Origin of the sequence: Streptomyces sp. NPDC051211, assembly GCF_040689505.1 — a bacterium.
GTDB lineage: Bacteria > Actinomycetota > Actinomycetes > Streptomycetales > Streptomycetaceae > Streptomyces.
The window spans coordinates 1-57671 of the sequence record NZ_JBFBAV010000004.1 but is presented as its reverse complement, the minus strand read 5'-3'; the positions used below and the strand labels follow the sequence as shown (position 1 = coordinate 57671).

46 protein-coding genes and 1 pseudogene (1 of these 47 running past the window's edge) are annotated in these 57671 nt (G+C 73.4%); 19 read left to right on the top strand and 28 right to left on the bottom strand.

The genetic code is table 11. From position 1 onward, the window contains the following. Positions 1–1840, bottom strand: the 5' portion of a protein-coding gene (gene katG, locus AB0447_RS06530; protein ID WP_366475390.1) for a catalase/peroxidase HPI. It extends 392 nt beyond the left edge of the window; the window shows 1840 of its 2232 coding nt (coding positions 1–1840); it begins with the start codon at positions 1838–1840; its stop codon lies beyond the left edge, outside the window. Positions 1841–1980: 140 nt separating this feature from the next. Between katG and AB0447_RS06525 the strand changes: the two genes are divergently transcribed. Continuing rightward, complete coding sequence (locus tag AB0447_RS06525) at positions 1981–2394, top strand: Fur family transcriptional regulator (RefSeq protein WP_366475389.1); 414 nt, start codon at positions 1981–1983, stop codon at positions 2392–2394. A gap of 12 nt (positions 2395–2406) precedes the next feature. On the opposite strand, the gene AB0447_RS06520 is transcribed toward AB0447_RS06525, so the two are convergent. The 5 genes and pseudogenes from AB0447_RS06520 to AB0447_RS06500 all read right to left on the bottom strand — a co-directional run bounded on the left by AB0447_RS06520 (position 2407) and on the right by AB0447_RS06500 (position 5145). Next, positions 2407–2826, bottom strand: coding sequence for a cytochrome c biogenesis protein CcdA (locus AB0447_RS06520; RefSeq protein ID WP_366475388.1), 420 nt, complete (start codon positions 2824–2826; stop codon positions 2407–2409). Beyond that, positions 2753–2941 (bottom strand): annotated as a pseudogene (locus AB0447_RS06515) (TlpA disulfide reductase family protein); the annotation flags it as partial. The gene AB0447_RS06520 and the pseudogene AB0447_RS06515, both read right to left, overlap by 74 nt. Positions 2942–2955: 14 nt before the next feature. Continuing rightward, positions 2956–3531 carry a hypothetical protein gene (locus AB0447_RS06510; RefSeq protein WP_366475387.1) on the bottom strand — a complete coding sequence of 192 codons (576 nt, stop codon included), beginning with the start codon at positions 3529–3531 and terminating at the stop codon, positions 2956–2958. After that, positions 3519–4268 carry a thioredoxin family protein gene (locus tag AB0447_RS06505; protein WP_366475385.1) on the bottom strand — a complete coding sequence of 250 codons (750 nt, stop codon included), beginning with the start codon at positions 4266–4268 and terminating at the stop codon, positions 3519–3521. Before AB0447_RS06505 ends, AB0447_RS06510 begins: the two co-directional genes overlap by 13 nt. A 289-nt stretch (positions 4269–4557) precedes the next feature. Further along, positions 4558–5145 carry a hypothetical protein gene (locus AB0447_RS06500; RefSeq protein ID WP_366475384.1) on the bottom strand — a complete coding sequence of 196 codons (588 nt, stop codon included), beginning with the start codon at positions 5143–5145 and terminating at the stop codon, positions 4558–4560. A gap of 36 nt (positions 5146–5181) precedes the next feature. Here AB0447_RS06500 and AB0447_RS06495 point away from each other — a divergent pair, with 36 nt between their 5' ends. Both AB0447_RS06495 and AB0447_RS06490 read left to right on the top strand, forming a co-directional pair. Continuing rightward, on the top strand, positions 5182–5871 hold the full coding sequence (locus AB0447_RS06495) for a response regulator transcription factor (protein ID WP_366475383.1): 690 nt from the start codon (positions 5182–5184) through the stop codon (positions 5869–5871). After that, entirely contained in the window at positions 5868–7163 is a 1296-nt protein-coding gene (locus AB0447_RS06490; protein WP_366475382.1) for a HAMP domain-containing sensor histidine kinase, read from the top strand. Before AB0447_RS06495 ends, AB0447_RS06490 begins: the two co-directional genes overlap by 4 nt. A gap of 45 nt (positions 7164–7208) precedes the next feature. Here AB0447_RS06490 and AB0447_RS06485 read toward each other — a convergent pair whose 3' ends face one another. From AB0447_RS06485 to AB0447_RS06450, 8 genes are all read right to left on the bottom strand, one after another. After that, the gene (locus AB0447_RS06485) at positions 7209–8045 is read right to left on the bottom strand and encodes a CAP domain-containing protein (RefSeq protein ID WP_366475381.1); all 837 of its coding nucleotides are present in this window, start codon (positions 8043–8045) and stop codon (positions 7209–7211) included. A 220-nt stretch (positions 8046–8265) separates the two neighbouring features. After that, positions 8266–9606 carry an aldehyde dehydrogenase family protein gene (locus AB0447_RS06480; RefSeq protein WP_366475561.1) on the bottom strand — a complete coding sequence of 447 codons (1341 nt, stop codon included), beginning with the start codon at positions 9604–9606 and terminating at the stop codon, positions 8266–8268. A gap of 55 nt (positions 9607–9661) precedes the next feature. Next, positions 9662–10978 (bottom strand): NAD(P)/FAD-dependent oxidoreductase, encoded by a 1317-nt coding sequence (locus tag AB0447_RS06475; RefSeq protein ID WP_366475380.1) that lies wholly within the window; start codon positions 10976–10978, stop codon positions 9662–9664. A gap of 46 nt (positions 10979–11024) precedes the next feature. Continuing rightward, positions 11025–12116: an ABC transporter ATP-binding protein gene (locus AB0447_RS06470; RefSeq protein ID WP_366475379.1), complete on the bottom strand. Its 1092-nt coding sequence runs from the start codon at positions 12114–12116 to the stop codon at positions 11025–11027. Further along, the gene (locus AB0447_RS06465) at positions 12113–12994 is read right to left on the bottom strand and encodes an ABC transporter permease (RefSeq protein ID WP_366475378.1); all 882 of its coding nucleotides are present in this window, start codon (positions 12992–12994) and stop codon (positions 12113–12115) included. Before AB0447_RS06465 ends, AB0447_RS06470 begins: the two co-directional genes overlap by 4 nt. Continuing rightward, a complete protein-coding gene (locus AB0447_RS06460; RefSeq protein WP_366475377.1) occupies positions 12991–13971 on the bottom strand; it encodes an ABC transporter permease in 981 nt (326 codons plus the stop codon). The genes AB0447_RS06465 and AB0447_RS06460 overlap by 4 nt, the downstream gene beginning before the upstream one ends. A gap of 1 nt (position 13972) precedes the next feature. Then, positions 13973–15106, bottom strand: coding sequence for a spermidine/putrescine ABC transporter substrate-binding protein (locus AB0447_RS06455; RefSeq protein ID WP_366475376.1), 1134 nt, complete (start codon positions 15104–15106; stop codon positions 13973–13975). Between the two features lie 119 nt (positions 15107–15225). Continuing rightward, entirely contained in the window at positions 15226–16401 is a 1176-nt protein-coding gene (locus AB0447_RS06450; protein WP_366475375.1) for an aromatic ring-hydroxylating dioxygenase subunit alpha, read from the bottom strand. Between the two features lie 215 nt (positions 16402–16616). On the opposite strand from AB0447_RS06450, the gene AB0447_RS06445 reads away from it, so the two are divergent. From AB0447_RS06445 to AB0447_RS06415, 7 genes are all read left to right on the top strand, one after another. Further along, positions 16617–17090: a hypothetical protein gene (locus tag AB0447_RS06445; protein WP_366475374.1), complete on the top strand. Its 474-nt coding sequence runs from the start codon at positions 16617–16619 to the stop codon at positions 17088–17090. Further along, positions 17087–18499 carry an NADH-ubiquinone oxidoreductase-F iron-sulfur binding region domain-containing protein gene (locus AB0447_RS06440; RefSeq protein WP_366475373.1) on the top strand — a complete coding sequence of 471 codons (1413 nt, stop codon included), beginning with the start codon at positions 17087–17089 and terminating at the stop codon, positions 18497–18499. The genes AB0447_RS06445 and AB0447_RS06440 overlap by 4 nt, the downstream gene beginning before the upstream one ends. Further along, positions 18496–18687, top strand: coding sequence for a ferredoxin (locus AB0447_RS06435; protein ID WP_366475372.1), 192 nt, complete (start codon positions 18496–18498; stop codon positions 18685–18687). Before AB0447_RS06440 ends, AB0447_RS06435 begins: the two co-directional genes overlap by 4 nt. Before the next feature lies 1 nt (position 18688). Further along, positions 18689–20950 (top strand): acetate--CoA ligase family protein, encoded by a 2262-nt coding sequence (locus AB0447_RS06430; protein ID WP_366475371.1) that lies wholly within the window; start codon positions 18689–18691, stop codon positions 20948–20950. Between the two features lie 38 nt (positions 20951–20988). Next, complete coding sequence (locus tag AB0447_RS06425; protein ID WP_366475370.1) at positions 20989–22161, top strand: acyl-CoA dehydrogenase family protein; 1173 nt, start codon at positions 20989–20991, stop codon at positions 22159–22161. 45 nt (positions 22162–22206) lie between these two features. Continuing rightward, on the top strand, positions 22207–23379 hold the full coding sequence (locus tag AB0447_RS06420; protein ID WP_366475369.1) for an acyl-CoA dehydrogenase: 1173 nt from the start codon (positions 22207–22209) through the stop codon (positions 23377–23379). 186 nt (positions 23380–23565) lie between these two features. Then, entirely contained in the window at positions 23566–24177 is a 612-nt protein-coding gene (locus AB0447_RS06415; protein WP_366475368.1) for a TetR/AcrR family transcriptional regulator, read from the top strand. A 16-nt stretch (positions 24178–24193) separates the two neighbouring features. Here AB0447_RS06415 and AB0447_RS06410 read toward each other — a convergent pair whose 3' ends face one another. The 6 genes from AB0447_RS06410 to AB0447_RS06385 all read right to left on the bottom strand — a co-directional run bounded on the left by AB0447_RS06410 (position 24194) and on the right by AB0447_RS06385 (position 37113). Beyond that, entirely contained in the window at positions 24194–27517 is a 3324-nt protein-coding gene (locus tag AB0447_RS06410; RefSeq protein WP_366475367.1) for an SAV_2336 N-terminal domain-related protein, read from the bottom strand. Further along, positions 27510–28478 (bottom strand): AAA family ATPase, encoded by a 969-nt coding sequence (locus AB0447_RS06405; protein ID WP_366475366.1) that lies wholly within the window; start codon positions 28476–28478, stop codon positions 27510–27512. The genes AB0447_RS06410 and AB0447_RS06405 overlap by 8 nt, the downstream gene beginning before the upstream one ends. After that, the gene (locus tag AB0447_RS06400) at positions 28478–30625 is read right to left on the bottom strand and encodes a hypothetical protein (protein WP_366475365.1); all 2148 of its coding nucleotides are present in this window, start codon (positions 30623–30625) and stop codon (positions 28478–28480) included. Before AB0447_RS06400 ends, AB0447_RS06405 begins: the two co-directional genes overlap by 1 nt. Continuing rightward, positions 30622–31629, bottom strand: a complete 1008-nt coding sequence (locus tag AB0447_RS06395) for a hypothetical protein (RefSeq protein ID WP_366475364.1) — start codon at positions 31627–31629, stop codon at positions 30622–30624. Before AB0447_RS06395 ends, AB0447_RS06400 begins: the two co-directional genes overlap by 4 nt. Positions 31630–31733: 104 nt before the next feature. Further along, the gene (locus AB0447_RS06390; protein ID WP_366475363.1) at positions 31734–33062 is read right to left on the bottom strand and encodes a M1 family metallopeptidase; all 1329 of its coding nucleotides are present in this window, start codon (positions 33060–33062) and stop codon (positions 31734–31736) included. A 73-nt stretch (positions 33063–33135) separates the two neighbouring features. Then, positions 33136–37113, bottom strand: a complete 3978-nt coding sequence (locus AB0447_RS06385) for a Pls/PosA family non-ribosomal peptide synthetase (RefSeq protein WP_366475362.1) — start codon at positions 37111–37113, stop codon at positions 33136–33138. Between the two features lie 380 nt (positions 37114–37493). Here AB0447_RS06385 and AB0447_RS06380 point away from each other — a divergent pair, with 380 nt between their 5' ends. Further along, entirely contained in the window at positions 37494–41021 is a 3528-nt protein-coding gene (locus AB0447_RS06380) for a CHAT domain-containing protein (RefSeq protein ID WP_366475361.1), read from the top strand. 80 nt (positions 41022–41101) lie between these two features. Further along, entirely contained in the window at positions 41102–41911 is an 810-nt protein-coding gene (locus AB0447_RS06375) for a hypothetical protein (protein WP_366475360.1), read from the top strand. Positions 41912–42046: 135 nt separating this feature from the next. Here AB0447_RS06375 and AB0447_RS06370 read toward each other — a convergent pair whose 3' ends face one another. After that, entirely contained in the window at positions 42047–44734 is a 2688-nt protein-coding gene (locus AB0447_RS06370; RefSeq protein ID WP_366475359.1) for a SpoIIE family protein phosphatase, read from the bottom strand. A 305-nt stretch (positions 44735–45039) separates the two neighbouring features. On the opposite strand from AB0447_RS06370, the gene AB0447_RS06365 reads away from it, so the two are divergent. Together AB0447_RS06365 and AB0447_RS06360 are read left to right on the top strand one after the other, a co-directional pair. Continuing rightward, entirely contained in the window at positions 45040–45345 is a 306-nt protein-coding gene (locus tag AB0447_RS06365; RefSeq protein ID WP_366475358.1) for a hypothetical protein, read from the top strand. Between the two features lie 21 nt (positions 45346–45366). Continuing rightward, positions 45367–46119, top strand: a complete 753-nt coding sequence (locus AB0447_RS06360) for a hypothetical protein (protein ID WP_366475357.1) — start codon at positions 45367–45369, stop codon at positions 46117–46119. Between the two features lie 93 nt (positions 46120–46212). Here the strand turns inward: AB0447_RS06360 and AB0447_RS06355 are convergent, their stop codons facing one another. After that, complete coding sequence (locus AB0447_RS06355; RefSeq protein WP_366475356.1) at positions 46213–47658, bottom strand: glyceraldehyde-3-phosphate dehydrogenase; 1446 nt, start codon at positions 47656–47658, stop codon at positions 46213–46215. 156 nt (positions 47659–47814) lie between these two features. On the opposite strand from AB0447_RS06355, the gene AB0447_RS06350 reads away from it, so the two are divergent. Then, a complete protein-coding gene (locus AB0447_RS06350) occupies positions 47815–49110 on the top strand; it encodes an alpha/beta family hydrolase (RefSeq protein ID WP_366475355.1) in 1296 nt (431 codons plus the stop codon). Positions 49111–49183: 73 nt separating this feature from the next. Here the strand turns inward: AB0447_RS06350 and AB0447_RS06345 are convergent, their stop codons facing one another. Genes AB0447_RS06345 through AB0447_RS06330 form a run of 4 tightly spaced genes read right to left on the bottom strand, consistent with a single transcriptional unit; the run spans position 49184 to position 52710 of the window. Further along, positions 49184–50422 carry a cytochrome P450 gene (locus tag AB0447_RS06345; RefSeq protein ID WP_366475354.1) on the bottom strand — a complete coding sequence of 413 codons (1239 nt, stop codon included), beginning with the start codon at positions 50420–50422 and terminating at the stop codon, positions 49184–49186. A gap of 26 nt (positions 50423–50448) precedes the next feature. Then, positions 50449–51840, bottom strand: coding sequence for an FAD-dependent oxidoreductase (locus tag AB0447_RS06340; protein ID WP_366475353.1), 1392 nt, complete (start codon positions 51838–51840; stop codon positions 50449–50451). Beyond that, positions 51833–52072, bottom strand: coding sequence for a ferredoxin (locus tag AB0447_RS06335; protein WP_366475560.1), 240 nt, complete (start codon positions 52070–52072; stop codon positions 51833–51835). The genes AB0447_RS06340 and AB0447_RS06335 overlap by 8 nt, the downstream gene beginning before the upstream one ends. A gap of 5 nt (positions 52073–52077) precedes the next feature. Next, positions 52078–52710 carry a hypothetical protein gene (locus AB0447_RS06330; protein ID WP_366475352.1) on the bottom strand — a complete coding sequence of 211 codons (633 nt, stop codon included), beginning with the start codon at positions 52708–52710 and terminating at the stop codon, positions 52078–52080. A 447-nt stretch (positions 52711–53157) separates the two neighbouring features. Between AB0447_RS06330 and AB0447_RS06325 the strand changes: the two genes are divergently transcribed. The 3 genes from AB0447_RS06325 (at position 53158) to AB0447_RS06315 (ending at position 55041) form a co-directional block, all read left to right on the top strand. Further along, the gene (locus AB0447_RS06325; RefSeq protein WP_366475351.1) at positions 53158–53526 is read left to right on the top strand and encodes an SAV_915 family protein; all 369 of its coding nucleotides are present in this window, start codon (positions 53158–53160) and stop codon (positions 53524–53526) included. Between the two features lie 725 nt (positions 53527–54251). After that, on the top strand, positions 54252–54491 hold the full coding sequence (locus AB0447_RS06320) for a DUF6213 family protein (protein ID WP_366475349.1): 240 nt from the start codon (positions 54252–54254) through the stop codon (positions 54489–54491). Positions 54492–54651: 160 nt separating this feature from the next. Beyond that, a complete protein-coding gene (locus AB0447_RS06315; RefSeq protein ID WP_366475348.1) occupies positions 54652–55041 on the top strand; it encodes a DUF2267 domain-containing protein in 390 nt (129 codons plus the stop codon). Positions 55042–55076: 35 nt separating this feature from the next. Here the strand turns inward: AB0447_RS06315 and AB0447_RS06310 are convergent, their stop codons facing one another. Next, positions 55077–56021 (bottom strand): GNAT family N-acetyltransferase, encoded by a 945-nt coding sequence (locus tag AB0447_RS06310; RefSeq protein WP_366475347.1) that lies wholly within the window; start codon positions 56019–56021, stop codon positions 55077–55079. A gap of 152 nt (positions 56022–56173) precedes the next feature. After that, entirely contained in the window at positions 56174–56983 is an 810-nt protein-coding gene (locus tag AB0447_RS06305; protein WP_366475345.1) for a LysR family transcriptional regulator substrate-binding protein, read from the bottom strand. Between the two features lie 58 nt (positions 56984–57041). Here AB0447_RS06305 and AB0447_RS06300 point away from each other — a divergent pair, with 58 nt between their 5' ends. Then, the gene (locus tag AB0447_RS06300; protein WP_366475343.1) at positions 57042–57440 is read left to right on the top strand and encodes a DUF5997 family protein; all 399 of its coding nucleotides are present in this window, start codon (positions 57042–57044) and stop codon (positions 57438–57440) included. Positions 57441–57671: the final 231 nt, after the last annotated feature.

The following is a 57671-nucleotide window of genomic DNA, read 5'->3' as shown; positions in this document are numbered from 1 at the left end:
CGAGCAGCAGGTACTCGGCCGGCAGCCGGTTGCCCTTCCCGAGGTAGTTGCGGAAGCCGTCGGCGGTCGGCTCGAGCGCGGCGAACGACTCCACGTCCGTCTGCTCCTGCGAGGCGTCGACGCGGCCCGGCGTGAACGGGACCTCGATGTCGAAGCCGGCGTCCTTGGCGGCCTGTTCGACGGCGGCGGCACCGGCCAGCACGATCAGGTCGGCGAGGGAGATCCGCTTGCCGCCGGTCTGGGCGGTGTTGAAGGCCTCCTGGATCCCGGTCAGGGTGCGCAGCACCACCGCCAGCTGGTCGGGCTCGTTGACCTCCCACCCGCTCTGCGGCTGGAGGCGGATGCGCGCGCCGTTGGCGCCGCCGCGCTTGTCGCTGCCGCGGAAGGAGGAGGCCGAAGCCCAGGCGGTGGACACGAGCTGGGACACCGTGAGGTCCGAGTCGAGGATCCGGCTCTTGAGGGTGGCGATGTCGCCGGCGTCGACGAGTTCGTGCGTCACCGCGGGCAGGGGGTCCTGCCACAGCAGCGTCTCGGACGGGACCTCCGGACCGAGGTAGCGCACGACCGGGCCCATGTCGCGGTGGGTCAGCTTGAACCAGGCGCGGGCGAAGGCGTCCGCGAGCTCTGCGGGGTTCTCGAGGAAGCGCCGCGAGATCTGCTCGTACGCCGGGTCGAACCGGAGCGAGAGGTCGGTCGTCAGCATCGTCGGGGCGTGGCTCTTGGACGGGTCGTGGGCGTCGGGCACGGTGCCGGCCCCGGCGCCGTTCTTCGGCCGCCACTGCTGTGCGCCGGCGGGGCTCTCGAACAGCTCCCACTCGTGGCCGAACAGGATCTCCAGGAAGCTGTTGTCCCAGGTCACCGGGGTGTTCGTCCAGGTGCCTTCGAGACCGCTGGTGATCGTGTCGGCACCCTTGCCGGTGCGGAAGGTGCTGCTCCAGCCCAGGCCCTGCTGCTCCAGCGAGGCGGCCTCGGGGTCGTCGCCGACGTGGTCCGACGGGCCCGCTCCGTGGGTCTTGCCGAAGGTGTGGCCGCCCACGATCAGGGCGACCGTCTCCTCGTCGTTCATCGCCATCCGGCGGAAGGTCTCACGGATGTCGCGGGCCGCGGCGAGCGGGTCCGGGTTGCCGTTCGGGCCCTCCGGGTTGACGTATATGAGGCCCATCTGGACCGCGCCGAGGGGGTTCTCCAGCTCCCGGTCGCCGGTGTAGCGCTCGTCGTCGAGCCAGGTGGTCTCGGGACCCCAGTAGACGTCCTCGTCGGGCTCCCAGACGTCCGCACGGCCGCCGCCGAAGCCGAAGGTCTCGAAGCCCATCGACTCCAGGGCGACGTTGCCGGAGAGGATCATGAGGTCGGCCCAGGAGAGGCTCTGGCCGTACTTCTTCTTGACCGGCCACAGCAGGCGGCGCGCCTTGTCGAGGTTGGCGTTGTCCGGCCAGCTGTTGAGGGGGGCGAAGCGCTGCTGGCCGGCGCCGGCGCCGCCGCGGCCGTCGCTGATCCGGTACGTGCCCGCGCTGTGCCAGGCCATCCGGATGATGAAGGGGCCGTAGTGGCCGAAGTCGGCCGGCCACCAGTCCTGCGAGGTGGTCAGCACCTCCTCGATGTCCCGCTTCACGGCCGGGAGGTCGAGGGAGTTGAACGCCGCCGCGTAGTCGAAGTCCCCGCCGAGCGGGTTGGCCACGGCCGGGTTCTTGGCGAGGATCTTCAGGTTGAGCCGTTCCGGCCACCACTGGCGGTTTCCGCCGCCCTGCGTGGGGTGCGGGGCGCGCCCGTGCGCAACGGGGCAGCCGCCTTCGCCTTCCGGCCGGGGGTCGGTGACGATTGCATCATGGTTCTCAGGCATGGGCATCCCTGCTGTTGTCCTGTCCCTTGGTTGTCGCCGGAACCGATCCTACGATGGACCTAGTCCAAGTCAATGAGAGAACCAGACTCGGACGAATTCGTTCGTCAGACGGTGCACAGACACAGTGAGGCGGGGTGGCAATGAGCGATCTGCTGGGGCGGCTTCGCGAGCGTGGCTGGCGGATGACCGCCCAGCGACGGGTGGTTGCGGAGGTGCTCGACGGCGAGCACGTCCACCTCACCGCGGACGAGGTGCTGGAACGCGCCGCCGCCCGGCTGCCGGAGATCTCCCGGGCGACGGTCTACAACACCCTCGGTGAGCTCGTCTCGCTCGGCGAGGTGGTCGAGGTCTCCACCGGCCGCGCCAAGCGCTACGACCCGAACGCCCATCGGCCGCACCAGCACCTGGTGTGCTCGGGCTGCGGCACCATCCGGGACGTCCGCCCGGCCGGCGACCCGCTGGCCGACCTGCCCGCCTCGGAACGCTTCGGCTTCACCGTCTCCCAGGCCGAGGTGACCTACCGCGGCGTGTGCCCCGACTGCGCCCGCTCCTGACCCGCGGGCGGCTCAGAGCGCTGCGCCGCCGGTGTCCGCCGCCCACCGCTGGAGCACGTACACCAGGTCGCTCCAGATCCCGCAGGCCAGGAGCACGCCGACGAGCACGAGCATCCCGCCGCCGGTGCGCAGCACCCAGACGTAGTGCCGTTTGACCCAGCCGAACGCGTCGAGTGCCCGGCGGAAGGCCAAGGCCGCGCACACGAACGGCAGTCCCAGTCCCAGGCAGTAGGCCGCCATCAGGAAGGCCCCGCGGCCGGCGCTCGCCTCGTTCCAGGCGAGGAGATCACCACGGTGGCCGGAACGGCCTGCGGGTTGACCGCGTCCCCGCCGGGAAGAGCAGGGGCAATGCCCCGCGGGGGTCGTGGATGCTGGGGAATCCCTGGCCGTGGGCGGCCACGAAGGAGCGGGCCGCTCCGACGTCCGGATCACGCGTGTTGATGCCGAGGAAGCGTACGCCGGAGGCGGCGGTCCCCTCGTGCACCTCTTCGAGTGCTTGGGCCTCGGACCGGCAGGGGCCGCACCACGAGGCCCAGATGTTGACCACGAGCGGAGAGGGGTTCAGTTGCCGGTGAACGAGATGCCCTGCTCGGTCACGGTCAGGGGGACTCGGTGGTCGTCGACCGGGAGCATGCACCCCTCGGTGGCGTTGCACAGTGCGTAGCCGACGGACACGGATGCCGGACCGGGCCCGTCGGCCGTCAGGGGCAGCGTGGTGGTGACCGGCCCGTCCGGGTAGACCGGCAGGGTCTCCTCGGTTCCGGGACTGGGAATCCGCCGCACCGGTGCGTCGGCGGTCAACTTCCCGTGGGCACGCAGGGAACCGAGGACCGCGACGGACGTGGGCCGGCCGATGCCGTCGATCCCCTCCGGCGGTAGGTCGACGCTGTAGAGGTGGAAGCCGGGCTCCTGGGGCACGAAGTCGGCCGTGAGCGTGCCGTGCCGGCCGTCCCAGGCGGTCACCCGGAGGGTGACCGCCACGCCGTTCGCGGTGAACGAGGCGGAGGGGGCGTCCGCCGCCCGGTCGTCGTCCTCGCCGGTGCAGGCCGCCAGGGTGAGGAGCAGGGCGGCGGACAGCAGGGCGGCGGACAGCAGGGCTGCCCGGCGTGCTCCCGGCGGCCGCCTCACTTGGCCCACGTACGCAGGAAGGCGCTCAGGCCGTCCACGGTGAGCTGGGGGTTGCCGGTGGCGTGGGTGTCCGTCCGCACCTGGCCGGAGGGCGAGACCACGATGAGCACCGGCATCTTGTAGCTGCCGCCGCCGCTGCTGTACTTGCGCAGCTGGGCGAAGTTAGCCGAATCCTGGCCCCCGATGTCGATCTTGACGAGGTGGTACGAGTCGTTCAGGATGCCGGCGACCGAGGGCGTCGCGAACGCCTTGTCGGCGGCCCTGCAGTTGCCGCACCAGTTGGCGCCGAAGTCCAGGAGAACCTCCTTGCCGTCGGCCTTGGCCGCCTGAAGGGCTGCCGCTATGGCCTTCTCACCGCTGCCGGCCGGGTAGCCGGGCTTGGGTGCCTGGCCGCCGGAGGGCGGCTGCGACGTGGGGGCGCCGGGCTTGCGGGGGCTCTGCGACGGCTTCGACGTGCCGTTCGTGCCGTTCGTGCCCGGCTGCCGGGTTGCGCCGGGCCGCGCTGATGCCGAACCGGAGGGAGCGGTGGTCCCGTTGGCCGGGGCGCTCGGTGCGGGCGAGGCCGATGCTGCCGTCGAAGGGCCGCCGGCCTCCGCGTCGGCCGTGGTGGCCGCCGCGCCGGGCGAGGCCTGTGCGACCGAGGCGCTCACGGACCGGGTGGAGTCCGAACCGTTGCACCCGGTCAGGGTGGTGACGGCGAAGCCGGCCGTCAGGAGCAGGGGCAGTGCCCGGTTGCGAGAACTCATGGTGGTGCCACCTCACATGGATCCGTGACTTGCGGGACCCGCCCGTAGCGGCGCGCACAGCGGGGCCGGAACGGGGCGGGGGCGGCAGGGCGGGGGCGGTTCCCCGGAGCCCGGTCGGCCGTGGGCCGGGTGCGCTCGGTTCCTGTCGCCGGTCGCGAGCATAGGAACCGAATCCGCTGTTCGGGGGCGTGGCGGTGGCTCTTCAAGAAGCCCTAAGGAAGGCATTGGGCCGGCCACGGTTTCGGCTCGGGCAAATCGCCCCAAGGCAGGCCCGGTCCGGGGCCCCCGGTCAGGGCGAGGAGGTCTCGCGGACGCTCGCCCGGGCCGTGGGGGTGATGGTCGCGGTGATCTCCGAGCGGTGCGAGGCGCCGGTGAAGGTCACGACGAGTGTCTGCGCGCTGACCTGACGGGTCTTCACGCTGTAGCCCTGGTGCGGTACCGCCGAGATCAGGCAGACCGCCCGACTGCCGTAGCGCACGGTCGCCTTGCCGCCTTGCGAGGGGACGGTGTGGGTGCCCGCCCCGCCCGGGGCGCATTCCGGATCGGGACCGGCGGAACCGGGTGCGGCGGGCGTGGCGCCGCCGCTCCGGGAGGTGGTGGGCGCGGGGTGGGCGGTCCGGGTGGGCTTCGACGGTGTCGGTGCGGCCGCCGGTTTCGCGGTCCGCTGCGGACCGGGTTCCCCCGTCGCGGCCGGCCCGGACCGGGTTGCCGACGGCACGGCGGAAGGGCCGCCCGATATGTCTTCCTGGGCCGACTGTGCCACCGGCGCGGTGGGCCGGGTGGAGCCGACGACGAAGCGGGCGGCGAGCGTCACGACCGCGACGCTCGCCGCCGTGCAGGTCAGCCATATGATCAGGTAGCGCAGGAGGCGGGGCACGACACCATGGTGACGGACGCGCTAACGTGCCTGCCCATGGCCTCCGTACTGGTCGTCGAGGACGACCCCGTCATACGCACCGCCCTCATCGAGGCACTCGGCGCACACGGACACACCGTCCGGACGACCGCCTACGGTTTCGAAGCCCTGCGGGAGATCACCGAAGGTGCTCCGGACGTCGTCGTCCTCGACCTGGGCCTGCCCGACCTGGGGGGCCTGGACGTCCTGCGCATGGCCCGGGGCGTCTCCCGGGTGCCGATCCTGGTGGCCACCGCGCGCGACGACGACGCGGAGATCATCCGGCTGCTCAACTCCGGCGCGGACGACTACCTCGTCAAGCCCTACTCCGCGGGGCAGCTGGCCGCGCGGATCGCGGCCGTCCTGCGCCGCTCCCAGGCGGCCTCCGGTCCGGTCGCCCGGCGGGACGTGCTGCGGGTCGCGGACCTCACGATCGACCGCACCGCCCGAACCGCACACCTGGCGGGCGCGGAGCTGGTGCTGACGCGCAGGGAGTTCGACCTGCTGGCCTACCTGGCCGAGCACGCCGACCAGGTGCTGTCCCGCAAACGCATCCTGACCGAGGTCTGGCGGCAGCCCTACCTCGAGGAGCCGACGATCGACGTCCACCTCTCGGCGCTGCGCCGGAAGCTGGGCGAACGCGCGGCGCGCCCCCGCTACCTGCACACGGTGCGCGGCATCGGGATCAAGCTGGTCAGCACTCCGTGAGACGGACCCTGACCGGCATCGCACTGGCCGCCACCGCGATGGTCGCGCTGTCCTTCCTGATCCCGCTGGCCATGCTCGTACGCGAACAGGCCCGGGACCGGGTGACCACGGCGGCCGAGCAGCGCGCGGCCGCGCTCTCCCCCGTCCTGGCCCTGACCACCCGTCCGCAGGATGTCCGGCAGGCGGCCTTCGAACTGGATCCGGCCGGCCGGCTCGCCGTCCGCCTCCCCGACGGCGGTGCGGTGGGCACGCTCCACGCCGATACGGCGGCGCTCGCCGGAGCGGCACGCGACCGGGAGACCCTCGCCCTGGAGCTCGCCGACGGCTGGGTCTACCTCCAGCCCGTCGTACTGCCGCAGGACCGGGTGGCGGTGGTCGAGGCCTTCGTGCCGGGCGAGGAGCTCGAACGCGGAGTCCTGGTCTCCTGGGGCGTGATGCTGCTCGTCGCGGTGGGGCTGGTCGGAGGTTCCGTGCTGGTGGCCGACCGGCTGGGGGCACGGGTGGTGCGCTCTTCGAAGAGCCTGTCCGCGGCCGCGCTGGCGCTGGGGTCGGGGGACCTGGAGGTCCGGGTGCAACCGGACGGTCCGCCCGAGCTCCAGGAGGCGGGTGCGGCGTTCAACACCATGGCCGACCGGGTCGTACGGCTGCTGGCGCTCGAACGGGAGCTGGTGGCCGACCTCTCCCACCGGCTGCGGACGCCGCTGACCGCGTTGACCCTGGAGGCCGAGCGGCTCGAAAGGACCCCGGGCGGGCACCGGATCACTGCCGCGGTCAACGCCCTGGAGCAGCAGCTGGACGAGATCATCACCACGGCGCGGGCCCCGTTGGCCGCTGTCCCGGTGAGCGCGGGGCACGCCGGGTGCGACGTGTCCGAAGTGGTGTTGGGGCGCCTGGAGTTCTGGTCGGTGCTCGCACGGCAGCAGGGGCGCTCCTGCGAGCGGTCCGCCACTCCTCGGCCCACGCCCGTGCGGATCGCGGAGGACGAGGTCGCCGCGGTGGTCGACGCCCTGGTCGGCAACGTCTTCCGGCACACCCCGCAGGGGACGGCCTTCGGCGTCCGGGTGGAGCGTACGGAGACCCGCGTGCTGCTCACGGTGGACGATGCGGGTCCCGGGGTGGCGCAACCCGACCGGGCCCGGGCCCGCGGGGTGAGCGTCGCGGGCTCCACCGGGCTGGGCCTGGACATCGCGGGTCGCGCGGCGGCGGAACCCGTGGAGATCGCCCGGGCCCCGATGGGCGGCGCCCGGGTGCGGGTGGCCTTCGCCCTGGCCGAGCCTTCGGACACCCCCTAGGGGGTGCCGGGCGTCGCGGGCCAGGCGGGACTTTGACGACAGGGCTTAGCGGGGCGCCCCGAAGTTCTGCGTCCACCACGGGCCGCCGGCACCTCGGTCGACGCCCACGCCGATCTCGGTGAACCCGCAGTTGAGGATGTTGGCGCGGTGGCCGGGGCTCTTCATCCACGCGTCCACGACGGCCCGCGCGTCCCGCTGTCCCTGGGCTATGTTCTCGCCCAGCCGGCTCCAGGAGTACCCGGCCGCCTCGACCCGGGTGGTCATCGTGGACCCGTCCGGCCCGGTGTGGGACATGACGCCGGACTTGGCCATGGTGGCGCTGTAGGCGCGGGCCGCCTCCACCAGGTCGGGGTCGGTCGTCAGCGGCGCGCAGCCGGCTTCCCGGCGGTGCTGGTTCACGAGGGTGAGCACGGTGGCTTCCGCGCTGTCCGCCGTTCCACCGCCCGCGGGCTTGGTGCCGGCCGGCCGGGCCGTGGCGGTGGGGCGGCTCTTGGACGGCGTGCCGGTCGGGCGGGGCGACGGCTGGTCGCGGGCGTCCTCGGTGGGCCGTGCGGTGGCCGGAGTCCGGCTCGGCGACGTGGTGCCGTTGGGTGTGGTGGCCGACGGGGAGGCGAGCGGGGCCTGTTGGACGGAGGCGGTGACACCGGCCTCGGGGGTACCGGTTGCCGCCTGAGTGCCCTGGTCAGCCGGGGGCGTGGGCCGGGCGGCAGCGGGGCTGCGGTCCCCGCCGTCGTGGGCCACGGCCACTCCGAGCGCTGCCGTTCCGACGAGCAGGCCGGCGGCCAGCGCCACCCGTACGCGTCGCTGCCGCCGGCTGCGGATGCGGGAGCGGGAGCGGGTCGGGAGGTCGGATCGGGAGGACTCGGGGCGGCCGGGGGTCATGGGCGTGGCACCTCACAGGAGGGAGGACTGGTGTGGGGAGGCCGGCGGACTCTGCGGGCCGCCGTACGATGCGGAGCCCAGAGTAGGTCGGGCAACCGGCGGGAAGGCCGCCTGAGGGGTGCAGTTAAAGAAGCCTTAGAACTTCCCGCAGAGTCGCCTCAGGTTTCGCGGGCAGGTTGCGCCGAGGCCGGCGAGCTGGCGGGCGGGGGGCCTTCGGTGTTCACAGCATGACGTGCTTGGCCTGGGTGTAGTCCAGCAGCCCGGAGAGGGAGAGGTCGCTGCCGTAGCCCGAGTGCTTGACCCCGCCGTGCGGCATCTCGGAGACGGTGGTGCCGTGGGTGTTCACCCAGACGATGCCGGTGTGCAGGGCCCGGGTGGCCCGCATCGCGCGGTCGTGGTCCGTGGTCCACACGCTCGCGGCGAGGCCGAAGCAGACACCGTTGGCCAGGTGCAGGGCCTCGGATTCGTCGGTGAACGACTGCACGGTCACCACCGGCGCGAAGGTCTCCTCCTGCACGATCTCGTCGTCCTGGCGGACGCCGGCGACGACGGTGGCCGGATGGAAGAAGCCGGGGCGGGGGATCCGCGTGCCGCCGGTGACGATCTCTGCGTGGGCGGGCAGGCGGTTCAACAGGGCCTGCACGGAGGCGAGCTGGGTGGCGTTGTTGAGGGGGCCGAAGGCTGCCTCGCGGTACGGGGCCGACGCCGCGGCCGCGGCGAAGGCCGTGAGGAACGCGTCGTGCACACGGTGGTGGACCAGCAGGCGGGTGGGTGCGGTGCAGTCCTGGCCGGCGTTGTAGTAGGCGACCTCGGCGAGGGCCGCGGCGGTGGCCGCGACGTCCACGTCCTCGTGGACGATGGCCGGGGCGTTGCCGCCGAGCTCCAGGTGGACCCGTTTGAGGCCGGCCGCCGCGGCGGCCGCGATCTCCCGGCCCGCCCGTACGCTGCCGGTGACCGCGATCAGGGCGACGTTCCGGTGCCCGGTGAGCGCCCGGCCGGTGTCGCGGTCCCCGCAGACGACGTTGAGTACGCCCGGCGGCAGGTGCGGGGCTGCGATCCGGGCCAGCAGGGCGGACGAGGACGGGGTGGTGTCCGCCGGCTTGAGCACGGTCGTGTTCCCGGCGGCGATCGCCGGGGCGATCTTCCAGGCCGCCATCATCAGCGGGTAGTTCCAGGGGGTGATCTGGGCGCAGACGCCGACCGGTTCGCGGCGCAGCAGGGAGGTGCGGCCCTCGGTGTACTCGGCCGCGGCGGCTCCCGGCAGGTTCCGGGCGGCCCCGGCGAAGTACCGGACCGTGTCGACGATGGCGGGCAGTTCGTCGTTCCGGAACCGGTCCGGCGGCTTGCCGGTGTCCGCGCTCTCGGCGGCCACCAGGTCGTCGGCGTGGGCCTCGATGGCGTCGGCGATGCCGAGCAGGGCGCGCTGCCGGGTGCCCGGGTTGGTGGTGGACCAGTGCGGGAACGCCGCTGCCGCGGCCGCGCAGGCGGCGTCGGTGTCGGCGCGGCCGGAGCGCGGGGCGTATCCGTGCACCTGGCCGGTGGCGGGGTCGACGAGCGGCATCGTCTGCCCGGAGGCGGCGGGGCGCTCCGCTCCCCCGATGTGGTTGTGCAGGGTGTCAGCCACGGCGCAGCGCCTCCGTGGCCGCGTCGCGTCCGGTGCGTACGGCGCCTTCCATGTAGCCGGCCACCCACTGGTCGGATCCGCAGACGTAGAAGGGCGGTTCGTGGGTGCCGTGCCGGGGGCCGACGGCCATGACGTCGCCGGGGGTCCACTGGGTGACGTACCCCTGGGTCCACGGGTCGGTGCCCCACAGGCGCAGGTGGGTGGCGAGCGGCCGGTGTGCCTCGTCGCCGTAGAGGCGGGCGATGTCGGCCAGGAGTTCACGGGTGCGCAGCGGGGCGGGCGTGCCGAGCAGGACGCCGTACCGCTCGGGCGGGACGAGGGCGGAGAGGATGCCCTCGCTCTGCGGCCAGGTGCTGCCGAGGACCCCTTCGCATTCGGAGAGGCCGCTGCGGCCGCGGTCGCGCCAGAACGGCTTGTCGTAGACGGCGGTGAACTTGGCTGCCAGGGCGTGGCGTTGACGGTGCAGTGCGGCGAGGCGTTCGTCGGAGACGCCGGTGACGGCGACGGAGCGGAGCGGGCCCACCGGGAGGGCGCTGACCACGGCATCGGCGGTCAGGGTCTCGCCGCCCGCCAGGCGTACCGAGCAGCGGCCGGGCCGTCGTACCGTGACCGCCTCGACGGGTGAGCCCGTACGGATCCGCCCACCGAGGGCGTCGGCCATGCGCAGGGCCACGGTCGCCGATCCCTCGGCGACCCGCAGGCCCTCCCATGCCTCGTACGCGTAGGGGGCGGGGCCCGGTACGGCGGCGTGCTTGCGCAGGGCGGCGAGCAGCGAGGTGCGTTCGCAGGAGCCGTCGGCGAGGGCGAGTTGGCCGATCTCCCAGAGGCGTACGACGGCCGGTGTGGCGCCCCGGGAGCGCAGCCAGTCCCCGACGGAGAGGCGGTCGAGGGCCGTTGCCTCGGGGTGGGACCAGGGGTCGGCCGGGTCGACGGTCCGGGCCAGCGCCGTGAAGGCGACGGTGACTTCGGCGTGACGGGCGTCGTCGCCGGGGCCGAACCAGTGGGGCGGGTCCCCGGCGGAGATCCCTTCGGGGGTGGCGCGGGTGAGGGCGCCGGGCTCGGCGACGTAGCTGGGGACCAGGGTCAGGCCGAGTTCGGCGGCCAGGGCCGTGTAGGCGGTGTGCGCCCGGCCCACCACTTCTCCGCCGAGCTGGACCAGCCGGCCGTCGGGGAGTGCGGTCTGCTCGACGCGTCCGCCGACCCGGTCGCGGGCCTCGACGACGAGGACGTCGGCGCCGCCCGCGGCCAGGTCGCGTGCGGCGGCAAGCCCGGCCAGCCCGGCGCCGAGCACGATGACGTCGTGGTTCATGGGGGTGTTCCTCCCATCGGTGCGGGACGGCGGCGGGGGGCGCGGGTCAGTCGAGGACCAGGCAGTGTTCGGGCTTCCAGCCGATCTCGACCTGCTCGCCGCCGCTCCAGCGGTCCTCCATGCGGGAGCGGACGGTGTTCTGCTCCAGGACGGACACCGTGACGCCGGGGGCCAGTTCGATGAGGTAGGTGGTGGTCGGGCCGGAGTAGACGGTCTCCCGGATGACTCCGCGCACCTGGGCCATGCCCGGTTCGAAGTCGGAGAGCCAGATCTTCTCGGGGCGGATCGAGAGGTTGACCCGGCTGCCTTCGGGGACGCCGGAGCGGGGGCCGACGGGCAGGGCGGGGCCCTGGTCGAGGACGACCCGGCCGGAACGGTAGGTGCCGGGGACGAGGTTGGAGGTGCCCATGAAGGAGGCGGTGAAGCTGCTGGTCGGGCGCTCGTACACGTCCTCCGGGGTTCCGCACTGCTCGATGCGGCCCTCGTTCATGACGGCGAGGCGGTCCGACATGGTCAGGGCTTCGTCCTGGTCGTGGGTGACGAAGACGAAGGTGATGCCGACCTCGCGCTGGATCTGCTTGAGCTCGACCTGCATCCGGCGGCGCAGTCCCAGGTCGAGGGCGGCCAGCGGCTCGTCGAGCAGCAGTACTCGGGGGCGGTTGACCAGGGCGCGGGCGAGGGCGACGCGCTGCCGCTGGCCACCGGAGAGCGTCGGCGGCTTGCGGCCGGCCAGGGCTCCGAGCTGGACGAGGTCGAGCATGTCGGTGACGCGCTCGCGGATTTCGGCGCGGGGGACGCCCTTGCGTTTGAGGCCGAAGGCCACGTTGTCGGCCAGCGAGAGGTGGTCGAAGAGGGCGTAGCTCTGGAAGACGGTGTTGACGTTGCGCTTGTCGGGCGGCAGGCCGGTGACGTCCTCGCCGTCGAGCAGGACGCTGCCCTCGGTGGGATCGGCGAAGCCGCCGATCATGCGGAGCAGGGTGGTCTTGCCGCAGCCGGAGGGGCCGAGGAGGGAGAAGAACTCGCCCGCGGCGATGTCGAGGGTGACGCCGTGGACGGCGTAGCCGTCCGCGGAGCCGGGGTACCGCTTGCCGACCCGGTCGAGCCGGACGGAGGGGTTGGGGTGCTGCACGATTGTCACTTCCCGGAAAGCAGGTCGAGGCCGCCACGGCGGCCGAACAGGCGCGGGATGGCGAGCGCGAGGACGATGAGCCCGATGGATCCGGCGAGCATCAGGGTGCCGACGGCGTTGATGGTGGGCTGCACGCCGAACCTGATCGCCGAGTAGATGCGTACGGACAGCGGCTGCGGATCGACGCCGGTGGTGAAGTAGGCGAGGACGAAGTCGTCGAAGACGAGGGCGAAGATCAGGACTGCCGAGGCGAGGATGCCGGGGAGCAGGGCGGGCAGGGTGACCAGGCGGAGCGCCTGCCGGCGGGTGGCGCCGAGGTCCATCGCGGCCTCTTCGACCTCGGGGTTGAGGGCGGCGATGCGGGAGCGCAGGATGACCGTCACGTAGGAGATGGAGAAGGTGATCTCGGCGAGCATCACGGTGGTGGTGGACAGGGTGATGCCCAGGCCCTTGAAGAGCAGCATCGCCGCGACCCCGGTGACGATCTCCGGAGTGATCAGCGGGACGAGCATGACCAGGCCCGCGAAGGAGCCGAGGCGGCCCCGGTTGCGGACCAGGCCCAGGGCCAGGGCCACGCCGAGGACCAGCGAGCCGGCCATGGCGACCAGGGACACCTGCAGGCTCATGCCGAGCGAGTCGAGGAGCACGTCGTCCCGGAGGAACGCCCGGTACCAGCGGAGGCTCGCCCCCTCGAAGACGGTGAGGGACTTCTGCGCGTTGAAGGAGAAGAGGACGACGACGCCGACGGGGAGGTAGAGGAGCGCGAAGAAGACCGCGGTGACCGCGATGGCGAAGCGGGGTCGGCGCTCGGCTCCGCGGCGCGGCCGCCGCAGGCGCGGGCGGGGGCGGGGGCGAGGGTGCGGGTGCGGGTGCGGGCGGGGTGTCATCGGGCCGCCTCCGTCTCGTCCTTGCGGGTGCGCCGCAGGTAGCCGAGCATCCCCAGGAAGAGGACCGCCATCAGCAGCATGGTCAGGGCGGAGCCGAGCGGCCAGTTCTGGCCCTGGAAGAACTTGTCCTGGATCAGGTTGCCGATCATGATCTGGTCGGGGCCTCCCATGAGCTGGGCACTGACGAAGTCGCCCATGGCGGGCAGGAAGACGAGGACGCAGCCGGCGGCCGCTCCCTGCCGGGTGGCGGGGACCGTGACGAAGAGGAACGTCCGCAGGGGGCCGCCGTAGAGGTCGCGTCCGGCCTCGATGAGCGAGGTGTCCATGCGCTCCAGAGCCGCGTACAGCGGGATGATCATGAAGACGACGAAGCCGTAGACGAGTCCGGCGATGACGCCCGCGCCGGTCTGGAGGATCCTGGTGCCGCCGTCGGCGACGCCGATCGCGCGCAGGGCCCTCAGCAGCGGCCCGTCGTCGGAGAGGACCACGGACCAGCCGTACATCCGGACCAGGTAGTTGGCGAAGAACGGGACGACGATCGCGGCGATCAGCAGGTTCTTGAAGCGTCCGCCGTGCAGCGCGATGGCGTACGCGACCGGGTAGGCCACGGCCAGGCAGATGACGCAGGTGATCAGCGCATAGCCGAGGGAGCGCAGCAGGACGGTGCTGTAGGCCGGGTCGGCCAGTGCGGCGAAGTTGTCGAAGTTGAGCCCGAAGCGCGGGTTTCCGAGCGGGTCGGTGGTGCCGAGCGCGAGGGTGGCCACCAGGAGGAGGGAGGCGAGGAGGAAGCCGGTCATCCACAGGGTGCCGGGGAGCATGAGCCAGGTCCACAGCCTGCCCTGGGCCTGGGCCTCCGCCCGGGTCTGCACCTGTGCCCGGGGCTGGGGTTGGGCCTGGGGCTGGGCCGGGGCCTGGGCCTGGGGCTGGGCCTGGGCCCCCGCCTCCACCTGCGCCCCGGGTCGGTCGCGTCGTGCCATGTCAGCCGGCCTTCACGTCGGTCCAGGCGGCGTCGCGGGCCTGCTCGCCCTTCGCGGTGCCGTTGCGGAAGAAGCGGTCGTCCTTGAGGTCGGCCGCGGTCACCAGGCACTGGGGGAAGGGCTCCACGAGCGCCGTGTAGGTGTCCTCGCTGCCGCGGACCGGCATCGGGTAGCCGATGTACTCGATGTTCTTCTTCACGTTCTCCGGGCGGAGCATGTAGTCGATGAACAGCATCGCGGTGCCGGGGTGCTGCGCGTTGGCGGGGATGGCGTAGCAGTCGGAGTTGACGGGGGCGCCCTCCTTGGCGGTCTCGAAGCCGTAGACGGAGGGGTCCTTCGCCTGGGCGAGCATGGCGGCCATGTCCCCGCTCCATGCCTGCGTCATGTCGGCGTTGCCGTTGAGCAGGTTGTTGTAGCTGTCGCTGGAGAAGCCGCGCAGGCGGGGGCGGAGCGTGTGCAGGGTGTCGGTGACGCGTGCGAGATCGCCCGGGTCGCCGGTGGTGAGGTCGAGACCGAGCTTGAGGGCGCCCATGCCGAGTACCTCGTCGCGGTCGTCGAGGACGAAGACCTTGCCCTTGGCCCGGTCGTTCCACAGGTCGTCCCAGGAGCCGGTCAGGTCGCCGAGCCGGTCCCGGCGCCAGCCGATGCCGGTCTTGTACATGGTGAAGGGAACGGTGTGGGCGGAGCCGGGGTCGTACCAGGGGTCGGCGAAGTAGTCGTAACTGCCGAACACGGCCTCGGCGTTCTTCAGCCGGGTGTGGTCGATGGCGCGGAGCCGGCCTCCGGCGGCGAGGCGCTCCGCCCATTTCGCGGTGGGGAAGATGATGTCGTAGCGGTTTCCGGCGTTGAGTTTGGCGGCCATGCCTTCCATGGAGTCGAAGTTCGACTGCACGACCTTGACGCCGTACTCCTTCGCGAAGCCCTCGAAGACGGCGGGATCGACGAAGTCCGCCCAGTTGAAATAGACCAGGTCGCCGTCGACCTTGACGTCGATCGGCGTTGCGGCGGCGGCTGTTGTGCCGGCCGGGTCGTCGCCGGTTGCGAATCCGCAGCCGGCCGCCGAGAGGCCGAGGGCCGCGGCGGTGCCGGCGCGGAGGAACGATCGTCGGGACGGGGGGAGTGCCTCGGGGGACATCGGTGTCCTCTCCGTAGGGCCGCGGGGGGACGGCGGGGAACGAGCGGTGCGTCGGAGCGCGGTCGGTGTGGTGCCTCGCGCGCGCGGATGGCTTTCGTTCTGGGTACGGCCGGGACGGGTCAGGGCGACGCGGCGTCGAGGTCCGCGCGGATGCGGCCGGCGAACCAGCCGACCGCCGACTCGCGGCGGGACAGGGGCCCGGGCTCGAACCCGGGGGTGGAGAGCCCCTGTTGCACGCGGGCGACCAGTTCGGCGTCCTCGTCGTTGGTGATCCAGCCGATGTGCATGTTCAGGCGGCGGGCGAGCCGGGTGCGCAGACCGGTGCCGCGCCGGGTGTAGAAGGCGCCGGGCACGGCCACCCGGTCCACCGCCGTGGGGATCGCGGTCCACGCCAGCACGTGGTCGGGGTAGAAGTCGAGGAGGGTGTTGGGGTAGATCACCGCGTACCGCCAGACCCGGCGGTCGGCCTCGGCGAGGCCGGGCATGGGGGCGGCGATGCGCTGGTAGAGGCGTTCTGCCCAGTTGGAGGACGGCTTGTCCCTGAGCGGCGAGGCGAACAGGGCGTAGGACTCCTCGATCCGGCAGGTGTAGCCCTGGTAGTCGAGCAGCCGCATCAGCCCGGGATGGGCGACCGGGACGTGGTAGCCCTCCAGGTAGTTGTCGACGGCCACCTTCCAGTTGGCTTCCTGCACTTCGGCGCCGGCCAGGTCGTGGATCCGGCTGCGGCCGACCGGTACCAGGTCGGCTCCGGCGTAGTGGCCGACCGCCTCGGCGAGGCCGGCGCAACTCTTCGCCAGCGGTACGGCATCGGGGTCGAGGGTGACGAAGACGAAGCCGAGGAAGGATTCGACGCGAGCCGGGAGCAGGCCGAGGCCGGGCTTGTCGAGGCAGGGGATCTGCCGTGCTTCCGGGGCGCCGACGAGGCTTCCGTCGAGGCGGTACGTCCAGCCGTGGTACGGGCACCGGATCGCCTTGCCGGCCGGTTCGGGGGTGGTGACCAGGCGCGTTCCGCGGTGGCGGCACACGTTCAGGTGGGCGGCCAGGCCGCCGTCCTCGGTGCGGACCACCAGGACCTCGCGGTCCGCGACCCGGGCGGCGAGCCGGGCCCCCGGGTTCGGCAGGTCGGATTCGTGGCCGACGACCTGCCAGGACCCGGCGAAGACGTGCCGCATCTCCGCGGCGGCGGTGTCGGGATCGGTGTAGTAGCGGGCCGGAAGCGCAGGCCCGGGCATGTCCTGGCCGGTGGTGTCCCGGCCTGACGGGTCGAGTGGTGTTCCGGGGGCTCTGGACTGCATCGGGTGACTCCTCCATGCCGTGGTGGCGGCGACGGGTGTCGAGGCGACCCAGCGGCGGACAGGGGGTCGGGGCGGAGGCCGGGACCACGCTGACCGATTGGACAGTCAGATTGCTGGCTGATTTCCGCCGGGTCAAGACTTGTACGCTGACCGATCGGTCAGCTAGCGTGATTTATGGCTGACCGATCGGTCAGCAATCGCTCCCGGAGGCGCGCATGAGCGGTCGTCGGCGTCTGGACTGGCTCGGACTCACCCCCGAACCGGAGCGGGAACTGCCCGCGGCGGTCGCCGTCCTGCGCGCCTCGTCGCCCCGTTCGCCCACGAAGCCTGCAGAGCTCGCAGAGCAGGCAGGGCCGGCAAAGCAGGTAGAGCTGGCAAAGCAGGCGGAGCTGGCGGCCGCCGAGCGGCGCCGCGTGGAACGCCTGGTCCTGCGCGGCAGCCGGCACAGCTGGCTCCGCTACCTCGCCGAGGTCACCGACCTGGTGACCTCCGTGGCCGCCGGAGCCGAAGGGACCCGGCCGGCCGACCGGGCGGCCGCACTGCTCGCCGGCGAGGTGGTACTCGACCACCACCGCATGCTCATCGGCCTCCCGGGAAGCGAATACGGCCGCACCGCCGGGGACCGCACAGCACTCGAACACGCGGTACGGACCCTGCGTACCCAAACCCGGAAAGGAGGCGGCCGATGACGACGATCCGATCCCTGACGGCAGAGCCACCGGGCTCCGTCCTCGGAGCCGCGCCGGACGCGGCCGAAAGCGCCGCGGCGTACCGGGCCACCGGCGGCTACGCCGATGCCACCGGCCCCCACGAGCTGCTCCACCACCTCGCCGCATCCGGACTGCGCGGCCGCGGCGGGGCGGGCTTCCCGGCCGCCGTCAAGCTGCGCGCCGTCCGCGACCGCGGCCTCCGCGGTGTCGGCGACCGCGGTGTCCCCGACCCGCGTGGCGCCCCGGTCGTGGTGGCCAACGGCGAGGAGGGCGAGCCGGGTTCGGCCAAGGACCGCTGGCTCCTGCGGGCCCGGCCCCACCTGGTCCTCGACGGCCTCGCCCACGCGGCCTCGATCACCGGCGCCGTACGCGGCTACGTCTACCTCTCGGACCCGGAAGCGGGCGCCCGCGTCCGCGCGGCCCTCGCCGAACGGGAGCCGCCGCTGCCCGTCGAAGTCGTCGAAACCCCCCACGCCTATGTCGCCGGCGAGGAGACCGCGGTCGTCCGCCGCATCGACGGCGGACCGGCCCTGCCGGCCGCCAAACCGCCCCGCCCCTTCGAGCAGGGGGTCGGCGGCGCGCCGACCCTGGTCTGCAACGTCGAGACCCTCGCCCGTATCGCCCTCACCGCCGCACGGCCCGACCTGCGGGAACGCATCGCCCGCTGCACCCTGGTGACGCTGTCCGGCGGGCCCGGCGCCCCGCTGCTGACCGAAGTCCCGTACGGCACCCCCCTGCGTACCCTGGCAGCCCTGCACGGCACCGGGGAGGCCGCCGGAGCCCTGATGGGCGGGCTGTTCGGCGGGCTCGTCGACGCCGCCGCCCTCGACGCCCTCCTCCTCGAACCCGACGTGCTCGCCGCCGCCGGCACCGCCCTGGGCTGCGGTGCGATCCGCTTCCTCTCCCCCGATACCTGCCCCGTGACCGCGGCCGCCGACGCGGCCGGCCATCTCGCTGCCGAGAGCTCCCGCCAGTGCGGGGTCTGCGTCTCCGGCACCCGAGCCGTCGGCGACGCGCTGTACGCCCTCGCCGCCGGGACCGCCGGGCCGGACACCGCCGACAGCCTGCACCGCTGGTCGCGGGGCCTGCCCGGGCGGGGCGCCTGCGGCCTGCTCGACGCCGCCGCCGGGATCGCGGGGAGCCTGCTCCGCGCCTTCCCCCGGCTCGTCCGCTCCCATCTCGGCACACCGTGCCCGATGTGCGCGGCCGCCACGGCCGCGGACGGCCGCCGGCGCCTGGCCGTGCCCGTACCGGAGGTCGCCGCAGCCCCCTGCCCAGGCACCCCGGCCGCGCGCCCCGCCCCCACCCGGGCCCCCGCCCAGGACCTGGCCCAGGCTCCGGCCGCCCCGCCCCGCACCCCGTTGCCCGCGCTGAAAGGAACACCGTGAAACTCCTGCTGGACTCCACCCGCTGTCAGGGCTACGGCCTGTGCCAGGAACACGCACCCGGCCTCGTCGAACTCGACGAATGGGGCTACGCGAAGCTCATCGCCGTCGTCGTCCCGTCCGGTGCCGAGGAAACGGCCCGTGCCTGCGCCGAGAGCTGCCCCAACTCCGCCCTCCGCGTGGAGAAGTGACATGGGACGCGACCTCACCGCGCTCTTCGACCCCGGCTCCGTCGCCGTGGTCGGCGCCAGCGACGACCCGGCGAAGTACGGTCACGCGGTGGCCTCCCAGGCGCTGCGCGCCCCCGGCCGGCGGCCCGTGCACCTGGTGAACCGGCGCGGCGGCACCGTCCTCGGCCGGACGGCGGCCACGTCCCTCGCCGAGATCGGCGAACCCGTCGAGCTGGTGGTGATCTCCGTCCCCGGCGCCGGTTTCGAGGCCGCCGTCGACGACGCCCTGGCCTGCGGGGCCCGCGCCATCGTCGCCATCACCGCGGGATTCGCCGAGACCGGCCCGATCGGCCTGGTCCGCCAGCGCGCCGTGGCCGACCGGATCCGCGCCGCCGGTGCCGTCCTCGTCGGCCCCAACTGCCTCGGCATCACCGACAACACCACCGAGCTCTTCCTCGCCTCCGACGCCTTCGCCCCCGGGGGCGTGGCCCTGCTCAGCCAGAGCGGCAACCTCGCCCTGGAGCTCCAACTGCGCTGCGCACCCCACGGTGTCGGGTTCTCCCGGTTCGTCTCCCTCGGCAACCAGGCCGACGTCACCCTCGTCGACCTGGTCGAGGACTGCGCCCGGCACGAGGGCACCCGCGCCATCGCCGTCTACGCCGAGGACTTCGGTGACGGCCGCGCCCTGATGCACGCCGCGGCGGCGGCCGGCAAGCCGATGGTCCTGCTCAGCGCCGGCCGCGGCACCGCCTCCGCCCGCAGCGCCCGCTCGCACACCGGCGCCCTCACCACCTCCGCCGACGTGGTGGCCGCGGCCTGCCGCGACGCCGGGATCGAACTGGTCGCCACCCCCCGCGAGATGGCCGTCGTCCTCGCCGCCCTCGGCTCCGGGGTCCGCGGGAAGGGGCGGCGTACCGCGGTCTTCACGGACGGCGGAGGTCACGGTGCGGTGGCCGCCGACGCCGCCGAGGCCGTGGGCCTCGAGGTCCCCGAACTCGGCGCCCCGGTACGGGAACGGCTGCAACGGGTGCTCTGGGCGCAGTCCTCCGTCTCCAACCCGGTCGACCTGGCCGGCATGGGCGAGCAGGATCCCGACTCCTACGCGCGTACGGTGACCGCCCTGCTCGACGCCGGCGAGGTGGACGCCGTCCTGATGACCGGCTACTTCGGCGGGTACGCGGCTGCCGAGGGCGGCCTGGGCGGCGGCGCGCCCGCCCGCGCCGAGCGCGGCACCGCAAGCACCGCGAGCACCGCGAGCACCGCAAGCACCGCAAGCACCGCAAGCACCGCGACAGCCGGGGACGACGACCCGGTGGCCCCCGCAGCCCCCGCGCCCTCCCGGGACCTCCCCGGGAGCCCCGCGCCGGCCGTCCCGACGGCCGCCGCCCCGGCAGCTCCGCCCGCCCCGGCCGCCCCGGACAGCCTCGCCGCCGGGGAGATCCGTGCGGGCCGCGCCATCGCCGTCCGCCTGGCGGCCGTCCCCAAGCCCCTGGTCGTGCAGTCCATGTACCCGGCCTCGCCCAGCTGCCGGGTGCTGGCCGCGGCCGGCGTGCCGGTGTACGAGGCCACCGAGGATGCGGCCCGCGCCCTGGCCGCCATGACCGCGCCGCGGCCCGCCCCGGGCATCGCCCCGCTGCCCGCCGCCGCGGTCGCACTCGGCGACCCGGGCTACCACGGGGTCCGCGCCCTGCTGGCCGACGGCGGGGTGCCGTTCCCCGCGGCCCGTGAGGTCACCGACGAGGCCGGACTCCTGGCCGCGGCCGCGGAGTTCGACGGCCCGTACGTACTGAAGGCCCTGCACCTCCTGCACAAGTCCGATGCGGGCGGCGTGGCCCTGCGCCTGGCCGACCGGGACGCGCTGCTCGCCGCCTTCCGGGACATGCACGCCCGGCTGGGCGCCCCCTCCTACTCGGTCGAGGCGATGGCCGACCTCACGGACGGCATCGAGCTGATCGTGGGCGTGAACCGGGACCCGCGGTTCGGGCCGGTGGCCCTGGTCGGGCTCGGCGGTGTCCTCACCGAGACACTGCGCGACGTCGCCTTCTCGCTCGCTCCCGTACCTGCCCGGCGGGCCGAGGCCCTGCTGCGCAGCCTGCGGGCCGCCGCCCTGCTGGCGGGCGTACGCGGCCGGCCGGCCGTGGACGTGGCCGCCGCGGCTGCCGTGATCGAACGCATCACCACCGTCGCCGCCGCGCATCCGGAGATCGCCGAGATCGAGGTCAACCCCCTGCTGGTGCGCCCGGACGGCGCCCTGGCACTGGACGCACGGGCCGTCCTGGGCTGACCGCTCCCCCCTACCCGCCACCCGTCCCGGAGGACACCATGGACTTCCGCTACACCCCGGCCCAGACCGAACTCAAGGCCCGGGCCGCCGCCTACGCGCAGCTCCTGATGCGGTACGAGGGCCAGTCCGAGGAAGCGGGCGGCCCGCTGCCCGCCGGCACGGTCCGCGAACTGACCCGCGCCGCCATCGACGCGGGCGTCTACGCGATCAACATGCCCGCGGAGTGGGGCGGCGCCGGCCTGTCCCTGCTGGACCAGGTCATCGTCGAGGAGGAGTTCGGCAAGGTCACCAACTGCCTGTGGGACATCCCGTGGCGGCCGGCGAACGTCCTCGCGTACGGCACCGAGGCGCAGCGCGAAAAGTACCTGCTCCCCGTCATCCGGGGCGAGCGGTTCGACGCCTTCGCCGTGACCGAACCCGGTGCGGGCTCCGACCCGGGCTCCTGCACCAGTACCGCGACCCGTACCGACGGCGGCTGGCTGCTGAACGGCGAGAAGTGGTTCGTGACCTGCGGCGACATCGCCGACTTCCTGCTGGTCCAGGCCGACGCGGGCCCGGAGCGGGCCGCGACCCTGTTCTTCGTGGACAAGCAGGCGCCGGGCGTCGAGATGACGCGGGTCCCGCGGTTCATGCACTCCGCGGTGAACGGGCACCCCGAGTTCACCTTCACCGACGTCTTCGTCCCGGACGAGGACGTGCTCGGCGGAGTCGGCAACGGCTACGAGCTGACCAAGGAGTGGTTCACCGACGAGCGGCTGATGATCGCCGCCCGCACCGTCGGCGCGGCCGAACGCGCCTTGGAGCTCGCCCGCGACTGGGCGGTGGAGCGCCGCCAGTTCGGCTCCCCCATCGCCGACTTCCAGCTGATCCAGGGCATGCTCGCCGACTGCGCCGCCGACATCGCCGTCAACCGCGCCTACACCCACCAGGTCGCCTGGGAGGCCGACCAGCCGCACACCGACCCCAAGACCCTGCACGCCAAGGCGTCGACGGCGAAGCTCGCGGCGAGCGAGGCCGCCGGGCGGGTCGTCGACCGGTGCCTGCAGATCTTCGGCGGCCGCGGCTACGACCGCTCCTACCCCGTCGAGCGGATGTACCGCGAAGTGCGCGTCGACCGCATCTGGGAGGGCACCTCCGAGATCCAGCGCCTGATCATCGCCAACGAACTCGTCAAGCGCGGCACCCGGGCGCTCGCGCTGCCCGGCGCCTGACACCGCTTCCGCCACCCCGATCCGGAGACAGGACTGAGGACTCACATGGACTTCCGTCTCACCGCCCGTCAGGAAGAGCTCAAGAGCTCGGCGCGCGCACTCACCGAGTTCATCATGAAGTACGAGCTCGACTGCGAGGAGAACAACGGTCTGCCCCCGCAGGCCCACACCGAGATCCGCGACGCCGTCCTCGACAGCGGACTGCAGGCCGTCAACATGCCGGCCGAGTGGGGCGGCGCCGGCCTCACCGTCCTGGAGCAGGTCACGGTCCAGGCGGAGCTCGGGCGGCTCACCGGCGCGCTGTGGGACATGGTGTGGCGTCCGGCCAACGCCCTGTCCTTCTGCACGCCCGAGCAGCGCGAGCGGTACCTCGTGCCGGTGATCCGGGGCAGGCGCCGCGACTGCTACGCGGTGACCGAACCCGAAGCCGGCTCCGACCCGCAGAACCTGAGGACCACGGCGACTCGGACCGGCAGCGGCTGGCTGCTGAACGGTGAGAAGTGGTTCGTGACCGTCGGTGACCACGCCGACTTCATGATCGTGCTCGCCGCCGCGGGAGCGGAACGGGCACCGACCCTGTTCCTCGTCGACAAGGACACGCCGGGCATCGCGATGACCCGGGTGCCCCGCTGGATGCACACGTTCGTCTACGAGCACCCCGAGTTCACCTTCACCGACGTGCACCTCCCCGAGGACGCCGTCCTCGGGGAGGTGGGCAACGGCTACGACATCACCCGCTCCTGGTTCACCGAGGAACGGCTGATGATCGCCGCGCGGACGATCGGCGCGGCGGAGCGGGCCTTGGAGCTCGCCCGCGACTGGGCGGTGGAGCGCCGCCAGTTCGGCTCCCCCATCGCCGACTTCCAGCTGATCCAGGGCATGCTCGCGGACTGCGCGGTCGACATCGCCGTCAACCGCGCCTACACCCACCAGGTCGCCTGGGAGGCCGACCAGCCGCACACCGACCGCAAGACCCTGCACGCCAAGGCGGCCATCGCCAAGCTGTCGGCGAGCGAGGCGTCCGGCCGCGTCATCGACCGGTGCCTGCAGATCTTCGGCGGCCGCGGCTACGACCGCTCGTACCCCGTCGAACGTCTCTACCGCGAACTGCGCGTCGACCGCATCTGGGAGGGCACCTCCGAGATCCAGCGCCTGATCATCGCGGGCGAACTCGTCAAACGGGGCACGGGCTTTCTGCGGATGCCGTCCTCCGTGTGACCCGCCCGTCGACCGCGGTGCCGCGACGGCCGGAACCCTGAAGGCTCGATACGCGAGGATGATGGTCCGGCGGCCCCGGCCGCCGGACCCGCCCGTTCACCCATCCACCCATTCCCATCCACCCCTTTCACCCATCCACCCACTCACTCAGCGGCCCACCGGGCGCCGACACGGGGAGCAGCCAACGTGACCAAGGCCGAGCGCGCACTCGAGACGCGTGAGCGAATCCTCACGGCCGCGTGCGAAGTGATCGCCGACATCGGTTTCGAGCACGTCAGCATGCGCAAGGTCGCCGAGCACGCCGGTGTCTCGAAGGCACTGCTGCACTACCACTTCGACACCCGCGAGAAGCTCTTCGCCGAGGCGATGACGCACTCGTTCGCCAAGACCGGTACGGACACCGGCAGCGACTCTGATGCGCTGCCGGCCGCCGTCGTCCTGGCCCGCATCGTGCGCAGCATGCTGCCCACTGACGCGGAACTCCGCCAGGACTGGAAGCTCTGGCAGGAGCTGTGGGTGCGTGCCCTGCGCGACGGAACGGCCCGCCACCTCGCCGTCGACCTGTACGACCAGCTGCACGCGTGGGTCGGCGGAGCCGTGGAACGGGGCATCGCCACCGGCGAGTTCACCGACTGCGACGTCCACGCCGTCAGCACCCTGGTGCTGGCCCTCTGCGACGGCCTGGGCATCCGCCTGATGCTGGAGGACCCCCGGGTCGACCTCCCCACGGCCCAGTCCACGATCTGGCGGGCCATCGCGCCGGCCCTGGGGATCGACCCGGTCTTCCCGGAGGTCTGAGCGCGGCGGTCCGCTGTCAGGCCTCCGGGTCGGCGGCGGCCTCGAGGTACTGGAGCTCCACCGTCGGCGGAGCCGCGTCGTCCCAGCGGAAGCCGAGGACGACGGACAGCTCCACCGACACGAAGGCGTAGCTGTCCGATGCGGCCCCGGAGAGGACGGTGGTGTTCCAGGTCGGGAGGTGCCGCGTCGGCATCAGTCCGGCCAGTTCCAGCCGCGCGGGCAGGCGCGTCTCTCCCGCCGTGCCGGGCGGGGACAGGGGCAGTCCCGTCAGGTCCGGCTGCACCGAGAGGATCTGGGGGTCCGACAGGTCCGCCGGGATGATGCCGCGCGCGAAGATGAGCGCCCGCTGGAACTCGGCCCTGCTGCGCTGCCACATCCCCACCTCGGCGGCCGTGGCGCAGAACTCGGCGATGGCCTTCCGCACACCGGCGAGCTGAGTGCCCTCCGCATTCCGGGACCGTCCGGGGACGGTCGGCGTCCCCGGGAAGCGCAGCGTCACCACGCAGAGGTCTGCGTTCCGCGTGACGCCCACCCGCTCGGCGAGCGTCCGGCGACGCGTGTCGCGGCCGCTCTCCAGCACCAGGAGCACGGCGAACGCCGTGGTCGGGGAGATCGTGAACAGGGGGTCGTAGACGGGAGAAGGCCTGATCCACCGCGAGGCGTCGGAGAAGTTGAGCACTTCGACGGGCACCGCTGTCGCGCCATGGGTCTGCTGCGCATCGCAGACGAGGGGAAAGTCCGCTCCCTCCGACACCGTCACCCCGTACGACCCCAGGAAGGCCGCGAGTTCGGCGGGGAAGCTGCCGCGCTGGTCCCCGTCGGGAGGGGTCCGGTCCGGACGGGGGTTCCTGATCCGGACGGCGAGGTACCTGAGCAGGACCTCCAGCACCCGCTCGGCCGAGGCCGCGGACTCCTCCCCCGCCTCTTCCAGCCGGAGCTCTTCGCGTACGTGGGCCAGCACCCGGGTCACCGATGCGTCCGGCGCCGCACGTCTGGGCGGGGGTGCCGCCGCCCGGTTCCGCACGAGCGCGGGCACGATGCCGTCGGGGTGCTCCAGCAGGGTGGAGCGCAGAGACCACCCCTCCCGCGAGGACCGGGCCGCCGCCTGCACCAGCCGGTCGACGGTGAGCAGGGCCGGTGCCTGGGGGATCCCCTCGGCGATCGCACGCACCACGTGCGCGGTCAGGGCGGGCGGGCCCTCGCCGGGTGCGGGCTCGTAGGTCAACCAGGTGACGCCCCTGCGCGGCCCACGGGTCTCTGCCAGGCGCACGCTCTGCTTCGCCGAGCAGCCGTCCTCGACCACCATGAGGTGCGCCACGTCCAGCTCGCCCAGCAGTTCGTCGGGGCGCAACGTCTCGCCGCCGGCGCCCAGTACCCATGTGTCGGGTGCTTCCGACCGCGCGTTCCCGTGGCCGACGTACCAGACCAGCAGGGCGTCGTCGGCCATGGCGGCCACCTCGCGCAGGGTCGCGCGGATCCGTGCGGCTCCCGCGCCGATGAGCTGCACGCACCGCTCGGCCGGCAGGTCCCACCCCTCCCGGGACGTCAGCAGCGCCGACAGCTCCTCCAGGACCGGTGCGGCGGCGTCCGCCTCTCCCCCTTCATCGTCCACCGCGGCGGCGCCGATCAGGAGCGCGGCGCTGCGCAGCGGGTCGGGCAGGAACGGACGGACGCCCTGGCCCTGCGGACCGCCCTGACCGCTGCCGCCGTCGTCCGGACCGGTGCGGCCGGACGGCGAGCCGATGCGCAGCGCCGCCACCAGCTCCTCGGAGGCGTAGGCGAAGGGCCGCAGGGTCTCGGGCAGTTCGTCCGTGTCGAGGGCGGCGACCGCGTTGAGGCCCTGCCCGGGCAGGCGTACGCGCTTGGCGATGTAGCGGCTCAGCGCGTCGAGGACCAGCCAGGCGTCGTGCCGGCCCGCGGTCCTGGCGAGGGGTGCTCGGGCCGACTCCTTGAAGGTGATGGTCCGGGCGTCGTCATGCGGGGCGCTGATGTCGAGCACGTTGCTCATCAGGAGCTCGGCGACGTCGGAGGTGGTCGCCTCCGGGACCACCTCCTGGCGGATGAGCTGGATCAGCGGCAGGCTCAGTCGCCGGAAGGCGCTGCACAGCCCGGCCAGCCGTACGGCGGGCGCGGACGCCGTACGGATGAAGGCCTCGGCGGGGCCCACTCCCCCGGGCCGCGGGGCCGGCCCGCCCGCTGCCTCGTCCGCACTCCGGTCCGTGCAATCGTCCGCGGTCTCCGCGAACGGATCGTCGGGCGCCCCGAAGGGCGTCACCAGCACTGCCTCGTAGCCCTCCGGGGAGCCGCGGACCAGGCCCTGCGCCCAGCGGTTGAGCGAGTGCGCGGTCAGGGTGAGCGTAGGGACGGCCACGTACGTCGTGCCCTCGCTCAGCACGGCCCGCAGGTGCGGGGGCACGGTGACGGCCAGGGTGGTGTTGCGCGCCCCGGGAAGCCGGCTGCGGACGCGAACGGCCGGCAGGTCGAGGGCCGTGCGGTGCCACAGCCGCGACGGCAGCGGAGAGGCGATGGAGACCGAACTCTGGCAGGCCCAGTCTCGCAGCAGCTGCCACACCTCGTTGCCGTACCAGGCCGATGCGGCGCAGTCGGAGACCACCAGCACCAGTCGCCGCCCGTCCGGTGCCGTCACGCTCCGGGAGTTCACCACCCGGCCGCGCGCGTCGGTCACATCGGGATGCGGTTCCGTCGAGAGGTGCCAGCGTTGCACCCGCCGGAAGGCGCCGCTGTTCTCCAGGAGGGAGGCGAACTCCTGGACCGCGCCCTGCCACACCTCCATGGACAGGTGGGTGTCGATGACGAGGAGCACGTCGAACCACGGCTCCGGCAGGGGTCGGACGACCGGGAGGAGTTCGCCGTCGCGGGTGTAAGAGTCGATGGTGGCGGCCAGGTCCAGGCCGGTGCGGCGGCCGCGCGGGAAGCGGCGCATGAAGGGGCGCAGGGAGCGCCCCAGTTCGACGGCCTGGGGCAGGGCGCGGCCCGCCGCGACGGTGACCGGCGTGTCGTGGGCGTCGTCGAACTCCCCGGGGAGGTTCTCGTAGAGGCCGTACGGGCCGTGGTGCGCGCCGTCGTGCCACTCGTCCGGATCGTCCGGCGCCGTGTGCCGCGCCGGCGCCTTCTCGGCGGGCGGCGGCTCGGGCGCGGGCGGCGTCCCGGCCGCCGCGGACTCGTCCGGTGCCGGCTGTGGGGCGTCGTTCCCCGGCTCCGCCGGTTCGACGGAGGCGGCCGCGAGCCACAGCACGTCCGCCAGCAGCGCCGAGTCGTGGCAGTCGGGCGGCAGTAAGCCGACGAGGGCGTCCAGCACCCTCGCGAGCGGATCAGGCACCGGACAGGTTCCTCAGCAGGTAGCCGATCAGCCGGTCGCGCTGCTCCCCGGCCGGCCCCTGCTCGTCGATGACGAGCTTGACGGTGTTCAGGAGCTGGTCGACGGCGAGGGTCTCGCCGCGGGCGACCCTGTCGACGAACACCTTGACGAGCTCGGCGGCGTGCGGCGGCAGGGACTGCTGGACGTGCGCCTCCACGACCGAGTGCAGCAGCTCCACCGAGAGCGGCGGCATGTCGTAGCGGATGCAGCGCCGCAGGAAGGGGGCCGGGAACTCCCGTTCGCCGTTGCTCGTCATCACGATGAACGGGAACCGCCGGCATTGCACCCGTCCGTCCTGGACCTCGTACGGCTCCAGCTCGGTTTCCTTGTCCTCGCCGTCGCCGCGCCAGCGCCGCACCGGCACCCGGGGATTGCTGTGCCGGACCAGCTCGGGGATTTCGTACGCGCCCCGCTCCAGTACGTCGAGGAGGTCGCTCGGCAGGTCCAGGTCGCTCTTGTCGATCTCGTCGATCAGCAGGGCGCGGGGCCGCGCGGAGTCCGGGAGCAGCGCCGTGCCCAGCGGCCCCAGCTGGAGGAAGGCGGCGATCTCGTCGCCGTGTCCGGCCTTCGGGGTCCCGGAGGACTGGGCGAGGCGCAGGGTGTGGATGTGGCCCAGTGCGTCGTAGCGGTACAGGGCGTCGGACAGCGTGCTGCGGGAGGTGATGTGCCAGCGCAGGACGGGCCCCAGCTGCAGCTCGTCCGCGACCTGCTCGATGACGGTCGACTTCCCGCTGCCCGCGGCCCCCGTGATCAGGAGCGGGCGGTGCAGGAAGACGGCGGCGTTGACGGCGTCGGTGAGGCCCTTGGGCGGCTGGAAGGTCCTCGGCGCGGAGCGGCGCGGGAAGGCCCGCCACGGCGGCGGGTCCGGCAGCTCCGTGTCGTGCGGTTCTCCCGTGCCTCGGTAATAGGTGTCCCAGGTCATCACGAACCTCCTGCTGACATCGGAGCCCTCTCCTGGAACGAATCGCAGAAGTCGAGCCAGGGCAGGTCGTGCCACGCCGCCCGCAGCGCGGCCAGTTCCGCCAGGTGGACGTTGTCGCCGGTCGGGGACACGCAGTCCGCCCCGCTCCCCTGCATCGCCCAGCGCAGCCGCTGCGCGCGGACGAAGTCGGCGGGCAGCCTCTCCCAGAACCGCGCCAGCACCGTGGGCGGCTTCGCGACGGTTCCGGTCTCCTCGTCGGGCCACAGCAGCACCGGGGTGTACGGGAGGAGGACCTGGACGAGTTCGGCGAACACGCCCGAGCGGCGGCAGATGCCGGCCGCCCTCTGATAGGAGCCCGCCATGAACGCCTTGCGCAGCTGCTCCACCTCGCCCGAGGTGGCGGCGTTCACCCAGTCGACCGGCGCCTCGCCGGTGGTGAGGACGTGGTGCTGCCAGGATTCGAGGCGCCGACGGGCCGTCTCGTTCATCCGGCGGAGATACCGCGGTACGAAGAGGCGGTCGGCCCAGCGCAGCACGACGGAGCGGTCCACCCCGAGGAGGAAGAGGCCGGCCTCGGCCTCCTCCGGCCGCCACTTCGGCAGCAGCTCCGCCCGCACGACCATGTCGATGTGGTTGAGCCGCACGTCGGGGGGAAGCTGCTCCTCGGCCCAGTCCAGTACGTCGGGCAGGGCCTGCTCGACGCCGGTCTGGGTGGGCGTGCAGGGAAAGGTGTGGGCGCGGCTGCACTCCTCGCCCCGGCGCACCCAGACGGTCAGCGAGTCCGGCCAGTCGTAGCGGGCCGCGTGCAGGCTGACCACGAGGCTCGCGCCGCCCTGCTGCCGCATGCGGCGTGACCACTCGCGGGCGTCGTTGAGGTCCAGGGTGAGCCCGTGTGCGTCGGCCCACCGCTGGACCTCGTCGCCGGACGCGTCCAGCCCGCAGGCGTGGGCGACGGCCACCAGGCAGCGGGCCACCGCGCCGGCGGAGGTGCGGTGGCCGTCCCTGTCGGTCTCCCGCAGGGCGGCGTGCTCCAGGAAGTGGCGCAGCAGCCCGCTGCCGGACAGGCCGGGCGCCGCTCTCATCGGCTCACGGAAGTCGCTGCTGCGGGCGTTGAGTTCGGCCATCGCCCGTCGCACGGTGTAGCCCGACAGGACGCGCCCGGCCCAGGCGACGAGGAACAGCTCGGCCTCGCGCACCAGCAGCAGGGCGTCGGTCACCTCGCGCACGCGCAGGGCGCCGAGGTCCGGGCTGCGGGCCGCCCGGTCGCGCAGCGCGGCGAGATCCGCGTGGTCCTTGCAGTGGGTGGTCGTGTCCGCCCCGGCCTGCGGCCAGGAGCGCAGGGCGCGGGCGAGGTCCGCCGCGCCGATCGCGCCGAGGCCCTCGGCGACCCTGACCGGCCTGCGCCGGACGTTCACCGCCAGCCACAGGCCCGCCTCGGCGGCCGTCGGCATCCCGTCGTACTCCAGGGCGTGGGCGTCCTGGTCCGGCAGATCCTTGACGAGGGCGGCCCGGTAGTGCTGCACGGGCACGAACTCGCCCGCCTCGGGGAACCCCTCGCGCACGTGGTGGGTGATCCGTCTGCTGAAGTCCAGGTCGTAGGCGGGCTCTTGGGCCGTGGCGGCGGTCAGCAGCGAGAACCGGGTCTGGCCGTCGCGGAAGCCGCCGACCAGGTCCCCGGCCGTCGGCACGGCCGCGGCGGACTGGCAGGTGTCGAGCAGGACGATGACCCCGGCGATGCCCGGGCGGTTGACGGCTGCCGTGATCAGGCTGTTCACGTCGACCGAGGTGTTCGCGTCCTCGCGTTCGCTGTCGTTCGCCATGTAGTAGAGGTGCGGCGAGCCCTTGGGCGACTGCCCGTGGCCGAGGAAGGCGAGGACGAGGACGGCGTGTGCCTCGCCGGCGAGCACGATGGCGTCGCGGACGGCGTTGTCCACCGCCGCCCGGCCGGCCGACCCGGAGCGCACCAGCTCGGCATCGGCCACCCCGCCGTCCTGGCAGGCGCCCAGCGCCGGGTCGGTGAGCACCCCGTGCAGCTGCTCCGCGACCTCGACGAGGTCGGGCAGTTCCTGATCGGCCCGGGGGCACTGGGTGGCCACGACCAGGACGTGACGGGCCTGGGGCAGGGCCGCGGCCGAGGTCGTGCTCATGATGCCGCGGACAGCCGGGCCAGCGTCTCCATCACCGGCGCGGCGACCTCGCGGCGCCGCAGGTAGACGGTGGCCGAGTGGGTCCACAGCATCCGTGAGGACAGCGGCACCGGTTCGGGCCGCACGCCCGCGGCGTTGGGGGCCACCAGGTCGGCGAGCCGGCGCCGCGGCACCACCGGGTCGTCCCCGTCCCAGAAGTCCACCCATCGCTCGACCGTCCCGGGGACGGCCGGGGGGTGCGGGCGCAGCCGGTGCCAGACCAGCGCGTTCATGGCGATGGGCGAACCGACGGTGGCGAACAGCGCCACGGGCCCCTCGTACCCGGCGAGCGCTTCCAGCGCGACCACGGAGCCGAGGGAGTGTGCGATCACGATCGCGGGCCGCCGGGGGTCCAGTTTGTCCAGCACACGGGCCCGGATGCGCTCGTCGAGGGGGGCGGTGCGCCCGTCCGGAAGCGGCGCGGGCTCCTTGCGCCGTAAGTAGCGCCCCGGCTGCGACAGGGTTCCCAGGCACTGGGCGGCGCTGGCCCGCTGCAGCCCGAGCTGGAGCCCGGGAACCCGCGCGAGTTTGGCGCACACGGCGCTCGCCCTGCGTGCGGAGCCGCCCACGCCCTCGTGCTGCTTGGGCCGGCCCGCTTGGTCCAGGGGCGTGGGCTGCGCCTGCGCCATCAGGCGGGTCAGCAGCTCGTCGCCCGCGTGCTCGGGCGAGGCCAGCAGGGCACCGATGACGTCGGCGGCCACCGCGAGGGTCAGTCGGGCCGCCTCCTCGTCGAGCTCCGCGGCGTCCGGCCCTTGGGCGCCGGCGCGGGTGAAGAGGTCGGCGTAGTGGGCGAAGGCCGTGTCGACCGTCCAGTCCATGGTCAGGCCCGAGATGGCGTCAGCGTGTCCCGCTGCCCGCGCGCCCTCCGCCAGCGCCCGTTTCCACTCCCGCTGTTCTTCCTCGATGTCGCGCGGTCCCCCGATTCCGTGTACCAGGACCACCTGCGGTTTCACTGCCGTCGTCATGTGCGTCGCCCGCCCCCCATACGCCTCGCGGAGGTTCCGCTTCCACCACCCGCGAGGTGGAAGAAAACCGTAGCAACTGGCTTCGCGCCGCGCAGAGTTACGGATCAGGTGGTGACGGGCAGCGACGGGAGGGACGGCTCGTACAGCCAGGCCCGGAGCAGGTCGTCGAGCGGCTCGGGCGCGTGGCGGGCCACATGGGTGGCGAAGCCGGCGGTGTTGACCACGCCGTAGCGGTGCACGGTGGCCCAGTCGCGCAGCATGGGGAAGAACGCGCCGTCCCCGAGGGCGCAGCGGACCGCGTGCACGGCGAGACCCCCGCGCTGGTACAGGCGGTCGTCGAACATCAGCTTGCGGCCGGGGTCGGCCAGCACCAGGTCCTGGGCCTGCGTGGCCAGCAGCCGGTGCGCGGTGGCCGCCTGTTCGTGCGCGGTGCGGCCGCCGGAGCGCTCCGACCAGAGCCATTCGGCGTACTTCGCGAGGCCCTCGTTCAGCCAGATGTGCCGCCAGTCGGCGATGCTCACGCTGTTGCCGAACCACTGGTGCGCCAGCTCGTGGGCGATGAGGCGCTCCGAACCGCGTACGCCGTCCACATGGTTGGTGCCGAACAGGGACAGGCCCTGGGCTTCCACCGGGACGTCCAGTTCCTCGTCGGCGACGACCACCGCGTACTCGCCGAAGGGATAGGGCCCGAACAGTTCCTCGAACAGCTGCATCATGGCGGGCTGCCGGGCGAAGTCGCGGGAGAACTGCGGCAGCAGGTGGGCGGGCACGTGGGCGCTCTGCGGGACACCGCCGAGCCCGGGGTCACCGAGCAGCACCGTCCGGTACATGCCGATGGACAGGCCGACCAGGTAGCTGGAGGTCGGCGCGGACTGCTCGTACACCCAGGTGGTCGTGCTGGCCTTGGTCGTCCGGGTGAGCAGCCGGCCGCCGGCCACCACCGTGTAGGCGGACGGCGTGTTGATCGAGATCTGGTACGAGGCCTTGTCGGCGGGCCGGTCGTTGCACGGGTACCAGGAGGGCGCGCCGACCGGCTGGCTGGCCACCAGGGCGCCGTCGGTCAGCTCCTCCCAGCCGAGGCCGCCCCAGGGGCTGCGGACCGGCTTGGGGTTGCCCGCCCAGTGCACCTCCACGGTGAAGGCGGCTCCGGCGGGCAGCGGCTTGGCGGGCCGGATGCGGAGCCTGCCGCCGCGGTGGGCGTAGTGCGGTACCCGGCCGTCCACCAGGACCCGGCCTATTTTGAACTCGGCCAGGTTGAGGTGGAACTCGGTGAGCGGTGCCCGCCCGGCGATGGCGCTGAGCCGGGCCGTCCCGGCCAGCCGGTTGGGGCCGGGACGGTAGTCCAGGGCGAGTTCGTACCGGTGCACGCGGTAGCGGGGGTCGCCGTTGGCCGGAAAGTACGGGTCCGATGCCGCTGTCTTCTGGCCGCTCACTGCTGCTTCCGCTCCCTGCGCTGTGCCGTGCTGTGCTCGTACGACGTGCCGGTGTGGCCGGGGAGCGGCCCTTTCAGGACCGCCACGCCTCGATCGGATTGCCCAGCCAGCGGGTGTCGGCGGGGACGGATTCCCCGGCCATCACGAGGGAGGCCGGGCCCAGTGTGCTGCGGGCCCCGACCGTACTCCCGGGCAGGACGATTCCGCCCGGGCCCAGGGTGGCGCCCTCGCGGAGGACCACAGTATCCGTCCTCAAGATCCGGTCGTGGAAGAGGTGTGTCTGCAACACACAGCCGCGGTTCACGCTGACCGCATCGCCCAGCTCGACCAGGTCCATCTCGGGCAGCCAGTAGCTCTCGCACCACACGCCCCGGCCGATCCGGGCCCCGAGCGCGCGCAGCCACAGCGCCAGCAGCGGAGTACCGGGCACCGATCCGGCCAGCCACGGCACGGCCAGGACCTCGACGAAGGTGTCGGCCAGCTCGTTGCGCCACACGAAGCCGCTCCACAGCGGGTGCTCCCCCGCCCGGTGCCGGCCCACCAGCAGCCATTTCGCGGCCACCGCGACCACGCCCGCGGCCACACCGGCGGCCAGCAGGACCGCTCCGGACAGCAGCGCGGCACCCCAGATCCCCAGACCGGTCGTCGTGATCAGCGCGCACAGCGCCGCCACGGTCAGTACGGCCAGCGCGGCCGAGCAGAACACCGGGACGAGCCGGCACAGCTCCACCAGGCCGCGCGCCCACAGCAGGCGCGCGGGCGGGTCGTACGTCCGGCTCTGGTCGGCGCTCGCGGCGGACCGCGGGAGCCGGACCGGCGGCAGGCCCAGGTAGGAGCTGCCCTTCTTGGCCTTCTTCGGAGTGGCGGACAGGACGCCGACCAGCCCGTCGTCCGGCACGGTGCGGCCCGGGGCGGTCATGCCGGAGTTGCCGAGGAAGGCCCGGCGGCCGATCTCGGAGTGTCCGATCCGCACCCAGCCGCCGCCCAGTTCGTACGGGGCGGTCAGGGTGTCGTCGGCGAGGAAGGCCCCTTCGCCCACGGTGGTGAGGCTGGGCAGCGCGAGCACGGTGGACACCTCCGCCCCGCGGCCGATCTTCATGCCGAGCAGCCGCAGCCACACCGGTGTGATCAGCCCGGCGTACAGCGGGAAGAGCGTGTCCCGGGACAGGTCCATCAGCTGGGTAACCGTCCAGGCCTGCCAGCCGACCCGGCTGTGCGTCGGATGGTTCCCGGTACGCAGACCCTGGCTGAGCAGGCGTACGGAGACCAGCAGCAGCAGTGCGTACGCGAACCCGAAGGCGAGCGCCCCGGGCACCACGGCGAGCAGCGCTCCGCGCAGGGCCTGCGCGATCCCGGCGCCGGCGGGCACGAAGGCGCTCACCACGAGCAGGGCGGGCAGGGTGGCGAGCACGGGCAGGGCCGTGAAGCCGAAACCGGTCGCTCCGTACATGGCACGCCAGTGGACCGAGCGCGGCGGGCGTTCCTTGGGCCAGTTCCGCTTGGCCTTGCCGAGCTTGACGGCGGGCGCTCCGGCCCAGCGCTGGCCGGTCGGGACCTGGCCGACCACGGCGGAGCCGGGGGCCACCTCGGCCCGCTTGCCGACCCGCGCGCCGGGGAAGAGCATGCTGCGGGTGCCGACCACCGCGCCGGCACCCACCTTGACCGGGCCGATCTCGAGCCGGTCCCCGTCCAGCCAGTGCCCGGAGAGGTCCACCTCGGACTCCACGGCGCAGCCGCGGCCGAGCTTGAGCATGCCGGTGACCGGAGGCAGCGAATGCAGGTCCACCTCGGGGCCGATCTTGGCGCCGAGGGCCCGCCCGTAGCGCTCCAGCCAGGAACCGGTGAGCCGGGTCGCGCCGGCGTACTCGGCCAGCCGCTCGGCCGTCCACAGCCTCAGGTGCACGCTTCCGCCGCGCGGGTGGCGTCCTGCCTTCACCCCGCGCAGCAGCAGGCGGGCGCCGCCCGCCGCGATCGCAAGGCGGCCGGGCGGGCTGAAGAACAGTACCGCGCCGGCGGCGACGAGCCACCACGAGGCGGTCGGCGCCCACGGGTAGGGGCCGAACCGCTGCAGCACGTTGCCCAGGGCCAGCAGCGCCACCGTCCAGCGCAGGCCGACCAGGGTGAACAGCGGGAGCAGCAGGAGCGACTGCACCACCTTGGACCGGAGCGGAACCGGTGCGACGGTCCGGGCCGCACCGTCGTCCTGGACGGACTTCTCCAGCCGGCGGGCCAGCTTGCGCAGGGTGGGCTGCTGGTAGATGTCGAGGACGGCCGCGCCGGGGTAGCGGGTGCGCAGCCGGGTGGTGAGCCGGGCGGCGGCGAGGCTGCTGCCGCCGATGGCGAAGAAGTCGTCGGCGGCGCCGGTGACGGCCACTCCGAGGGTCTCGCTCCACTGCTCGGCGAGCCAGGCCTCGGTGCCGTACAGCTGCTCGGCGGGGCCGGTGGTCTCCAGTTCGGGCAGCGGCCAGGGCAGTGCGTCCCGGTCCACCTTGCCGGAGGTGCGGGTCGGCAGCTCGTCGACCGGCGCGAGCAGCGGAACGAGGGCCGCGGGCAGCTCGGCGCGCAGCCGCTCGACCGCGGCCGCACGGTCCCAGCCCTCCTGGGTGACCAGGTAGCCGACGAGCAGCTGGTTGCCGCTGCGCGCCGTGCGGACGGCGGCGGCCGCGCCGGCGACGCCGGGCAGCGCCTGGAGCGCTGCGTCCACCTCGCCCAGCTCGATGCGGCGGCCACCGAGCTTGATCTGCTCGTCGGCGCGGCCGAGGAAGACCAGCCCTTCCGGTTCGGCGCGGACGAGGTCGCCGCTGCGGTAGGCGCGCCGCCAGCCGAGGGATTCCAGCGGCGCGTACTTCTCGGCGTCCTTGTCCGGGTCGAGGTAGCGGGCGAGGCCGGCGCCGCCGATCACGAGCTGGCCGCTGCCGCCCATCGGCACGGGCTCGCCGGACTCGTCGACCACGGCCAGTTCCCAGCCGTTCAGCGGGAGGCCGATCCGGATCGGCTCCTCGCCGGTCAGGAGGGAGGCGCAGGCGACGACGGTGGCCTCGGTGGGCCCGTACGTGTTCCAGACCTCGCGGCCCTCGGTGACCAGGCGCTGGGTCAGCTCGGGCGGGCAGGCCTCGCCGCCGAAGATCAGCAGCCGGACCTCGCCCAGGTCCTCGGGGTCCCAGAGGGCGGCCAGGGTCGGCACCGTGGAGACCACGGTGATCTCCTGTTCCACCAGCCAGGGGCCGAGGTCGGCGCCGCTGCGCACCTGGGAGCGGGGAACGGGCACCAGGCAGGCGCCGTGGCGCCAGGCCAGCCACATCTCCTCGCAGGAGGCGTCGAAGGCGACGGACAGTCCGGCCATCACCCGGTCGCCGGGGCCGATCGGCTCCTCGGCGAGGAACAGCGCGGCCTCGGCGTCCACGAAGGCGGCGGCGCTGCGGTGGCTGACGGCGACGCCCTTGGGCTTGCCGGTGGAACCGGAGGTGAAGATGATCCACGCGTCGTGCTCGGGCCCGGGCCGCGCGGCGGAGCCGCTTCCCTCCGCGACGCCGGTCCCGCCGGTCACGCCGGTCACGCCGGTGACGCCCATGACGTCGATGCGCTGTCCGGCGCCCAGCACCGCCCGCACCCCGGCCTCGCCGAACACCAGCTCGGCCCGCTCGTCCGGGTCCTCGGCATCGACGGGCACGTAGGCGGCGCCCGCGGCGAGCACGGCGAGGATGGCCACGTACAGCTCGTTGGTCCCGGACGGCACCCGTACGCCGACCCGGTCGCCGAGCCCGACCCCGGCGGCCGCGAGGGCGCGCCGCCGGCGCTCGACCTGGGCGGCCAGCGCCCGGTAGGTCAGCCGGCCGGTGCCGTCGTCCAGGGCGAGCTCGTCGGGGTACCCCCGTACGGAGGCCTCGAGGATGTCGACGAGGGTGCGTGCCGGGGCGGCGGGCCCGGCGGAGAACCGGGCGGATTTGCCGGACTCCTCGAGCCCGTCCCCGCCTTCGGGCACGGTTCCGTCGCCGGGCACGGTTCCGTCGTCGAGCAGAGTGAGTTCACCGTGCTCAGGTGTGGCTGCCATCGGCCCTCGCGTCTCGCTCCCGGATGCGTCCGGGGCGCCGTCGGAGCCCGGGTTTGCCCAGGTTGTTCCGGTCCGGCGCCAAACAACCCGCCAGTCTAGTGTGCCGGGAGTGATTTCCCGGTTGCTCTGGGTCGCATGCCGGCCGAGTCGGACGGCGGTGCCGGTGCGGCCCGCACGCCCGCGCGACCGCGCGCCCTGCGACGTCCCGCACGCCCGCGCACGAGGCGCTCACGCCGCTCACCGGGATGGCGCGCGCCTCCTCCGGGACATCCGGGGCGGACCGAACCCGGGACAGGCCGATGACCCGTCGATACGATGAGCGACGCCTTCACTCCATGGGGTGAGGGCACCGTGACGGTCGGCACGGACGGGGGAGGGCCATGGACGGCATGCTCGCGGAACGACCGGCGCCACGCAGTGAGGCCGACACGCAGGTCGCCCTCTGGTCCCGCTATCGCGCCACCGGCCTCCGGTTGGCCTCCCTGCCGGTCCTGGCGGCATCGCTTCCGCTCGCGCTGTCGCTGTGGGACCCGCTGCCGGCCGGAACCACGCAGGACCGGTACGTGCGGCTGCTCGCCGGGGCGCTCCTGGCCGGCGCGCTGTGGCGGGACATCTGGGTCCTGCGGTTCCTTTCCCTGCCCGCCCGTACGGTCGGGTACCTCTACTTCCTGCTGCTGCCGCCCCTCATGTGGTGGCTCGCGGGCACCGAGGCCGTGGGCTCGCTCGTCACCGACGGTCTCGCCCCCGGCGCACCCCTCGGCGGCGGCGCCGGCATCGCCCTGCTGTGCACGGCGACGGTGCTGGCCTGGTGTGCCGCCGAGGGCGTGCTGACCATGCTCCTGAGCCTGCTGCCCTATCGGCTGCACCCGGCCGCAACCCTGCTCATCCGTGCCGCCGCGCTGCTCTCCCTGCTCCGTCTGCTCACCGGACGCGGCCTGTTGCTCTTCTTCGCCGGCGCCGTGTTCCGGCCGACGCCCTCGGCCATCGCCGCCGTCTGCGCCCTGGCCGCAGTGGAGTTCGCCCTCGCCCTGCTCTCCGAGTCACTCTTCAAGTCGGCCCGCAAGCGCTGGTTCGACGCCCACCGGCTGGCCGTGTCCGCTCCCCTGCTGAAGGAAACGACGCTCGCCGTCTGGGCCGTGGGCGTGTGCGGCGACCCGGGCTCGCCGCGCCGTACCCGGCTCTGCTTCGACGCCGTCACCCTGGCCAAGTCCGCCCTGTACACGAAGGAGCCCCGGCGGATGCGACGGGGCGGGCAGGCGGGCGCGACCAGTGTCCGTTCCGCGATCCGCGGGGGCGGTTTCGCCGGTGCGGAAGCCTGGCACGACCTGGCCGAGCGTGCGCTGCGGGCCCTGGAACGCCAGGCCGCGGACGCACCCCCGTCGGCCGAGCTCGAGCGGCTGACCGGCACGATGCGCGGCGAGCTGGCCGCCTCCATGGCCTTCGTCGCCGAGGGCGGGACCCGGTGGGACGAGGCTCTGCACCTCCGCGCCACGGCGTACACCGAGTTCGCCCGGGCCGGCCTGGTCAATCTGGCCGCCTTCCAGCGACTGGCCGCCGCCTCCATCCTCTCCGTCCACCTCGATCTGCCCGATGAGGCGGAGGAGGTGCTCGGACCGGTCCTGGCGGATCCCGGGGTCGCGGTCGCCTTTCGCCGCATGGCGGCGGTAGGCGTCGCGGGCGGGGTTCTCATACGGCGCGGGCGCGCGCAGGCGCAGGAGACCTGGCGCAGGCTCGATCCGGGCGACGGGGATGATCCCGCAGCCGGCCTCGACGCCGCCCTCGCCGAATCGCCCACGGAGGAGGGCGTGCTCGCCCGTGCCGTGTACCGGCGCCTGATCCACATGATCGTCCGGGTCACGGTGGGCGGTTTCGAACGCGAACTGGCCGCCGCTCAGGACTCCGGCCGGGGCCCCGGCGACGGCTTCGTCCCGGACCTGTCCGCTCGGCTCCTCATGGCCTTCAGCAGCCCCGTAGCCGTACGCCGCTACCTCGGGGAGCTGCAACGCGCCTCGGCCCGGCAGGACGCGGGCAGCCTGCGGCGGGCCCGACGCCGGGCCCGCCGCAACACCGACCGGCCCGGGTCACCGGACCGGATCTGGCTGGTGCACAGCGCGATGGTGCAGCGCGCAGTCCTGGCCCTGGACGCCGATGACGCGCTGGAGGCCTACCGGCTGCTCAAGGAAGCCTTCGTGCTGATGGAGGAGTCCCGCACCCGCGTCACCGATCCGCGCCTGCGGGTCCTCACCGACTTCGAGGAGTCCGCGTACGACCTGATGATCAGCCTTCTGGTGGCCTCCGCGGGCCGGCCCGGCTTCCCCGGCCGGCCCTACAGCGAGGCCCTGCGCGTCAGCGAACTGGCGCGCTCGCGCACCCTGCTCGAGCTGCTCGCCGAGCCCGCCCGGACCACACCGCCGCCCGACATCCGGGAGCTGGTCGAGGCGGAGGAGAGTGCCCTGGAGGCCTACCTGCGGGAACGGGCGGGCAAGCGCGCCGCGGGGGACGGAACGCCCGGGCTCGACCGCCGCAGCGCCGCCTGGCACACCCTCACCGGCACCTGGGACCGCCTGAGCCTCGCCGGTGACGAGGGCGCCGAGTACGTACAACTGCGGCGCGGCACCCCGGCCACGTACGAGGAGCTCCAGCTCCTCATGCCGCCCGACAGCGCGGTCTTCGCGGAGTTCTTCATCAGCGAGGCCGGTGTCCTGGTGTTCGTCGGCCGACGGGACTACGCGGAACCCGTCGTGGTGAGCACCGGCCTGTCCCGTGCCGACATCGAACGCGGCCTGTCCGGCCTCGGCCCCCACACCGGGGAGGGCGGCGGGGACGCGTGGCAGGCCCTGCTTCGGCCGCTGGTCGCCGCGCTCGCCGACCACTGCGCTCCCGGCGACCTCGTGTGGCTGGTCCCGCACGGCCCCCTCCACCACGTCCCCCTGCACGCCCTGCCGCTGGGTGACGCGCCCCTCGTCGTGCGCAACCCCGTCTGCGTCACCCCCAGCGCCTCCGTCATGCGCTTCTGCCGGGCGAGAGGGCAGGGCGGTGAGGCCGCGCGCCGGGGCGCTTCCCGCTACCGGTCGGTCCTCACCCTCGCCGATTCCCGGCCGCAGCGCCCGCTCGCGCACGCCCGCGCCGAGGCGGGGGCGGTCGGCAGCCTCTTTCCCGGTGGCCACCTCGGGTTCACGGGCGGCGAGGTCACCCGGGACCGCCTCCGGGAGGCGCTGGCCGAGGGCGAGCACGACGTGATCCACATCGCCTGCCACGGCACGTTCGACGAGCGGCACCCGCAGGACTCGGGCATCGAGCTCGCGGACGGGGACCGGCTGACGGTGCGGGACCTGATGGGCCTCCGGCTCCGCACGCGTCTGATCGTGCTGAGCGCGTGCGAGAGCGGCCGCAGCAGCAGGCGCAGCGGCGACGAACTGATCGGGCTCACCCGGGCACTGCTCTATGCGGGCGCGCCGACCGCGCTCGTCAGCCTGTGGCGCGTGGACGACAACTCGACCGGTCTGCTGATGCGGCGCTTCTACCAGGCCCTGCTGTCGGGCATGTCCAAGGCGGACGCGCTGCGGTGTGCCCAGCGCGCGGTGCTCACCGCGACGGTCCGCGAGGCCGTCGCCCACTGCGAGCAGGCCCGGCACGACCTCGGCCCCGCGGACCGCACCGGCCTGCTGGACGAGGACATCGCGACCCTCCGCTGCCGCGCCGGGGACTTCGGCCGGGCCGCCGTCTCCTTCGACCGGGCCGCCATGCACTACGCGGAGACGGACCCCAAACGCAGAACGCTGCTGCGGGCCGCCGCCTGGTCGCGCAGCAGGGAGCGGGAGAGCACCCGGCCCCCCGACTACGACCTGCGCCCGTACCGGGATCCGTACCACTGGGCCCCGTTCGTCCTCGTCGGCGACTGGTCCTAGGGGTGCCGTTCCACGCCCGCCCACGCCCGCCCGCACCCACGCCCGCACCCACGCCCGCCCCCGTCCGATCAGGAGCCGAAATGACCGGATCCCTTCTGAAGGCCTACTGGCGAGAGAGCCGCACCTCCTTCAGCCGGCTGCCCGTATGGCTGCCCGGCACCGTCATGGAGCTGGGCGACATCGGAGTCCTCGGCGAGGGCGGTTGGACGAAGGCGACCGATCTCGGCGCCCTGGGCATCCCCGTCACCCGCCGGGGCGAGGGTGCGGCCGCGGACTACGACTACAGCTCGGGTGCCGAGGTCAGCCTGACCACCCGGGTCTCCGGGCAACTCCCGGACGCCGCCGGCGCCCCCGTGTCCGGCGGCGGAGGGCTCGTCGTGGACTTCCGGCGCAGCGGGGCCTTCATCCTCAAGTCGCACGCGGTCCGCGTCCACCGCATCGACAATCTCGACGCGGTCGAGAAGGCCGTCATCGCCCTGCACACCCGCCTGCGGTGGAACCCGGACTGGGTCATCGTCACCGAGGTCGCCCGCGGGGGCCCGTCCATCACGGTCATCTCCAAGGAAGCCGGGGCGCAGTCCGTGCTCGACCTCGGCCTCGCCGTCACCGGCGCGGGGGTCGACCTCGCCGCCGCCCGCACCGGCATGCGGTTCAGCCACCGCAGCCGCGATGCCTGGGCGTCCGTCACCACCGAGGAGAGCACCGTGCTGTGGCGGGGCCGCTACGTCAACGAGGGCTGGTTCGGGCGGACCACGGTCCGGGAGCGCGGTGAGGACGGGCCCGCGGGGCCTGCTCCGGCCTGGAGTACCCCGCCGTCCCTCCCCCGGTCCGCCGACGGCGGCCCCTACCTGGCGGACGTCGAGGACCTGGACGAGATCCTGCCGCTGTGAGGCGGTGGCCTGCGGCGGCCGCGTCGGAGCGACCGCCTCGGAGCGACCGCCTCGGAGGGACCGTGTCAGAGGGGCCGTGTCAGAGGGGCCGTGTCAGAGGGGCCGTGTCAGAGGGACCGTGTCAGAGGGGCCGTGTCAGAGGGGTTCCACGTCCAGGAAGGACGCGAGGAGGGGATCTGCGCCGCCCTGTGAGCCGGGCAGTGCCTGTTCCGCCCAGATGACCTTGCCTTCGGGCGTGTACCGGGTGCCCCAGTGCTCGCTGAGCTGGGCCACCAGGAACAGTCCGCGCCCTCCCTCGTCCGTGGTGGCGGCGTACCGCAGGTGCGGGGCGGTGCTGCTGCCGTCCCACACCTCGCAGGTCAGGGCGTGGTCGTGCAGCAGCCGTACCCGCACCGGCGCCCTGCCGTGCCGCAGGGCATTGGTGATCAGTTCGCTGAGGATCAGTTCCGTGGTGAAGGCGAGTTCCGGCATGCCCCACTGGTCGAGCTTCTTCGCCGCGGCGTTCCGGACGGTGGCGACCTCGCTCGGGTGGAACGGTACGTCCCACTGCGCGACCCGGTCCGGGCCGAGGGTCCGCGTCCGGGCGATGAGCAGCGCCACGTCGTCGGTCGGCCGGGCGGGCAGCAGGAGGTCGAGCACGGCCCGGCAGCTTTCGTGCGGGTCCCGGTCGGGGTGGCTCAGCGCCGTGCGGAGCAGCTCCAGGCCCTCGCCGATGTCCCGGGTCCGCTCCTCGACCAGCCCGTCCGTGTACAGGACGAGCTGGCTGCCTTCCGCCAGGTCCAGCTCCGCGGTTTCGAAGGGCATGCCGCCCAGCCCCAGCGGGGGCCCGGCCGGCAGCTCCACGATCTCCGTCGTGCCGTCGGGAGCGACCACCAGGGGCGGCAGGTGCCCGGCCCGGGCCACCGTGCAGGTGTGGGACACCGGGTCGTAGATGGCGTACAGGCAGGTCGCGCCCAGGATGCCGCCGTGTCCGTCGTCGGCGTCCCGGTCGTGGTCGATGCGCTGTACGAGGTCGTCCAGGCGGGCCAGGATCTCGTCGGGCGGCAGGTCGAGGGACGCGAAGTTGTGGACCGCCGTGCGCAGCCGCCCCATGGTGGCCGCGGCGTGCAGGCCGTGCCCGACGACGTCTCCGACGACCAGCGCGACCCGGCTGCCGGGCAGCGGGATCACGTCGAACCAGTCGCCGCCCACCCCGGACTGCGCGGGCAGGTAGAAGTGCGCGATGTCCACGGCGCTCTGCTCGGGCAGGGCGCGGGGCAGCAGGCTGCGCTGGAGCGTCACGGCGAGGGCGTGTTCCCGGGTGTAGCGGCGGGCGTTGTCCATGCTGACGGCCGCACGGGCGACGAGTTCCTCGGCCAGCGACAGGTCCTCGTCGTCGAAGGGCTCCGGCTTCTGCGACCGCCAGAAGTTGACCACCCCGAGTACGACGCCCCTGGCCAGCAGCGGGGCCGCGATGAGCGAGTGGATCCCGTACTCGACGATGGCCCGGGCGCGCGGCGGGTCCTGGGCGTGCCAGCCCGGCGCGTCGGCCAGGTCGGGCACCAGCTCCGCCTCGCCGGTGCCGAGACCGCGGGCCTGGGGGGTGGACGGCAGGAAGTCGATCAGCCGGCCGCGGGGGTAGAGGGGGTGGTCCGAGCGGATGCCGCTGACCGCCGTGCGCCGCATGTCGGCGCCCGGGCCGGGCTCGTCGCCCTCGAGCACCGAGTCGGCCAGGTCGACCGTGACGAAGTCGGCGAACCGGGGGACGGCGACGGCGGCGAGTTCCTCGGCCGTCCGCACCACGTCGAGGGTGGTGCCGATGTCGCCGCCCGCGTCGTACAGCAGCTTGAGCCGTCTGACGGCCGTCTCCGCCCGGCTGGTCAGGACCTGCATCTCGGTGGAGTCGCGGATGGTGACCGCGGTGCCCTCCGGCCGGCCGCGGGGGTGGGTGGGCCGCTGGTTGACCACCAGCAGCCGGTCTCCGGTCTCCAGCACTTCGTCGGTGGCCTCCCGGCCGGACAGCAGCAGGTCCGCCATCCGGCGGTCCAGGCCCGGTACGTCGCCGATGTGGCGCCCCTCGGCGTCCTCCGGCAGGGCGAGCAGCCGTTTGGCCTCGTCGTTCGCGAGCAGCAGCCGCCCGTCGCCGTCGGTGATCAGCACCCCTTCGCGGACGGCGTGGAGCACCGCGTCGTGGTGCTCGTACATGCGGGTCATCTCCTGCGTGCCGAGCCCGTGGGTCTGGCGGCGCAGGCGTCTGCTGATCAGTGCCGTGCCGACGGTGGCCAGGGCCAGGCCGGTGGCGATGGCCAGGAGGATGACCGGGAGCTGGCGGTCGACGACACCGGAGACGTTCTCCACCGTCAGGCCTGCCGACACCAGTCCGACGACCCGGCCGTCGGGCGCGGTGACCGGCACGACCGCCTGGATCTCCTTGCCGAGGGGGCCCTGCACGCTCTCCGTGTGGACCCGTCCGGCGAGCGAGGGCTCGATGGTGCCGACGAACCGTTTCCCGATGCGATCCGGCTGGGGATGGCTGTACCGGATGCCGTTGGTGTCCATCACGACGATGAAGTCCACCCCGGCGGCCTTGCGCGTCGTCTCGGCGAGGGGTTGCAGCACGGCGGACGGGTCGGGCGACTTCAGTGCTTCCTGAAGACCCAGGGAGTGGGCGAAGGTCTCGGCGACGGAAACCGACCGGTTGCGTGCCTCCCGGTCGATGTCGAGGCGCGACTGGAGCACCAGGGCCAGCAGGGCGCCGGCGGCGAGCAACACCACGATCGCCACCTGGAGGACGAATACCTGTCCGGCGACGCTCCTGGCTCTCTTGCCTAGGGGTGACCGCACCGACGTGCCCGGCACGGGAGGCGAGGAAGGGTCACGAACCAGTTGTAGCACTTCCGGGGGTCCGGGGCTCCGACAGGCGCACTGCGCATCCCCACGGTCACACGCCGTCTTCCACCGCTCGGCCGCTCCGGACGCCGAAGGGGTCACCGGACGGTCACGCAGGGTCACCGCCCTGTCTTCGGCCGCCCGGTCCGGTCCGGCGCGGGGTATGGGGCGGCCCGCCGCACGGCGTGTGACCCTGAACTCATCTGGCGCACCGGTGGCATGACGGTTCGAACACCGGAGAATCCGCGGCGAGGGTCGACGTGCGGGCGAGCCTGCGGACCCTCGAAACCGTCTTCCGGGGCAGTCCGGCGGCGCGGCGGGGACTGCTCCGGGTGCGGGTCTTCAACTCCCTGCCGTCGATCGCCGTGTACAAGGCCGACGAGCACTATCTGGTCAGCTCCTTCCTGCACTCCCGGCTCGCCGTCCGCTCCCCCCAGACCGAGATCGACGGGGGCGGCACGGTCATGGGCCAGAAGGTCCAGGAGGAGCTCGACACCTTGTGGCGGATCGGCCGCGACATCGATATGGGCGACTGGCCGGGCTCGCTCAGCACCATCGTCTTGTGAACCGGTACGAAGAGGTTCGGCATGCTCATGCAGGAACTGGACAGGTCCGAGGACGGGCTGATCGAGCGCTACGAGCAGCATCCGGTCCTGGCGAACATCGGGCTGCTCGCGGAGGAGGACTTCGCCGCGATCCTGCTGCAGCGCCGCTTCCTCTCCCTCGCCTTCACCCCGTCCTACGACCTGGCGATCGACCTGCTCGGCGACGAGGTGGCGCTGCGGATCGCGAGGATCATCCTGCGCGAGGAGTATCCGGACGACCGCGGGTACACGCCCTCGCACCGCGAGGACATGACGGAGGACCTGCGCCGGCTCGTCGTCTCCCGGGCGGCCGTGGTCGGGACGAGGCCGACGGCGGCGACCCGGCAGGCCATCACCGGCACGCTGGAGCTGATCGCCGACGCGGGCGCCCACCCCGACGCCGACCTGAGGCTGGTGACCCTGCTGCGCTTCTGGGGCGAGGTGCTGGTCTCCGTCGAGTACGGGCGGCTGTGGGAGCGGATGGAGCCGGTGTTCTCCCGCGGCGGGGAGAACCGCTCCCGCTTCTACTACCCGCACCACGTCCACGACGCGAAGGCGAACCCGCTCGCCACCGTGTCCCGGCTGTCCACCACCCACCCCGACCGGCTGGCGACGAGGCTGAGCGAGCTGCTGGCGCGCGAGGAGTCGGCCGACTCCTTCGTGGAGGTGTTCAAGAAGGTGGAGGAGGGGGCCCTGCGCCTCAAGGAGGGCTTCTACGACCAGTTCCTGCCGGCGCTGGAACGGGTCGGAGTCTGACCGGCCTCCCGGCCTCCCCACCCCCGCACGGAAAAGCGCCCGACCTGGGCTTTCGCCAGGCCGGGCGCTTTTGCGCAAACCAACGCGGGGAGATCAGACCCCCGGAACCGGGTAGGTCGGGTACTCCACGCCGGACACGTGCTGGACGACGCGGATGACCTGGCAGGAGTAGCCGAACTCGTTGTCGTACCAGAGGTACAGGATCGCGTTGTCGCCGTCGACCTTGGTGGCGCCGGCGTCCACGATCGAGGCGTGGCGCGAGCCGACGAAGTCCATGGAGACGGCGTCGGGGGCGGTGGTGAAGTCGATCTGGCGCTTGAGCGGCGAGTGCAGCGAGACGTCGCGGAGGTAGTCGAGGACCTCCTCGCGGGTGGTCTCGCGACCCAGGCGCAGGCTCAGGATGGCGATCGAGACGTCCGGGACGGGGACGCGGATCGAGCTGCCGGTGATCGGCGCCTTGAGGTCGGGGAGCGCCTTGGCGACGGCAGAGGCGGCACCGGTCTCGGTGATGACCATGTTGAGCGGCGCGGAACGGCCGCGACGGTCGGCCTTGTGGTAGTTGTCCAGCAGGTTCTGGTCGTTGGTGAACGAGTGGACGGTCTCCACGTGGCCGCGCAGCACGCCGTACTCGTCGTCCATGGCCTTCAGCGGCGGAACGATCGCGTTCGTGGTGCAGGAGGCGCAGGACAGGATCTGCTCGTCCGGCTTGATCGTGTCGTGGTTGACGCCGTGCACGATGTTCGGGACGTCGCCCTTGCCCGGGGCGGTCAGGACGACCTTGTCGATGCCGGGGCGCAGGTGCTTGGAGAGGCCCTCGCGGTCGCGCCACTTGCCCGTGTTGTCGATGAGGATGGCGTCCTGGATGCCGTACGCGGTGTAGTCGACCTCGGACGGGTCGTTCGCGTAGATCACCTTGATGGTGTTGCCGTTGGCGACGATCGTGTTGGTCGCCTCGTCCACGGTGATCGTGCCCTGGAACTGGCCGTGGATGGAGTCGCGGCGCAGCAGCGAGGCGCGCTTGACGATGTCCTGGTCGCCGCCCTGGCGGACGACGATGGCGCGCAGCCGCAGGCCGTTGCCGGAGCCGGCCTTCTCGATGAGCAGGCGGGCGACGAGGCGGCCGATGCGGCCGAAGCCGTAGAGGACGACGTCGCGCGGCGCGCGGCGCTCGATCTTGTTCTCACCCGTGGCACCGGCGACGGCCTCGGCGGTGAACTCCGCCACCGACAGGCCGCGGTCGTCGGCCTTGTACGTGGCGGCGAGCATGCCGATGTCGATCTGGGAAGGGCCGAGATCGAGAGTGGTGAGAGCCTGCACGAACGGGAACGTCTCGGTGACCGAGAGCTCCTCGCCCGCGATCTGCCGGGCGAACCGGTGGGTCTTGAGGATGCTGACCACCGACTTGTTCACCAAGGAGCGGCTGTGAAGCAGGACGGTCACGTCCCGCTCCCGCTGCAGCTTCCCGATGATCGGGATCATCGACTCCGCGATCTCTTCGCGGTTCTTCCAGTTGGTGAACGAGTCGTCATTGACAGTCACAGGTTTATCTTTCGAGCTAGGCGGTGCTCATATGCTAACCCGCCGCCTTTTCGATCATTCAAGCGGGCCCCGACTTGCGGGCCGGCCGCGCCGGGGGTTGCGTGGAAGTAGGTGTGTGCGTGGTGTCCGTATCCCCTGGGTTGGGGGTGAACCGCCGTGCTGTTCGCCCATCGCGCCGACGCGGGGAGGCGTCTGGCCGGATCGCTCCGCCATCTGCAGAAGGAACGTCCCGTGGTCCTGGGCCTGCCGCGCGGCGGCGTCCCGGTGGCCTTCCAGGTGGCCGAGGAGCTCGGTGCCCCGCTCGATGTGATCGTGGTGCGCAAGCTCGGCGTCCCGTACCACCGCGAGCTGGGGTTCGGCGCCATCGGCGAGGGCGGCGTACGGGTCATCAGCGAGGACATCGTCCGGCGGGCCCGGGTCACACCGGAGGACCTCAGGACGGTCGAGCGCACCCAGGAGGCGGAGCTCGCCCGGCAGGCCCGCAGGTTCCGGGAGGACCGGCCGCGGGTGCCGGTCGAAGGCCGGACGGTGATCGTGGTGGACGACGGGATCGCGACGGGAGCCACCGCCGCGGCCGCCTGCCAGGTGGTACGGGCCATGGGCGCGGCCCGGGTGGTACTGGCCGTACCGGTGGCCCCGCCGGACGCCCTTCCCTGGCTGCGCACGGAGGCGGACGAGGTGGTGTGCCTGTCCACGCCGGCCGGGTTCTCCGCCGTCGGCGAGTGGTACCGGGACTTCTCCCAGACCCCCGACGAGGAGGTCGTTTCCCTGCTGGCCCAGGCCGCGGCCGGCCCCGCACACCGCCGGTCGGGGCAGACCGGGGGCCCGGCCGCCGAGGTCGAGGTGGACGCCGGCGGAGTCCGGCTCGCCGGGGAGCTCGCGCTCCCGGAGGGCGCCGGGGCGGTCGTCGTCTTCGCCCACGGCTCCGGCAGCAGCCGGCACAGCCCGCGCAACCGGCAGGTGGCGGAAGCCCTGAACCGGGCGGGCCTGGGCACCCTGCTCTTCGACCTGCTCACACCGGCGGAGGAAGCCGACCGGGCCAACGTCTTCGACATCGAGACCCTGGGCCGTCGGCTCGCGGACACCACCCGCTGGCTGCGGCACCGCACGCCCCTCCCGACCGGCTACTTCGGGGCGAGCACCGGAGCCGCCGCGGCGCTGTGGGCTGCCGCGGCCGCCGACAGCGAGGTCGGGGCCGTGGTCTCCCGCGGCGGCCGCCCGGACCTCGCGGGCTCGCGGCTGCCGGGCGTACGGGCGCCCACCCTGCTCATCGTGGGCGGCCGCGACACCATGGTGATCGACCTGAACCGGCAGGCCCAGGCGGAGCTGCGCTGCGAGAACCGGCTGGAGATCGTCCCCGGCGCCACCCACCTCTTCGAGGAGCCCGGAGCGCTGGAGGAAGTGGCCGCCCTCGCCCGCGACTGGTTCACCCGGCACCTCGCACCCGCCTGAGCACCGGCTCCGACCGTGCCGTCCGCCTACGCGTGACGGCAGGAACGGCCGGAACGGCAGGAACGGCCATCCGTCACGGGCGGATCCCGTCGCAGGTGATGGGCAGGTGGCGGGGGCCGCGCAGGACGGCGTTCCGGCGGTAGGGGGGCGGGTCCTCCAGCAGGCGGGGGTTCTCCAGCCGACGGGCCAGTTCGCTCAGCGCGACCTGGGCCTCCAGTCGGGCCAGCGGGGCGCCGAAACAGCTGTGGATGCCGCTGCCGAGGCCCAGGTGCTGGATGTCCTTGCGGTGCGGGTCGAACCGGTCCGGGTCCGGGAACCGCTCCGGGTCCCGGTTGGCGGAGGCCAGGACCAGCCACACCGAGGATCCCTTGGGGATGGTGACCCCGCGGACCTCGATGTCGGAGAGGGTGGTGCGGCTCGGCACCAGCTGCACCGGCGGCTCGTAGCGCAGCAGTTCCTCCACCAGGGGCACCGCCAGGCCGGGGTCCGCGCGCAGGTCGCGCAGGACGTCCGGGTGGCGCAGCAGCGTGAGCATGCCGTTGGTGATCAGGTTGACCGTCGTCTCGTGGCCGGCGATCAGCAGGAGCGCGGCGGTGCTGAGCAGCTCCATGGTGGTCAGGGTCTCGTCCTTGCCGTGTCCGACGGCCAGTTCGGAGAGCATGTCCTCGCGGGGGTTCTTGCGCCGTTCCTCGATCAGCCCGGCCAGGTACATGCCGAGCTCCATCCGGGCGCTCTGCGCGACCTTGTTGCGCTCGCCGGGATCGGCGTCCGGGTCGGGGTCGAGGCTCGCGGCGAGGGTCTCGGCCCAGACGTGGAAGCGCGATTCGTCCTCGTGCGGCACGCCCAGCAGGCGGCAGATGACGGTGACCGGGAACGGGTAGGAGAACTGCTCGACCAGGTCGATGCGTCCGGTGTCGCCGATGCCGTCGATCAGGCCCTTGACGATCCCGTCGAGTTCGCCGCGCATCGAGTCCACCCGGCGCGGCGAATGCGGCGGGCCGAAGGGCCGGTTGGCCATCCGGCGCAGCCGGTCGTGCTCCGGCGGGTCCAGCTTGAGGAAGCTGGGCGGCAGGGTGGTGGACTCCTCCTGTTCGGCGTCGGCCAGCGGGTCGCCGGCGGCGGCCGTCAGGTTGCGGGAGTCGGAGCTGATCCGCGGGTCGTGGAGCAGGCTCAGGATGTCGTAGTAGCGGCTGAGTACGTACGGCCCGTCACCGTCGTGGTACACGGGAGCCTTCCGCAGCTCCTCGTACAGCGGGTACGGGTCGGGGCGGCTGGCCGGGTCCAGGATGCGGCGCAGGATGTCTTCGGTCATGACGGCTCCTCCGGGGGCCTGGCGGGTCAGTGCCCGGCGGGGGTGAATGTCATCCGCCGATCGGCCGGCGAGTATCCGCTGAGGGTGATGGTCGGCCCGTGGGTGGGAACCGACGGGTCGGGGAAGTCCGCGGGCATCGGGTGCCGGCCCTCGGAGCGCCGGTCGACGGTGTCGAACGGGGGCGGGAAGGGCGCCGTGATCTCGATCTGCTGCTCGTAGAAGGGCAGCCACCGCGCGTTGTCGAAGGTGACCGCGCCGATGACCCGGCCCTGGTAGCCGTACACGCCGGTGAAGCGGCGCTCGGCGCGCGAGCCCTGGGAGATGAGGATCTCGGTGCCCATCGAGGGGACGCCCACGGACTTGATGTTCACCCCGAACTGCGAGGACCAGAAGGCCGGTACCCAGATGTGGGGGCGGCGGTCGGTGCTCTCGCTGAGCATGTTGTGGGCGGCGGTCTCCGCCTGGGAGACGGCGTTTCCCCAGTGCTCCAGGGACAGGAACTGGTAGCCGAAGAGGGGGTGCGGGGAGCGGGCCACGTCGCCGGCCGTGTAGATGTCGTCGGTGACGATGCCGCGGATGTCGAAGGCCCGGCAGCCGGCGTCGCAGGCGATGCCGCGGGGGCCCGCGCCGAGGCCGGAGCCGGCCAGCCACTCGGTGTTGCGCATCGCACCGAGCGAGACGACCACGACCTCGGCCTCCACGGTGCTGCCGTCGGAGAGGTGGGCGGCCCGGACCCGTCCGGTGGAGTCGCCCTCCAGGGCGGTGACCATCACCCCGGTGCGCAGGTCGACGCCGTTCTCGCGTTGGAGTTCGGCCGCGACCTCGCCGATGACCCCGCCGAGGGCGCCGACCAGGGGGGCGTCGCCGCGTTCGGCGACGGTGACGTCCAGGCCGCGTTCCCGGCAGGCGGAGGCGATCTCGGAGCCGGTGAATCCGGCGCCGATGACCAGGACCCGGCGGGGGCCGTCGGCCAGCCGCCGGGCCAGGGCGGCGCCGTCGTCCCTGGTGCGCAGGACGAAGACCCCGTCGAGCTCGCCTTCGCCCGGGTTCGGCCAGGGCCGGGCCCGCACGCCGGTGGCGATCAGCAGCCGGTCGTAGGGGACCTCGTCGCCGTCGGCCAGGCGGACCCGGCGGGCCGCCATGTCCAGGCCGGTGGCCGGTACGCCGAGCCGCCAGTCGGCGTCGATCGCGCGGCGGCGGGGCAGCGCGGTGCGCTCGGCGGAGGCCCGGCCCAGCAGGACCTGCTTGGACAGCGGCGGGCGGTCGTAGGGCTCGTACGGCTCGTCGCCGACCATGGTGAGCGTGCCGGCGAAGCCCTTCTCGCGCAGGGTCTCGGCGGCGCGCAGGCCGGCCAGCGAGGCGCCGACGATCACGATCCGGCCCTCTCGTCTGAGCCGGTCCAGTGCGGTGTCAGGCATCGGGCACCTCACCGGCGGCGGGGGACGGCGCGGAGGCCAGGTCCAGCTCGTCCACCAGGATCGCCTGCACGGGGCAGGCGGCGGCGGCCTGCGCCACCCGGGCCCGCTGGGCCTCTTCGGCCTGCGGGTCGTAGAGCAGTCCCTCGTCCCCGTGCATGGCGAACACGTCGGGCGCGAGGAAGGCGCACTGGGCGTACCCCTGGCAGCGGTTGAGATCGACGACGAGCCTCAGCAAGGTCAGGTCCTTTCATGGGCGGCTTTGAGGATGTAGAGGCTGATGACCAGGGCCCAGGCCGGGAAGACCAGCTCGAACCAGGGAGCGGCGGAGCCCACCACCAGCAGGACCAGGCCGACCAGGTAGCCGAGGAGGGTGAGCGGGCGGGGGAACACCCCGAGCCGGCGCCCGATGGTCGAGGTCGCGAAGACGAAGACGGCGGCCATCCGCATCGCGTACGTCATGAGCAGCGTGTACGCGTAGTGGCGGCCGAACTCCGAGCTCCGGTCGCTGCCCAGCACGGTGCCGGCGGCCGCCGCGGAGCCGTAGAGGGCGGCGACGAAGACCAGGCCGCTGCCCAGGAACACGGTGGCGACGAACCGGTCCTCGGCCTTGCCGGTGTGCTCGCGCAGGGCGCCCATGAACCACAGGAAGGCGATCCCGGCGAACGGTACGAGTTCCAGTGCGGTGGTGACGGCCCGCCGCTGGCCGGAGTCCAGCGGGGTGTCGCCGGCGGCGTCGCCGCTCGGCAGGGCGGTGCGGACCAGGACGATCGCCGCGGCCAGCAGGACGGCGAAGACGATTCCGGCCACGCCTGCGGCCCGTGGCGTGCCCAGGCCGGGCTCGCGGGACGGGTCCGCCGATCGCTGTCTCACCGCTCCAGCTGACCGGGGCGGGCGGCGGGGTGCCAGCGGGGGAGGCCGCGCGGGTGACGGCCGCCGGGGCTGCCGCCGGGCCTGCAGCTTGGGCTCCGGCCGGGGCTGCCGCCGGGGCTGCCGCTCGGGCTGCCGCCGGGCCTGCAGCTTGGGCTCCCGCCGGGGCTGCCGCCGGGGCTGCCGCCGGGCCTGCAGCTTGGGCTCCCGCCGGGCCTGCCGCTTGGGCTGCCGCCGGGCCTGCAGCTTGGGCTCCCGCCGGGGCTGCCGCCGGGGCTGCCGCTTGGGCTGCCGCCTGCTGGGCTGGGCGCCCCCGCGTCAGTGATCCGTATGAACCGGGGCCGTTGCCGTAAGGGTCCCGTCAGGGGGTGGCCGGCGGGCCCGGCGGCAGGGATAGCTTCGGTGACGCGTGGCCCATGCCGTTCACCGTGGTTCTTCGAGGAGGACCTCATGTGTCTGTTCCAGTACGCCGACGATCCCGAGCCCGAGGAACAGGTCCCGGCCGGACTCCTGTACGTGCCCGTCCGGCCGGATGGAGCGGAGGTGGCGATCCGGATGTTCCGCACCCCGCTGGGCGAGCGCACCGCCGCCGGATTCACCGGCCCGGACCGGCTGGCCGCGACGCTGGGCGCCGGGCAGCCGTGGGTCCGGCTCTCCGAGTCCGCGCTCCGCGGCATGGCCGAACCACTCGGTGTCGCCCTGCTCACCATCGATCCGGTCTTCTCGGCCCCTGCCGTGACCCCTTTGCCGGCGCCGACGGCTGAGGTCCGGGGGCCCGCCCCAGACCCCTCCAGCCCTTCCAGCCCCGCCGGCGTTTGAGGCGGGGGTGCAGGGCCGGCCCCCGACCCCTCCAGCCCCGCCGGCGTTTGAGGCGCGGGGGTCCGGGGGCTGGCCCCCGGCAACGGCGCCGCACCCGGGCAGGCACCCTCAGCCCCGTTTTGCTCATCCAGCCCCCGCTGTGCCTTCCGGCTGGGTGCCCGAAGGGCACATCCAGCCCCGCCGGCGATTGAGGCGCGGGGGTCCGGGGGCTGGCCCCCGGCAACGGCGCCGCACCAGACAGGCGGGGCCGCTGCGCGGAGCTATTCCCCTACCCGCCCCTTCCCGAACTGGGACTCCGCCCCAGACCCCGCGCCTCAAACGCCGGCGAGGCTGGGGGGTACCGCCCGGCAGGGGTGGGGGCGTGGCCGCGGGCGAGCCCGGACCCGCGCCTCAAACCCCGGAGGGGCTGGAAAGGCCAAACCCCGGCGGGGCTGGGGTGGTACCGCCCGGCAGGGGTGGGGGCGTGCCGCGGGCGAGCCCGGACCCGCGCCTCAAACGCCGGCGAGGCTGGAAAGGCCAAACCCCGGCGGGGCTGGAAAGGCCGAACCCCGGCGGGGCTGGGGCCGCCAGCCTGGGCTGCCGGCCCTGGATCCGCGACGCCCACGGCGTGGCCGAGACATCGGGGGGTAGCGGGTGTGGTTGGGGCTGGGGTGGCGGGGTAGCCGCACCGGTGAGCCCCGGGTCGGAAGGCGGCCCGGACCCGAGCGCTGCCACGGGAGGCGGTCATGATCCAGGTGTCCATACCGCTGATCCCGGCGGCCGACGGCGGTCTGCTGATACCCGCAGACCACGTCACCGCCCTGCTGCGCAGCCTCGCGGCGGACTGGCTGCACTCGTCCGAGTCCGGGGAGCTGCGCGCCGACGAGCAGACCGTGGCGGACCTGTCCGGCGTGCTGACCGAGCTGGCCGATCAGCTGGACGTCGAGTGCATCGGGTTCGCCTCGGCCCCGCGCCAGGACATCTGAGCGCGGTCTCGATCAGGCCGCTCCCAGCAGGGCCCCCCGGCACGGCCGGCAGACGTCCGCGCACGTCGCTGTAAGGACGACTTCAACAATTGTCATCGTTCGGTTGACATGCTAGAACGGACATACCCGGTAGCGCACGGACAGGTGGGTGGTGGTCCCCATGAGGTGGGAGGCGTTCCTCCAGGAGGTCAGGGAGCGCGGCGAATACCGCACCGAACCGGAGGCGGAACGCGCGGCCAGAGTGGTCCTTGGCCTGCTGGGTGCCCATCTGGTGGGCCAGGTCAGGAGCGACCTGGCGGCCCGGCTGCCGGAGACGTTCGCGCTGATCCTGCTCAACCCCCTGCAGGCCGCGGAGCCCCTGGACCCCGAGCGGTTCGTCCGGGCCACCGCGGCCTGGATCGAGGGGGCGACCGACGCGACCGCCACCTGGGACGTGAGCGCGGTCCTCAGCGTGGTGGCCGACGCGGCGGGCGACGAGCTCATGGAGCGCATCCTGCTCCAACTGCCCGTGGGTTACGACCTCCTGTTCGGGCGGCCGCAGGCCCCGTGACGGCAGACGGCTAGAGCGGACGGCTAGAGCAGCGGCTAGAGCGGGCGGCTGAACTCGAGGCGGTCGGCGAAGTTCTCGTACCCGGCCCGGCGGAAGGCCTTGGCCATCGCCACGTTGGCGGCGTCGCAGTCCCCCCGGACCTCGGTGGCGCCGTGCGCCGCGAGGACGCGGGTTCCGCGGACCACCACGGAGGTGGCGTAGCCCTTGCCCCGGTGGGCGGGCACCACGCCGACGAAGCCGATCACCGGCACGCTGGGGTTCTCGGCCGGCAGGCTGATCACGGCGGGCGTGCCGTCGGCGTCGTAGCCGATCTCCCACCAGTCGGGCTCGTGCCGCAGTTCCGCCGTCTCCTCGAAGAGCAGCTCGGCCGCCCGCCGCGCCCCGTGCTCCCATACGTCGGCGGCCAGCCGGGCGTCCGCGGTGTCGGCGAGCAGGTCCTGGAGTACGTCGGTGAACGCGCCGGGGCCGAGCTCGGCGAGGGAGCGGAAGGTCAGCCGGGGGTCGTCGGCGGGCAGCTCCGCGAGGCCCGCCAGCGGGATCCGGCGGCTGAACCGCCGCCCGTCCCGCACCACCCGGAAGCCCGCCTGCCGCAGCAGTTCGCCCCGGCGCTCGGGGTCCCGCTGGAACTGCGGGGCCTGGGCGGGCGAATCGACCACGTGCTCCAGCTCGGTCGCGCCGAGCTCCCGGGCCTTGGCTGCGGCCGCGTCCAGCAGTGCGGTTCCGGCTTCCGGGGCGTCGGCGGGCGCCTCGAAGAGGACGACGGCGAGGGGCACCGCATGGCCGGGGATGGTCCACAGCACCACGCTGCCGGCCGGCCGCCCGTCGGCGTCCTCGGCGACCAGGCACCATTCCGGGCGGGTGCACTTGCTGTCGAGGAGCTGCGCCAGGTAGGCGCGGGTCGCGGCGTTGCGCTCGGTGTCGCCGGGGTGTTCGGCCAGGGCCGGCAGTTCCTCGGGGCGGGCGGTGCGGATGGATGTCACGGAAGTCCTCGTCGATCCGGGGGCGGGCGGTGTGGCCCCGCGAACCTAGCGGCCCCGTGCGCGCTCGGACCCGGCCCGACCGGCCCGGATGTCAGGTCGCCGGGCTCGTGCCCGGCCCCGTCCCGCCGCGTGCACCTGCGCGTGTACGCGTGTTACGAGCGGCCGCGCGGCTTTCCGCGACGGCCGCCGCCGGCACCACCCTTGCCGCCGCTCTTGCCGCCGTGGCCGCCCTTGCCTCCCTTGGGGGCACCGGCACCGCCCCGGGGGCTCTTGCCGCCGGGCTTGCCGCCGGACGCATGGGCGGGCTTGCCGGACGCGGGCTTGCGCTTGGGCTGGGGCGGGGTCGGGCCACGGCCCCGGGTGCTGTTCACGGTCCGCCCGCGGACGATGCCGATGAACTCCTCCACCAGGTCGGGAGTGGTCTCCTCCTGCGGCCACGACAGGGCGACCCGCGACTCGGGGACGCCGGTCACCGGCCGGTAGGTGAGGTCCTTGCGGTGGTGCAGGCGGGCCAGGGACTGCGGAACGATCAGGACGCCGATGCCGGCGGCGACCAGCTCGATCGCGTCCTCCGTCGTCGCGGGGCGCTGGAAGGCGGGCCGCCCCGGCGGGTTCTCCCAGCCGAGGGTGTCGTCGAGGGGGTGCAGCACGATGTCGTCCGCGAGATCCTCGGCGGACACCTCGTCGACCGCCGCCACCAGGTGGTCCTTGGGGACCACGACCACGGTGGTCTCGGTGTAGAGGGGGATCGCGCTGAGGTCGTCCCGGTCGACCGGGAGCCGGACGAGACCCGCGTCGGCGCCGCCGTCGCGCAGCAGGCCGAACGCCTCGGAGGCGGGCACCTGGACGAGGGTCAGCGGGACGTCGGGCAGCCGCTCGTTCCAGATCCGCACCCACTTCGTGGGCGTCACTCCCGGGACGTACGCGAGCCGGAACGAAGGGGGTACATCCGAGCCTGTCACTCCGCCAGGTTACCGGTCGTGGTCGGAGGTCGCGCACACGCTCGATACCCTGGGGAGCATGACGTCGCACCAGAGCACCCAGACGATGAAGCCCGCCACCGCGGCGAAGAAGCTGGGTGTGTACCTCGAGGCCACCCCCGCAGAGTTCCAGGAGGGTGTCGTCTCGCGCACCGAGCTGAACGCGCTGCAGACCGATCCGCCCCAGTGGCTCCAGGACCTGCGGCGCAACGGCCCGCACCCGCGGCCGGTGGTCGCGGCGAAGCTGGGCATCTCCATCGCGGGCCTCGCCCGCGGCGGGATCACCGAGGCGCTCACCACCGAGCAGATCGAGGCGCTGAAGCAGGAGCAGCCCGAGTGGCTCCAGAAGGAGCGCGCCACCCAGGCCGAGGTCCGCAAGGAAGCGGCCCGCATCAAGGAGCGCGACGCGGAGCGCGCCGCCCGCGGCCCGCGCTCCTGACCCGAGGCCGCGCCCGGCCCGACGCCGCGCAGGCCCACAGCCACGCAGGCCGTTGGCCCGCAGGCCCGCAGGCCCGCAGGCCCGCAGGCCACCACAGCCCCACCGAGGCCCGGCCCCGGTGTTCGCCACTCCCTCCAGCGACGGCGCGGCCGTCTACACCACCCTCCAGGCCCAGGCCCGGCAGCTGCGCATCGCGCTGCTCTCGGACTCGAAGGCCCAGGCCAATGCGGC

Coding starts and splice junctions, on each gene's coding strand:
- AB0447_RS06375 (WP_366475360.1), top strand. CDS start 41,102: ATGACCGGATCCCTTCTGAAGGCCTACTGGCGAGAGAGCCGCACCTCC.
- AB0447_RS06485 (WP_366475381.1), bottom strand. CDS start 8,045: ATGACCCCCGGCCGCCCCGAGTCCTCCCGATCCGACCTCCCGACCCGC.
- AB0447_RS06430 (WP_366475371.1), top strand. CDS start 18,689: ATGGGACGCGACCTCACCGCGCTCTTCGACCCCGGCTCCGTCGCCGTG.
- AB0447_RS06440 (WP_366475373.1), top strand. CDS start 17,087: ATGACGACGATCCGATCCCTGACGGCAGAGCCACCGGGCTCCGTCCTC.
- AB0447_RS06445 (WP_366475374.1), top strand. CDS start 16,617: ATGAGCGGTCGTCGGCGTCTGGACTGGCTCGGACTCACCCCCGAACCG.
- AB0447_RS06420 (WP_366475369.1), top strand. CDS start 22,207: ATGGACTTCCGTCTCACCGCCCGTCAGGAAGAGCTCAAGAGCTCGGCG.
- AB0447_RS06405 (WP_366475366.1), bottom strand. CDS start 28,478: ATGACCTGGGACACCTATTACCGAGGCACGGGAGAACCGCACGACACG.
- AB0447_RS06340 (WP_366475353.1), bottom strand. CDS start 51,840: ATGCCTGACACCGCACTGGACCGGCTCAGACGAGAGGGCCGGATCGTG.
- AB0447_RS06465 (WP_366475378.1), bottom strand. CDS start 12,994: ATGACACCCCGCCCGCACCCGCACCCGCACCCTCGCCCCCGCCCCCGC.
- AB0447_RS06505 (WP_366475385.1), bottom strand. CDS start 4,268: ATGAGTTCTCGCAACCGGGCACTGCCCCTGCTCCTGACGGCCGGCTTC.
- AB0447_RS06450 (WP_366475375.1), bottom strand. CDS start 16,401: ATGCAGTCCAGAGCCCCCGGAACACCACTCGACCCGTCAGGCCGGGAC.
- AB0447_RS06320 (WP_366475349.1), top strand. CDS start 54,252: ATGATCCAGGTGTCCATACCGCTGATCCCGGCGGCCGACGGCGGTCTG.
- AB0447_RS06360 (WP_366475357.1), top strand. CDS start 45,367: ATGCTCATGCAGGAACTGGACAGGTCCGAGGACGGGCTGATCGAGCGC.
- AB0447_RS06395 (WP_366475364.1), bottom strand. CDS start 31,629: ATGACGACGGCAGTGAAACCGCAGGTGGTCCTGGTACACGGAATCGGG.
- AB0447_RS06495 (WP_366475383.1), top strand. CDS start 5,182: ATGGCCTCCGTACTGGTCGTCGAGGACGACCCCGTCATACGCACCGCC.
- AB0447_RS06380 (WP_366475361.1), top strand. CDS start 37,494: ATGGACGGCATGCTCGCGGAACGACCGGCGCCACGCAGTGAGGCCGAC.
- AB0447_RS06455 (WP_366475376.1), bottom strand. CDS start 15,106: ATGTCCCCCGAGGCACTCCCCCCGTCCCGACGATCGTTCCTCCGCGCC.
- AB0447_RS06385 (WP_366475362.1), bottom strand. CDS start 37,113: ATGGCAGCCACACCTGAGCACGGTGAACTCACTCTGCTCGACGACGGA.
- AB0447_RS06480 (WP_366475561.1), bottom strand. CDS start 9,606: ATGCCGCTCGTCGACCCCGCCACCGGCCAGGTGCACGGATACGCCCCG.
- AB0447_RS06475 (WP_366475380.1), bottom strand. CDS start 10,978: ATGAACCACGACGTCATCGTGCTCGGCGCCGGGCTGGCCGGGCTTGCC.
- AB0447_RS06300 (WP_366475343.1), top strand. CDS start 57,042: ATGACGTCGCACCAGAGCACCCAGACGATGAAGCCCGCCACCGCGGCG.
- AB0447_RS06425 (WP_366475370.1), top strand. CDS start 20,989: ATGGACTTCCGCTACACCCCGGCCCAGACCGAACTCAAGGCCCGGGCC.
- AB0447_RS06315 (WP_366475348.1), top strand. CDS start 54,652: ATGAGGTGGGAGGCGTTCCTCCAGGAGGTCAGGGAGCGCGGCGAATAC.
- AB0447_RS06525 (WP_366475389.1), top strand. CDS start 1,981: ATGAGCGATCTGCTGGGGCGGCTTCGCGAGCGTGGCTGGCGGATGACC.
- AB0447_RS06345 (WP_366475354.1), bottom strand. CDS start 50,422: ATGACCGAAGACATCCTGCGCCGCATCCTGGACCCGGCCAGCCGCCCC.
- AB0447_RS06400 (WP_366475365.1), bottom strand. CDS start 30,625: ATGAGCACGACCTCGGCCGCGGCCCTGCCCCAGGCCCGTCACGTCCTG.
- AB0447_RS06325 (WP_366475351.1), top strand. CDS start 53,158: ATGTGTCTGTTCCAGTACGCCGACGATCCCGAGCCCGAGGAACAGGTC.
- AB0447_RS06460 (WP_366475377.1), bottom strand. CDS start 13,971: ATGGCACGACGCGACCGACCCGGGGCGCAGGTGGAGGCGGGGGCCCAG.